Here is a 55,323-nt window from a genome sequence, read left to right as displayed (position 1 = left end):
CGCGACTCGATGTTCCACAAGATGACCCCGCAACAGTGGAAAGAGGTCATCGACACCAACCTGACCGGGTTGTTCAACATGACCCACCCCACCTGGGGCGGCATGCGCGACCGCAAGTTCGGCCGCATCATCAATATCAGCTCGATCAACGGCCAGAAGGGTCAGGCCGGACAGGCCAACTATTCGGCGGCCAAGGCGGGTGATCTGGGCTTTACCAAGGCCCTGGCCCAAGAAGGCGCCCGCGCCGGCATCACCGTGAACGCGATCTGCCCGGGCTATATCGGCACCGAGATGGTCCGCGCCATCGACGAAAAGGTCCTGAACGAGCGCATCATCCCCCAGATCCCGGTCGGCCGCCTTGGCGAGCCCGAAGAGATCGCCCGCGCCGTGGTATTCCTGGCCTCGGACGATGCCGGCTTCATCACCGGATCGACCATCAGCGCCAATGGCGGCCAGTATTTCGTCTGATCTGGACTTGATCTGATCGCACTGACCCCAAACGCAACGGCCCGCGAAATTCGCGGGCCGTTTCCTATTCCGTTCTGGCAGTTCCGGGGCGGTCAATTCCGCCCCTGCGGCCCGTCAATGCGACAGGCGGGTGATCTCTTCCTTGAGGCGAAGTTTTTCCTTTTTCATCTGCGCGATGGCGAGGTCATCCGTGCCCGGGCTGCGATGCGCGGCCTCAATGGCATTGGACAATGACTGGTGTTTGCGGCGGAGCTCCTGCACATGGGATTCAACCGACATTCCGTCCTCCTCTGGGATTGCTCGAACAAGGGGATTGCAGCACAGAATTGTCACATTGTCACCGAAAATCGGGGCCTACCGGCGCAAGTGCCGCACCCGCGCGCAAAACCGCCTGCGCGGCCTCGGTCAGGTCCTCGGCGTCAGTGGAATGTGACGGATTTGCGTGCAAGATGAAGGGGGAAAGCAGGCGCAGCGGCGTGCGCGCGCCCTTGCGCGCCGTGACGATGACGCGCCCGGCCTCGCGTCCTTCGCGCGCGGAAATGGGCAGGATTTTAATCGCTCCGGCCTTCTCCGCCAGCGCCGACAGAATCGCGCCCAAACGGTCGGCGCGCTGGATCAGTGTCAGCGTTCCGCCCTGGCGCAGGCGGCGCAGACCGGCGCCAATCCAGTCCTCAAGCGGCGTGTCCTCGTGCCGGGCGGTGCCGCGCCCGGTATCGCGCGCCGGGGTTCCGTCCAGGAAATAGGGCGGGTTGGCGATGACATGGTCGAAGCTTTCGGCGCGCAATGCCGCCGGCATCCGGGCCAGATCGCCCTCGAGGACGCGGGCGGGGATGCCGTTTTCCTGTGCATTGTGCCGCGCCAACGCGGCATAGGCGGGTTGCAGCTCGAGCCCGGTCAGCGCCAGATCCGGCACCCGCGCGCCCAGGCACAGCAGCGCCACCCCTGCCCCGCAACCCAGTTCCAGCACGCTTTGCCCCGGCCGCGCCGGGCAGGCGGCGGCCAGCATCACCGCATCCGCCCCGGCGCGATAGCCCCGCGCGGGCTGGGCGATGCGCAGCCTTCCGCCCAGAAAGCCGTCCTCGCGCAGCGGGTCAGCCGCCGGGTCAGTCATGGTCGATAAGGTGGTCGCGCAGAATCGCGCGGGCCATGAACAGGTCGCGATCCGCGACCATCAGCCGGCGCGGCAAAATCCCGATCGAGCCTTCGAGCACGCTCATATGCTGGTCCAGCGGGAATGAGACGATCCCCTCGGCAGCCAGGATATCCGCCGCGCGGGTGATCAATAGCGGGTCTGTGGTGCGTAAAAGCTGTTTCATTTCATAAGAAAGTTACGTGGCGGTTGCGCATGTGTCCATGGCATGGCAATGCCATGCGGCGAAAGGGGATGGCTGATGGGCATGAACGAAAACGTCTCGAAGCCGCTGGATCGGCTTGCCGCAGAGCTTGCCGGGGACATGGGCGACGTCAATGCGCTGATCCGTGAGCGCATGGCCAGCCGCCATGCGCCCCGCATTCCCGAGGTCACCGCACATCTGGTCGAGGCGGGCGGCAAGCGCCTGCGTCCGCTCTTGGTGCTGGCGGCAGCGCGGCTGTGCGGCTACGCGGGCGACAAGCATCTGCTGCTGGCCGCCGCGGTCGAGTTCATCCATACCGCGACGCTTTTGCATGACGATGTGGTCGATGAAAGCCAGCAGCGGCGCGGCCGTCCAACGGCGAACCTGCTGTGGGACAACAAGTCCAGCGTGCTGGTCGGCGACTATCTTTTCGCCCGCAGCTTTCAGCTGATGGCCGATACCGGCAGCATGCAGGTCATGCGCATTCTGGCCAATGCCAGCGCCACCATCGCCGAGGGCGAGGTGCTGCAATTGACCGCCGCACAGGACATCACCACCACCGAGGACATCTATATCCAGATCGTGCGCGGCAAGACGGCGGCGCTGTTTTCCGCCGCGACCGAGTCGGGCAGCGTCGTGGCCGGCGCCGATGACACCGTGCGGCAGGCGCTGTTCGAATATGGCGACGCGTTGGGGATCGCCTTTCAGATCGTCGACGATCTGCTGGATTACGGCGGCTCGACCGCGACCATCGGCAAGAATATCGGCGACGACTTCCGCGAGCGCAAGCTGACCCTGCCGGTGATCAAGGCGATTGCCGCCGCAGACGCCGACGAGCGCGCCTTCTGGGAACGTTGCATCGGTCAGGGCAAGCAGGACGCGGGCGATCTGGACCGGGCGCTGACGATCCTCAAGGCACGCGGCGCGCTGGATGCCGCCCGCACCGACGCCATCGCCTGGGCCGAGCGCGCCAAATCCGCGCTGGCCGCCGCCCCCGCGCATGAGCTGCGCAAGGAACTGTCGGATCTGGCGGATTACGTCGTCTCGCGCATTTCCTGAGCGGCGGGGCAGATGCGAAAAAGCCCGGCTTGCGCCGGGCTTTTTGCGTTTTCGGGGGCGGCCCCCTTAGCTGTTATAGGCGTTCTCGCCGTGGGTGGTGACGTCAAGGCCCTGACGCTCGTCATTGGCCGGGACGCGCAGCCCGATCACCGCCTTGACGATCATCAGCGCGACAAAGGACACCACGCCCGACCAGATCACCGCCACGATCACGCCCAGCGTCTGGGTCATCACCTGATCGGCGATGCTGTAATTCTCGGCCACGGCTCCGGCGGCATAGTCATAGATGCCCGAGCCACCCAAAGACGGCGACGCAAAGACCCCGGTCAGGATGGCGCCGATGATGCCGCCGACGCCATGGATGCCAAAGACATCAAGGCTTTCGTCGATGCCCAGTTTCGATTTCAGCTTGATGACGAACCACATGCACAGGAAGCCCGCGATCAGCCCGATGGCGATGGCGCCCATGGGGCCGACAAAACCGGCCGCCGGGGTGATGCCGACCAGCCCGGCAATGGCCCCCGAGACCCCGCCCAGCAGCGAGGGATGGCCGCGAAACACCCATTCGCCAAAGGCCCAGGCAAGTGCTGCGGCGGCGGTGGCGACGACCGTGTTCAGGATCGCCATGGCGGCGATGCCGGTGGCCTCCATGTTCGAGCCGGCGTTGAAGCCGAACCAGCCGATCCACAGCAGACAGCCGCCGATAAAGGTAAAGGTCAGGTTGTGGGGGGCGATCAGCTCGCGCCCATAGCCAAGGCGGGGGCCGACGACGATGGCGGCGACAAGGCCCGCGACGCCTGCGTTGATATGGATGACGGTGCCGCCGGCGAAATCCAGATCGCCATGGCCGAACAGATATCCCGCCGGCGCGTCAAAGGCGCTGGGGCCGCCCCACCACCAGACCATATGGGCCATGGGCAGGTAGGAAAAGACGAACCAGATCACCACAAAGGCCAGCACGGCGGGGAATTTCATCCGCTCGACCGTGGCGCCGACGATCAGCGCCGAGGCGATGCAGGCGAAGGCCATCTGGAAGACGACAAAGACATATTCCGGCACATAGACATTGGCGGTGAAGGTCTCGGACAGCGACGCGGTGCCGACGCCGGCCAGAAACGCCTTGGAGAGCCCGCCGATGAAGGGGGTCAGCGCGGTCGCATCCTCGGCCGAACCGGCGCCGGTAAAGGCCAGCGAATAGCCAAAGACGACCCATAGCAGCGCGATCACGCAAAACAGCGTCAGCACCTGCATCAGCACCGACAGCATGTTCTTGGCCCGGACCAGCCCGCCATAGAACAGTGCCAGCCCCGGGATCGACATGGCCATGACCAGAATGGCCGACAGCATCATCCATGTGGTGTCGCCCTTGTCCACGATGGGCGCCACGGTTTCAGCGGCAGCAGCGACGGCGGGTGCCGCCTCTTGCGCCAGCGACGGCGCCGCCCACCCGATCAGCGGGAGGGCCAGCGCCGGGATCACGGGATAGATCGCGGTTGGTCTTGTCATCTTTCCAGCACCTTCTTTCTGCGTTGCAGCAGTTCCTGTCCCGGCCAGAAGACCCGGCAGCCTTCGCCCGGCACAAGGTTTGTGCAGCCCTTCGCCGGTGCGGCGATGCGACTGCCTGCGTTTCGGGCTGCAACGGTGAAATTTGCCCGTATTTTCAGCAGATCACTGATAGGTCATCGCGGTTCTCAAACCCTCGTCTTTCCTGTATGTTCTGCGCAAACAGGCCGGGCGACCCGGTCGGGCAGGATATCAGGCATGAAGAAACCGACCGGCAGGGGCAGCGTTGTCGCCGACAAACGCAATTTCGACCAAGCTCCTCAGAAAAAGCAGAAACAGCAGGCCGCCCCTTCGGGCAAGCCGCCGCGCCAGCCGCGCCGGGGCAATGTCGTGACTCGGGGAATCACCGGGCTGATCTCGCTTGTCTGGCGCGTGGTCTGGAGCTCGTTCTGGCGGCTGGGGCTGACCGTCACCGCCATCGTTCTGGCCGCGACCTTCTATTTCTATACCACCCTGCCCGAGGCTTCGGCGCTGTTTGACGGCCGCGCGCGCGGCTCGGTCACCATGCAGGACACCGAAGGCCGGGTCTTTGCCTGGCGGGGTGAGACCTTCGGCATGGTCAGCGCCGACAAGATCGCGCCGGTGCTGAAAAACGCCGTGGTCGCGACCGAGGACAAGCGCTTTTACGGCCATATGGGCATCAGCCCGCGCGGCATCGCCAGCGCCGTCAAGATCAACATGGCCGAGGGCCGTGGCCCGCTGGAGGGCAATGGCGGCTCGACCATCACCCAGCAGGTGGCGAAACTGCTGTGTTTGGGCGAAACCTTCGACCCCACGCGCTGGAAATCCGAAGCAGATTTCGAGGCCGAATGCCGCAAGTCCTCGATCTGGCGCAAGGTCAAGGAAGTCCCCTATTCGCTGGCCATGGAGGCCAAATATTCGAAAGAGGACATCCTCAACATCTATATGAACCGCTCGTATCTGGGCGCGGGCGCGCGCGGCTTCGAGGCGGCCTCGCAGCGCTATTTCGACAAGTCGGCCGATCAGGTGAACGCGGCCGAGGCGGCGATGCTGGCGGGCCTGCTGAAGGCGCCCAGCTATTTCGCGCCCACCTCGAACCTGGAACGCGCGCAGGACCGCGCCAGCGTCATTCTGGGGCTGATGCACGATCAGGGCTATCTGGATGACGCGCAATTCGCGGATGCCAAGGCCAATCCGGCGGTGCTCTCCAAGGCGGCGGCGGCACGCGCGGGCGGCTATTTCGCCGATTGGGTGATGGAATCCGGCCCCGGCTTCCTGACCAGCGAAACGACCGAGGACGTCACCATCACCACCACCTTCGACCAGCGCGTGCAGCGCGCGGCCGAACGGGCGTTGAAGCGCATCTTTGACGAAAAGGTCGCGGATGGCTCCAAGGCGCAGGCGGCGGTGGTGATCATGTCACCCGATGGCGCCGTGCGGGCGATGATCGGCGGTCGCGACAATACCGCCGTCGGCACCTTCAACCGCGCGACGCAGGCCAAGCGGCAGACCGGCTCGAGCTTCAAGCCCTTCGTCTTTGCCGCCGCGCTGGATCAGGGCTACAGCCCCGACAGTCTGGTGCTGGACGCGCCGCTGACGATCAATGTGCGTGGTTCCGGCCCGTGGTCGCCGCAGAACTACACCCGCCGCTATCTGGGCGAGGTCACGCTGACCCGCGCCCTGGCGCAATCGCTGAACACCGCCACCGTCCGCCTGCAGGAAACCGCCGGGCGCGACGCCGTGCGCCGCGTCGCCACCGATTTCGGCTTTGCCAATGATCTGGCGCGCGGGCCGTCGCTGGGGCTTGGGGCCTCGGAATCGACGCTGCTGGCGATGACCGGCGCCTATGCCGGCATCCGCAATGGCGGCACCGCCGTCAGCCCCTATGGTCTGGTCGAGTTGCGCATCAAGGGCGACGATCAGGCGCTGATCGGTCAGGCCGGCGGCATGGGCAAGCGCGTCATCTCGCAAAAGGCGGCGGGCGAGTTGATCGGCATGATGGAGCAGGTGATCCAGAACGGCACCGGCGGCCGCGCCAAGCTGTCGGGCCGCCCGGCGGCGGGCAAGACCGGCACCACCTCAAGCTACAAGGACGCGTGGTTCATCGGCTTTACCGGCCAGTATGTCGCCGGCGTCTGGATGGGTTATGACGATAACACGCCCTTGAAAGGCGTGACCGGCGGTGGCCTGCCTGCCGAGATCTGGCAGGCGGTGATGGAGGAAATCCACGAGGGTCTGCCGGTCGAATCCTTGGGGAATTTCGCCTTTGATGCCTCGGGCGCGGTGCCGCAGGTGGTCAACACGGGCACCGATGGCGCCGCCGACCCGCTGGCGGATGCGTTGTCGCAGGCGCTTGGCCAGCCGTCTCCGCAGGCCCCCGCCCCAGTCGAGGGGCAGGAACAGGTCCTGACACCCGACGCGCCCCAACCCGCCCCCGCAGATGAGGTCGCGACGGAAGAGACCGTGGGCGGCCCGCCCACCTTCCCGGCAGAAACCACGACCAGCGACGGCATCACCCCCACGGATCCGGGGGCCGAGGATGCGCTGACCCAGGCCCTGCGCGGCATCAGCGGCGTCTATCAGGAATAACGGCAAAAGGCCGGCCCCTCGGGCCTGGCCTTTTCCTTTGTCGTCTGCGGCTTGCCGTCTCAGCCAGCCTTTTCCAGATCGGCGGTCAGCGCCGCGATATCACCGCCACGCTTGGCCAGCATGGCACCCACCTCGGCCCGCTCCGAGGCCAACATGTTCACGCCCTCGATGATGATGTTGAAATAACGGCTTTGCCCGGACTTGTCCGAGACATGCCATTCCACCTCCATCGGGCTGCGCCCCTTGAGATAGGCAACCGAAGTCACGGCATAGAAGGATTTGACCTTTTTTGCCCCCGTCACCTCGATTTTCGAGCCGATGAATTCGCGGAACCGCTTGCCGTATTTGCGCCCGATATAGCCCTGAAACGCCTGTTTATAGGCCGCGAACTCGGCCGCACCGGCCTGCCGCGCCGCCGGCCCCAAGGCCGAACGGGCGATGATGTCGACATCGGCATAGCGCGCAAAAATCGCCTCGAAAGTCTTGAACATCTGCGCCGGGGGCTGGCCGGAATTGATGACGGCATAGACCTCGTCCAGCGACTTCTGGATCAGAGCGCGCGCCTCGTCGGTGTTCAGCGCCCAGGCGGGGGCGGCGGTCACGGCGACCAGCCCGGCCCCGATCAGGCCCAGAAAGCCGCGCCGGGTCTCATTCGGCATAAGGGTCAATGTAATCTCCTTCTTCGCCCAGTTCATGGCGGCGATGCTGCATCCAGATCAGCCGCGTCTGGGCATAACTATCGGCACTTTCATGCAGGATGGAATCGACGGAATCGCTGAAACGCCCGCGCTCACCGGCTTTTGAGACGACGCGCGTGCCAAGGCTGATCAGATATTCGTCACGGTTGAGCCATTGCCGGGTCGGGTCGATGACCAGATCGACCAGCCGGCCGACAGCGTCCCGCTCGGTCGAGGGGCCGATCAGCGGCAGCTCAAGATAGGCCCCCTCGCCCACGCCCCAGACCGCCAGCGTCTGGCCGAAATCGGTATCCTCTTCGGGCAGGGCAAAATCCTTGCCGGCCGGGTCCAGAAAACCCGCCAAACCCAGCGACGAGTTGACAAGAAAACGGAAGGTGGTGCGCACCGCCGGCGCGGGTTTTCCCTGCAAAAGATGGTTTACCGCCTTGCCGGGCAGGGCAAGGTTTTCGCCGAAATTTCCGACAACCTCGACCGCGCGGCTGCCCACGCCCTCCCCTTTACCGTCACCGCCCGACATGCCCGAACTGAGTGGCTTGACCAGATTGGCGTCGACGCCGCGATTGAAATCATGCACGCGGCGGTTCATCGGCTCATAGCGGTCGTTGATCCCGTCGCCATCCTGATCGCTTGCACAGGCCGCCAGCAGGAAAGTGGCGCAAACTGCAGTCGGAAAAATCTTTGCTGGCAAGCTTGTGATAACCTTCTCTCGCTATGACTTGCCTTGTCCACGCTGATTCGGGACAAGGATCGGAACCGCATCCGGGCGACCGGGCTGTTGTGCGGCCGCGCTTTGGGATATGCGCTGTGGCGATTCCGGGCAAGGCCCGGCGGGTTGATGAGGAAGGAACCGGCATGGCCTTGCCGCCGATGCGACATGACGGCCGGCGCGAGCTGCGATCCGCGCGCAGCAGCGCCTGGCAGCTTTACACCGGCGTAGGGATATTTTCCTTTGCGGTGAACCTGCTGATGCTGACCGGCCCGCTCTTCATGATGCAGGTCTATGACCGCGTCCTTGCCAGCCGCTCGGTCGAGACGCTGACGGCGCTGTTTCTTCTGGTCGTGTTCCTGTTCGCGATGATGGGGCTTCTGGATCTGGCCCGCAACCGCGTCATGGCGCGAATCGCCGCCCGTTTCCAGGAACGGATGGAGGGGCGGGTCTTCACCGCCGCGCTTCAGGACGGGAACGCCGCCGGCTCGGACGTGATCCTGCGCGGCGGCATGCGCGACCTCGAGGCCGTGCAACGTTTGATCGGATCACCGGTCCTGATGGCGCTGTTCGACTTGCCCTGGGCGCCGTTCTTCCTGGCGGCGGTCTTCCTTTTCCACCCCATCCTTGGCGCGGTCGCCACGGCGGGTCTGGTGATCCTGGTGATCTCGACGCTGCTGAACCAATGGCTCAGCCGCGATTCGCTGCAGCAGGCGGCGATCGCCAGCGCGGCCGCAGAGCGCATGTCCGACCTTTACCGCGACGAGGGCGAGTTGATCGGTTCGCTGGGCATGCGCGGCGCCACCTTCCATCGCTGGCAGGAAGCCCGCGACCGCGCCACCGAGGCGACGATCCGCGGCGCCGACCGTGCCACCAGCTTCACGGTCTTTTCGCGCACCTTCCGGCTGTTTTTGCAAAGCGCATTGCTGGCCGCCGGTGCCTGGCTGGTGCTGCGCCATGAGGTCACGCCGGGCGCGATGATCGCCTCGTCGATCCTGATGGGCCGCGCTCTGGCGCCGGTCGAGCAGGTTGTGGGCGGCTGGTCCATGGTGCAGCGCGCCCAGGATGGCTGGAACCGACTGTCCGAATTGTTGTCGCGCCGCCCGCCCCTGCCGCCCCGCACCCCCCTGCCCCATCCCCCGGCGCAGCTCGAGGTGCGAAATCTTACCGTGGTGCCGCCGGGTCAGTCCGTCCCCACGCTGCGCGGGGTCAGTTTCGATCTGGCGCCGGGACAGGCGCTCGGCGTCATCGGTCCCTCCGGGGCCGGCAAGACCACGCTCGCACGCGCGCTGATCAGCGCCTGGCCGGTTTCCGGAGGCTCGATCCGTCTGGCCGGCGCCACGCTGGAACAATACGACCCCGATGTGCTGGGTGGGCTCATCGGCTATCTGCCGCAGCAGGTGACGCTGTTCGATGGCACCATCGCCGAGAATATCGCCCGCCTCTCGCCCAACCCTGATCCGCAGCGCGTGGTGGCCGCCGCAAGCGCCGCCGCCGCCCATCGGATGATCCTCGATCTGCCCCAGGGCTATGATACGCGACTGACGCAAGGCGGCGGACGCCTGTCGGGCGGGCAGATCCAGCGCATCGGCCTGGCCCGTGCGCTTTATGCGGACCCGGCCATCTTCGTTCTGGACGAACCGAACTCGAACCTCGACAACGAGGGCTCTGCCGCGCTCAATCTTGCCATCCGCAACATCAAGGCGCGTGGCGGTGCGGTCATCATCATGGCTCACCGTCCGGCTGCGATAACCGAATGCGAATTGCTGCTGGTCATGGATCAGGGCATGCGCCGTGCCTTCGGGCCGCGCGACGAGGTACTGAAAACCATGGTCAAGAACGCCGATCAGATCGCCCGCGCGCAAGGACAGGGACATGGCGGAGGCGTGACATGACCGATCCCGACCACCTTGGCCGCGCCCCGGTCGCGAAACTGGACGAGGCCGGCACGCCCGAGGCACCGCCGCGTTTTCGCGCCCAGCGGGCCGAGGCCCCGCCGCCGCCACCGCCGCCCCGCCACCGCCCGACCTGGTCGGCGCGCGGGCCGGTTCTGCTTGGGATCTTCGCGCTGGCGCTGCTCGTGGGCGGCTTCGGCATCTGGTCCTGGACGGCACGCATCGCCGGCGCCGTCGTCGCCGGCGGCCAGGTCGAGGTGGAGCAGCGCCGCCAGATCGTCCAGCATCCCGATGGCGGCGTCGTCGCCGAAATCCTCATCCATGACGGCGAGACGGTCACCGCCGGTCAGCCGCTGATCCGGCTGGACGGCGCGCTTCTGAATACCGAGCTTGCCATCGTCGAGGGCCAGTATTTCGAGATCCTCGCCCGCCGCGGCCGGCTCGAGGCCGAACGTGCCGACGGAACCGAAATCACCTTCCCCGAAGATCTGGTCAAGGCCGCCACGCACCGTCCTGAACTTGCCGCGCTGATGGCAGGGCAGAAAAGCCTGTTTGCCGCGCGCCTCGACACGCTCAAGCAATCGCTCGGCCAACTGGCCAAGCAATCCGAGCAGATCGATTCGCAGATCGGCGGTATCGATGCCCAGACACGGGCCTTACAGCAGCAGCGCGACTTCATTTCCCAGGAATTGCGCGATCAGCGCGCGCTGCTGGAAAAGGGGCTGGCGCAGGCTCCACGTGTGCTCGCGCTGGAACGCGAGGCGGCGCGTCTTGACGGCCAGCTTGGCGAAATGACCGCAACCCGCGCCCGTGCGGTAACCCAGCTTGCAGAGATCGATCTGTCCAGACTGGAAAAATCAGCCAGCTATCGTGAAGCGGCCGAAACCGAGCTGCGCGACCTCGGCTATCGCGAACTCGAACTGGCCGAGCGCCGCCGGTCGCTGATCGAACAGGTCTCACGGCTGGAAATCCGTGCGCCGGTCTCGGGTGTGGTCCAGGAATTGCAGGTGACGACGCCGCGTTCGGTCATCCGCCCTGCCGATCCGATCCTCTATATCATTCCGCAGGATCGGCCGCTGGTCGTCGTCGCCCGTGTCGCCACGATCAATGTCGACGAGGTCCATCCCGGCCAGCAGGTCGTGCTGCGTTTCTCCTCGTTCTCGTCGCGGACGACCCCGGAAATCGACGGCGTGCTCAGCCGCGTCTCGCCCGATACGCTGGTCGATCAGGCGACCCAGATCCCCTATTACCGCGCCGAGGTGACCATTCCGGCCACTGAACTCGAAAAGCTCAAAGGGCTGGACCTCATCCCCGGCATGCCGGTCGAGGTCTATATCCAGACCGGCGAGCGCAGCCCGATGGCCTATCTGGTGAAGCCGCTCAGCGACTATTTCATCCGCGCCTTCCGCGAGAACTGATCTCAACAAAAAGGGGCGCGGCCAGGACCACGCCCCTTCTTTCATGTCAAAATATCCCGGGGGAGTCGCGCGACGCGCGACGGGGGCAGCGCCCCCTAGACCCCCAGACACCAGCGCATGACCGCCTTCTGCGCATGCAGCCGGTTCTCAGCCTCGTCAAAGATCACCGAATTCGGCCCATCCATGACCGCGCTCGTCACCTCGTCGTCGCGATGCGCCGGCAGGCAATGCATGAACAGCGCGTCAGGCTTGGCCTGCGCCATCAGCGCCTCATTGACCTGATAGCCGCGCAGCTGGTTGTGGCGCCGCTCGCGCGCCGATTGCGGATCATGCATCGAGACCCAGGTATCGGTCACCACCAGATCGGCACCCTCGACCGCTTTCGCCGGGTCGCGCTCGATCAGCGCCTGAACGCCTTGCGCACGGGCGAATTCCATCGCCTCGTGCTCGGGGTCCAGGGGCGGAGGGCCGGTAAAGGTGAAGTCGAAACCGAACTGACCGGCAGCATGCACCATGCTCGCGCAGACATTGTTGCCGTCGCCCGACCAGACCACCTTGCGCCCGGCGATCGGGCCGCGATGTTCCTCAAATGTCATAACATCGGCCATGATCTGGCAGGGATGGGTGCGGTTCGTCAGGCCATTGATCACCGGCACACTGGCATATTCGGCCATTTCCAGCAGCGTCGCCTCTTCAAAGGTGCGGATCATGATCAGATCGACATAGCGCGACAGCACCCGCGCCGTGTCGGCGATGGTCTCGCCATGGCCCAGCTGCATTTCCTTGCCCGACAGCACCATGGTCTGCCCGCCCATCTGGCGCACACCCAGATCGAAACTGACCCGCGTCCGCGTCGAGGGCTTTTCAAAGATCAGCGCCACCATGCGGTTCGCCAGCGGCTGCTCGGTATCGGGCGCGCCCTTGGGCTGGCCATTGCGGGCATCCTTCATCCGGCGCGCGGCGTCGATCATGCCCCGCAGATCGGATTTCGCGGTGGTGTGGATATCAAGGAAGCTGTTCATTTGTGACGGTCTTTCGAATGGTTCCGGCAAGCAAGCCGCTTTGCCGGCACGAGGTCAAGGCCTCAGGCTGAATTCACTTGCGGGGATCGGCACCGCCGTCATCGGTGCCGGTTCAGCGCAAACCCGGGCGCGCCGACATCAGACATCAAGCCGCCCCGCCGCACGGTCAAGCCGCGCCACCGCCTCAGAGATTTCCGCGTCGCTGATGGTCAGCGGCGGCAGCAGGCGCAGGGTATTGTCGGCCGCCGCCACGGTCAGGACCTGTTCGGCATAGCCGGCCCTGACCAGATCGGCAGGCGCGACCTTGCATTTCAGCCCCAGCATCAGGCCCTGCCCGCGCACCAGCTCGAAGACCTCGGGATGGGCGGCGACCAGACCTTCCAGCTTTTGACGGAACAGGCCCGCCTTGCGGTTCACCTCGGAGAGAAACTCGGGCTGGGTGACAATCTCCATCACCCGCGCGCCGACCGCGCAGGCCAGCGGGTTGCCGCCATAGGTCGAGCCATGCGTGCCCGCGACCATCCCCGCCGCGGCCTGTTCCGTGGCCAGCACCGCGCCCAGCGGAAAGCCCCCGCCGATGCCCTTGGCGACCATCATGATATCGGGCGCGATGCCGGCATATTCATGCGCAAACAGCTTGCCGGTCCGGCCCATGCCCGATTGCACCTCGTCCAGCACCAGAAGCGCGCCGGTCTGGTCGCACAGCGCCCGGATCAGCCGCAGATCGGCGTCGGGCAGCGGGCGGATGCCGCCCTCGCCCTGCACCGGTTCCAGCATGACGGCGGCGGTGCGATTCGTGATCGCGGCTTTCAGCGCCTCCATGTCGCCCCAGGGCAGGTGCCTGAAGCCGGGCATCAGCGGGCCAAAGCCCTTGACCATCTTTTCCGCCCCCGAAGCGGCAATCGCCCCGGTCGAGCGGCCATGAAACGCCCCCTCAAAGGTCAGGATCTCGTGGCGGTCGGGATCGCCCTTATGGTCCCAGTATTTGCGCACCATCTTGATCGCCAGTTCCGCCGCCTCGGTGCCTGAATTGGTGATGAAGGCGGTATCGGCAAAGGTGTTTTCGACCAGCAGATCGGCGAGCTTTTCCTGTTGGGGGATGTGGTAAAGGTTCGAGACATGCCAGATCTTGCCGGCCTGCTCGGTCAGCGCGGCGACCAGATCGGGATTGGCATGCCCCAGCGCGTTGACAGCGATGCCCGCGCCCAGATCCAGATATCGTGTCCCGTCCGCAGTGATGGCCCAGGTGCCCTCGCCCCGCTCAAAGGCAAGGTCGGCGCGGTTATAGGTCGGCAGGACGTGCGGAATCATGGGATTGTCCTTTTGCAGACAGGGCCACCTTCAGGTGGCGACAGGTATGGGAAAGGCAGGCGGGATCGGACGCTGAAAAAATCAACGTCGGGGACGGGCGATATGGGCGGTCCGAACGATCATGCGGTCTGAAATAACGGCAAACAGATGGCCGCGCAACGAATTTTACGCCTTCATCCGATAGCCGGTGGAAAGCCAGCGCCAGGCCAGCCCCAGAACCAGCACCACCGCCAGCGCACAGACCGCCAGCCCCAGTAGCGGCGGCGCATCCGAGACGCCGGCGATGCCATAGCGCGCGCCGTCGATCAGGTAAAAGATCGGGTTCCAATGCGCCAGCGTGCGAAAGGGTTCGGGCAGGGCCTCGACCGAATAGAAGGTGCCCGACAGAAAGGACAGCGGCGTCACGATGAAATTGGTAATCGCCGCCATCTGGTCGAATTTCTGCGCGACGATGCCGCCGATCAGGCCGAGCCCGCCCATCAGCAGTGCGCCCAGAACCACGAAGGCGAGCGCCCAGATGGGATGCGCGATGCCTTGGCCAAGCACCAGCGCCATGCCAGCGGCGATCACCACTGCCACGATCAGCGACCGCGCCAGCGCGCCGGTCAGATAGCCGGTCAGGATCTCGCCCGCCGACAGGGGCGGCATCAGCGTATCGACGATATTGCCCTGCATCTTGGCCGAAATCAGGCTGGAGGAGGTATTGGCGAAGGCGTTCTGGATCACCGTCATCATCAGGATGCCCGGCCCCAGAAAGGCCAGATAGGGCAGACCCATGATCTCGCCCCGGCCCTTGCCAAGCGCCAGCGCAAAGACCACGACGAACAGCCCCGCCGTCATCAGCGGCGCCAGCACCGTCTGCTGCCAGACATTCAGAAAGCGCATCACCTCGCGCCGGGCCAATGTGTAAAGCCCCAGCCAGTTCACGCGCCCGAAACGCCGCACGCCCATCTGGGGGAATCTGCGGTCAGGCTGGAAAGGTTGCATCGGCGCTCCTTGAATTTGCGGCTTCGGACGGGTAAATCTGGCTATCCCCGGATTTAAGGCCGGGTTCCGCGGAATTGAAGCCACTAGAGTGAAGGGCACCGGGTTCGTCCCCGGTGCAGGAAAGGCAAACGATGTCCTGGACCGATGAGCGCGTCGAGACGCTGAAACGCATGTGGGCCGAAGGGCAATCGGCCAGCCAGATCGCCAAGGAACTGGGCGGTGTGACCCGCAATGCCGTGATCGGCAAGGTCCACCGGCTGGGCCTGTCGAACCGCAATGACGACACCCCCGAGGCAGCCCCCGCCGCCGCGCCCGAGGCCAAGCCCGCACCTGCGGCCGCAGCCCCAAAGCCCGCGCCCGAGCCGGCCCCCGAACCCAAGCCCGCCGCCGCAGCGGCCGCCGCTCCCGCGCCGCAGCCCGAGCCTGAACCCGAGGCAGCCGCCCCCGCCGCCAGCAACTTCAACCGCCGGCCCATCGTGCCCGCCGGTCAGCCGCTGCCGCCGCAGCCCTCGGCCAATGAGATCAGCCCCGAGGCGCTGGCCTCGGTCCGCGAGGTCGAAAAGCGCGCCCGCAAGCTTAGCCTGATGGAGCTGACCGAGCGCACCTGCAAATGGCCGATCGGCGACCCGGCAACCGACAAGTTCTGGTTCTGCGGCCTGCCCTCGGTCGCCGGCAAACCCTATTGCGAGGCGCATGTCGGCGTGGCCTTCCAACCGATGAGCTCGCGCCGCGACCGTCGCCGCTAAGGGTCGGGGGATGCATTTCCCCCGCCTTGCCGCGCTGGCGGTGGTGCTGGACGGCGACCGGGTTCTGCTGGTCCAGCGCCGCAACCCGCCCGATGCCGGGCTGTGGGGTTTTCCCGGCGGCCATGTCGAGCCGGGCGAGACGGCACTGGATGCCGCCGCCCGCGAACTGGCCGAGGAAACCGGCGTCATCGCCCGCCCCCGCGCCTATCTGGACAATATCGACGTGATCGAACGCGGGGCCGATGGCGCCCTGCGGTTCCATTTCCTGCTGGCGGTGGTGCTGTGCGAGCATGTCTCGGGCGACCCGGTGGCCGCCGATGACGCGCGGGACGCGGCATGGATCGCGGTCGCCGATGTGCTTGAGGGGCGCCTGCCCCTCAGTGCCAGTGTGGCAGGAACGCTGCGTAAGGCGCTGGCACAAGACGGATCGCGGTGATCCTGCGGCAGCGCAGGAAATAGACCAGCGCCTGCACCAGCATCATGAAGGCGGCCAGTTCCAGCAGCTCCTCGCCCCGCCCGGCCAGCGTGCCGTATTCGGGCGCGAGGATGACGCCGAAATCCGCCAGCTTGCGGTCCAGCCCGTCCAGCGATTTCGCCACCACCACCAGCAGCGCCGCCAGCCCGGCAAGCCAGCTTGCCGGCAGGCCCGCCCGCAGCCCGGCCCACCAGCGCGGCATCGTGATTGTCAGTAACCGCCAGCCGCAGACCAGGATCAGCGCGATCACCGCCAGCCCGAGCAACTTTTCCCAAAGCGACGACGGCCCCGAGTAAAGCCGCAATTGCAGCACCCCTTCCGAGGTGAAACGCTTGTCGAAATCCAGCTCGCGCAGCGTCATCAGCGTCAGAATGACCGGGATATGCCACTGCCGCCCCCGCATGTCATCGGCGCCCGTCACCCACCACAGCCCCGCCGCGAACGCCAAAAGCGCCGCCGACATCAGCTCGATCGTGTGCCCTTCCTTGAAGATGACCGCGACGGATTCGTGCAGCGCAAGATCGACGCCCAGAAACATCAGCGTGGCGGCAAGCATGGCGGCAAGGGTGAAGGCGGGGTGTAGGGGGTCGTTCCCTGTCATGGGGCGCTGGGTTCTCTCGCTGATGGATCCTGAGGGCGCGACAACCGCAAAGACACAACGCTAGGTTAACCTGCCGCTGGGTCACAGTTAGGAACCCCACCCCCGTGTGACAAGACATGACGGAACCGTGACGGCGCGTCGCGAGACACTGGCCTTCGCGCCGTGCCGCCGGTAAACAGCGCAGAAGCAGTTTTCAGGACCCGGACATGGCGCGGCATCTCATCACCTCGGCGATCCCCTATATCAACGGGATCAAGCACCTCGGCAATCTGGTCGGCTCGCAGCTTCCGGCGGATCTATACGCCCGCTATCTGCGCCAACGCGGCCATGAGGTGATGTTCATCTGCGCCACCGACGAGCATGGCACCCCGGCCGAGCTGGCCGCCAAGAAAGCCGGCAAGCCGGTCCCGGTCTATTGCGCCGAAATGCACGGCATTCAGGCCGAGATCGCCCGCAATTTCGGCCTGTCCTTCGACCATTTCGGCCGCTCGTCCAGCGAGCGCAACCACGTCCTGACCCAGCATTTCGCCGGCAAGCTGGACGAGAACGGCTGGATTTCCGAGGTCGAGGAAAGCCAGGTCTATTCCATCGACGACGGCCGCTTCCTGCCCGACCGCTATATCGAGGGCACCTGCCCGAATTGCGGCTATGACAAGGCGCGGGGCGACCAGTGCGAGAATTGCACCAAGCAGCTGGACCCGACCGACCTGATCGACCCGCGCAGCGCCATCAGCGGCTCGACCAACCTTGAGGTGCGGGCGACCAAGCATCTTTACCTGCGCCAGCGGGCGTTGAAGGACCAGATTTCGGCCTGGATCGACAGCAAGACCGACTGGCCGATCCTGACCACCTCGATCGCGCGCAAATGGCTCAATGACGGCGACGGCTTGCAGGACCGCGGCATCACCCGCGATCTGGACTGGGGCATTCCGGTCAAGAAAGGTGACGCGCCCTGGCCGGGGATGGAGGGCAAGGTCTTCTACGTCTGGTTCGACGCCCCCATCGAATATATCGCCGGCACCGCCGAGGGCGCCGATGCCAAGGGCCTGCCCGACAGCGCATGGCGCCGCTGGTGGCGTCTGGACGAGGGCGCGGCGGACGTGACCTACACCCAGTTCATGGGCAAGGATAACGTGCCCTTCCACACGCTGGGCTTTCCGGCCACCATCATCGGCTCGGGCGAGCCGTGGAAGATGGTCGATTACATCAAGTCCTTCAACTACCTGACCTATGACGGCGGGCAGTTCTCGACCAGCCAGGGGCGCGGCGTGTTCATGGATCAGGCGCTGTCGATCCTGCCGGCCGATTACTGGCGCTGGTGGCTTTTGTCCCACGCCCCCGAATCGGGGGACAGCGAATTCACCTGGGACAATTTCCAGCAATCCGTGAACAAGGATCTGGCGGACGTTCTGGGCAATTTCGTCAGCCGCATCACCAAGTTCTGCCGCTCGAAATTCGGCGAGGTGATCCCCGAGGGCGGCGCATACGGCCCCGAAGAGCTGGAGCTGATCGCCACGCTGGACCAGAAGATCCGCGCCTATGAAGGCTTCATGGACCATACCGAGGTGCGCAAATCCGCCGCCGAACTGCGCGCGATCTGGGTTCTGGGCAACGAATATCTGCAATCGGCCGCGCCCTGGTCCACCTTCAAGACCGACCCGGAAAAGGCTGCGATGCAGGTCCGGCTGGGGCTGAACCTGATCCGGCTTTATGCGGTATTGTCGGCGCCCTTCATTCCCTTTGCCGCGGATACGATGCTGGCCGCGATGCAGTCCGAGAACCGCGACTGGCCCGCGGATGCGCGCACCGCGCTTGAGGTTCTGCCCGCCGGCCACGCCTTTACCGTCCCCGAAGTCCTGTTTGCCAAGATCAGCGACGAGGCCCGCGACGAATGGCAAGAGCGGTTCAAGGGCATCCGCAGCTAGGCCCGCGCCCGCACGGCCAAGGCTTGCCATTCCCCCCTCCGCCCGCTAGCCAATCCATGGCGCGGGCGTGGCGGAATGGTAGACGCATGGGACTTAAACTCCCTGGGGCGCAAGCCTGTGCGGGTTCGAGTCCCGCCGCCCGCACCATAATTCAGACAATTTGATCAAATACTTGAATTAATCAAGTTGACGCCACGTCCAACTGGACAGCGGCGCCAGATCCGTATTCGGATCGCCGGGACCGTGGGCGACCACGGGAAAGTGAGCCGCCCACGATCGCAGAAAAAGGGCAAGAGAGGACGCACCGGTTCGTCTTCCCTTGCCGCCCGGACAGACCTAACCACCACGCTCGGCCTGTCCGGGTTTATCTTTTCTGTCGGCCCTTATTGATTACCCTGCCTGACGATTCGCCGCAAACCTCAACCGACCCTGTTTTTAAACAATTCGCCTTGTTTCCTGCGCCGGGACGGCTAACTTCGCCGCGAATTCCGAATGCAGGAGAGCAAGATGGCACAGCGCCTTCACCTCGTCTTCGGTGGCGAACTGATCGACCCCTCGCGCACCGAGTTCCGTGACACCGACAATATCCATGTCGTCGGCATTTTTCCCGATTACCAATCCGCCCATGCCGCCTGGAAAGCCGAGGCGCAGCGCACCGTGGACAGCGCCCATACCCGCTATTTCATCGCCCATCTGCACCGGCTGCGCGACGAGGAACGCGAGGTCAGCCCGACCGAAGAACTCGGCGGCTGAGTGCCCGCGCGCTGATGGCATTTGCCGACGCGACCTCATCGCTGGCCCTGTGGCTGCATCTGCGCCGCCGCGCGGCCTTTGGCGGCGACAGGGCCGAATCCCCTGCCCCGCCGCCGGGCGAGGGGCCGCTGATTCTGGTCCATCTGTCCGAACGCGCCGATGACCCGCCGCCCGTGGGGGCGCTGATCCGGGCGATGCTGGTGCGCCGGCCGGGGCTGCGCTTTGCCTTCAGCGGCGCGGTGCCTGCCGCCGACCAGCTGCCGGCGGATCTGCGCGCCATCCACATGCCGCTGCCCCGCGATTCCAACGCGGTGCGCGAGGTGATCGACAGATTGGCGCCGCGCGCGCTGCTGCTTATGGGCGATCAGCTGCCCTCGGCGCTGATCACCGGCATGGCCGAGCGGGGCCTGCCGATCATCCTGTCCGAGGCGCGGCTCAGCGCCTATACGCGAAGCAGCTCGTGGCGCGGCGCGGTCAATCGCGGGCTGATGGGGCGTATCACCCATGTGCTTGCCCCCGACCTGACCGCCGGCGCCGCCGCCCGCCAATTGGGCGCCGCCCCCGAACGGGTCGAATTGACCGGCCCGGTGACCGAGACCCTCCCCCCCCTGCACGCCAATGAGGCCGAGCGCCGCGCGCTGGCGCAGATCATGGCCGGGCGTCACATCTGGCTTGCCGCCGCACCGACCCTGCCCGAGGCCTGCGCCGCGCTGGCCGCACATGCGGCGGCGCTGCATCACAACCATCGCGCGCTGCTGATCCTCGCTGACCTGCCCGACGAGATCATCCCCGGCATCCTGGCCGAGGTCGAGACACTGGGCCTGGCTGCCGTCCTGCGCTCCGAGGATCATGACCCCGAGCCCGACGACCATGTCCTGATCGCCGAGGATGGCTATGAAATGGGCCTGTGGTACCGTCTGGCGCCGGTCTGCTTCATGGGCGGCACGCTTCTGGCCGGGGACGGCGCGAAACCGCGCCACCCGTTCGAGGCGGCGGCGCTGGGATCGGCGATCATCCACGGCCCGCTGACCGAGACCCATTCCCCCGAATGGACCCAGCTGGACGGCGCCAATGCCGCGCGCATGGTGGCCGACGCGGCCGGGCTGACCAAGGCGGTGGCCGATCTTTCGGCCGCCGATCAGGCGGCGATGCTGGCCGGCAATGCCTGGGCGGTCAGCACCGGCGGCGCCGCCGTCCTGCGCCGCATCGCCGACACGGTGATCGACGCGATGGAGAACCCCGCATGAGCCGCCACGCCCCCGCCTTCTGGTTCCGCCCGCCGGGCCTCAAGGCGCGGCTGCTGGCGCTCCTGGGCACGCTTTACGCCGGGGCCACCGCCCGCCGTCTGGCCAAGGGCGGGCGCGCCCGCGTCGGCGTGCCGGTGATCTGCGTCGGCAATATCAATGCCGGCGGCACCGGCAAGACCCCCACCGTCATCATGCTGGCGCAGATGCTGCAAGCGCGCGGCGTCGCCGTGCAGATCGTCTCGCGCGGCTATGGCGGCAGCGAAAAGGGGCCATTGCAGGTTCAGGAATCGCGCCACAGCGCCGATCAGGTCGGCGATGAGCCCCTGCTGATGGCGGCCTTTGCCCCGGTCTGGGTCGCGGATGACCGCTTGACCGGGGCAAGGGCCGCCGTGCAGGCCGGTGCGCAGGCGATCCTGCTGGATGACGGCTTTCAGGACCCGGCACTGGCCCATGATTTGTCGCTGGTCGTGGTCGATGCGGCGCGGGGATTTGGCAACGGGCTTTGCCTGCCCGCCGGCCCCCTGCGCGAGCCGGTCGCGACCGGGCTTGCCCGCGCCGACCTGCTGCTCTCGATCGGCGAGGCCCAAGCGCAGGCGCAGTTCGCGGCGCAGAACCCCGGCCTGCCGCTGCCGCATCTGAGCGGGCGGCTGGCGCCCTTGCAGACCGGCATGGACTGGCAGGGCCTGCGCGTCATGGCCTTTGCCGGGATCGGCCATCCCGAGAAATTCTTCACCACGCTGCGCGGTCTTGGCGCCGAACTCGTGCGCGCCGAAGCGCTTGAGGATCACCAGCCCTTTACCCCGCAGCTGCTGACCCGGCTGGAAACCGAGGCGCGACTGGCCGGCGCGCAGCTGGTGACGACGGAAAAGGACGCGGCCCGGATGCCGCGCAGCTTTCGGCCCAAGGTGCTGGCCCTGCCCGTCCGGCTGCAGCTGGACGATCCCGCACCGCTTGAGACGCGGCTGGCAGCGCTGGGGCTTTGAACGCAAAAACCCCGGCCATTCCGGGGTTTCGCTGGGTTGTCCCGATGGGATCAGCCGTTCTTTTCAGCCTCAGCCAGCTTGGCATCGATGATCTTTTTCAGATCGTCCCAAGGCTGGTTCTGTACCTTTTCGCCGGCAATGAGAAAGGTCGGAGTGCCTTCGATCGCATCCGCGGTGGCGTTTTTCTGGAAGGTCGCGACCAGATCAGCCACCTTCTGCTTGTCGGCCCAGCAGGCGTCCATCTGCTCGGGCATCATGCCGGCCTTGGCGCCGATCTTGCGCAGGTTGGCGGCGATCCCCTCGCCGTCGCTGGCCGCAAGCCAGGTCTTCTGCTCGTCAAAGATCATGTCCGAGACGGCGTAATATTTGTCGTCGCCCCCGCAGCGCGCCAGAATCCCGGCCCACAGCCCGACCGCGTCGAAATAGACATCGCGCTGGATGAACTTGACCTTGCCGGTATCGACATATTCCGCCTTGAGCTTGGGCCAGTTTTCGGTGTGGAAAGCCGCGCAATGGCTGCAGGTAAAGCTGGCATATTCGATGACGGTGACCGGCGCATCATCCTTGCCCAAAACGATATCGGGCAGCACCTTGCCTTCGGGCATCTGCTCGGCCGGAGCGGCCTCTTGCGCAAGAGCCGGCAGCGTCGAGAGAGTCAGCGCGGCCATGGCGGCAGCGATCAGGGAACGGCGGGGCAGGATCATGGAGTGGCCTTTCGGTCGTTGATGTCCCCTCGGGACAGAATGTTCAGCGCCAGCTGCCGCATGGCGGCCGATAGCGCGGGATTGTCAAAGCCCCGGGCGATGTCCTCGGCCTGGGAGATCCGGGCCGGATCGGGCGGGGGCGGCGCCCGGCGCGGGCCGCCGGTAAAAGGGGTCTGCCCCTCGGCAAAGCCCACAGGCGCGGTCTGGGTCAGCACCACCCGCGCCACGGCGTTGAAGCCGTAGCAGGCGTTCACCTTGTCGCGGATCTTTGGCAGCTGCATCTCGATCATGGGCGCACGGGAGCCGGGAACCAGCAGCGTCAGCGTGGCGCCAAAACCCTTGCCATGGCTGATCTTGACCGGGCGGGCATGGGCGGCGATCTCGGGGCCGACGACCTCGTCCCAATGGGTCAGCAGCCGCGCCACCGCAAAGCCCCGGCTTTCGCCGGCAACGCGCACCCGTTGCGCCAAAAGCTGCGCGGCGGTCTCAAAACCGCGCATCCGGCGCCGGGGTTGAGCATCGGCTTTGTTCTGGGCCATCCTGTCCGACCTGTTTACTGTGCCCGCAGTCTGGACCGCTCCGCGCCCGGACGCCAGAGCGAGAGGGCTGAAAATTGCGTGACCCGCAGGTGATCGAGGCAAAACTTCTGGGCTGGTATGACCGCCATGCCCGGGTTTTGCCCTGGCGCGCCCCGCCCGGCCATGGCCCGACCGATCCCTATCGCGTCTGGCTGTCCGAGGTGATGCTGCAGCAGACCACCGTCGCGGCGGTAAAAGCCTATTTCGAGCGCTTCACCAGCCTGTGGCCGACCGTCCACGACCTTGCCCGCGCCGAGGACGCGCAGGTCATGGCCGAATGGGCAGGGCTTGGCTATTACGCCCGCGCCCGCAACCTGATCGCCTGCGCTCGCGCGGTCGCGGCCATGGGCGCATTCCCCGACACGCGCGAGGGGCTTTCTGCCCTGCCCGGCATCGGCCCCTATACCTCGGCCGCGATCGCCGCCATCGCCTTTGACCGCGCGGAAACCGTGGTCGACGGCAATGTCGAGCGGGTCGTCGCCCGGCTTTTCGCCATCGAGACAGCCTTGCCCGCCGCCAAGCCGGAACTGGTGGCGCTGGCCTCGCGGCTGACACCCGCGCGCCGCCCCGGAGATTTCGCCCAGGCCATGATGGATCTGGGCGCGACGATCTGCACCCCGCGCAGCCCGGCCTGCGGCATCTGCCCGCTGATCGAGGACTGCGCCGCCCGCGCGCAGGGTATCGCACCCGAACTGCCGCGCAAGGCCCCGAAAAAACCCAAGCCGCTGCGGCAGGGGCAGGTCTGGATCGGTTTCACGGATAACGCCGTGCTGGTCGAGACCCGCGCCGAAAAGGGTCTTTTGGGGGCCACGCTGGCCTTTCCCTCGGCCGGTTGGGACGGATCGGACCTGCCGCCCCCAGCGCCGGCCGACTGGCAGGAGCTTGGCCTTGTGCGCCATGTCTTCACGCATTTCGCACTGGATCTGACGGTATATACTGCCCGGCTGCAACGCGCGCCTGAACGTGGCCGGCTGGTGCCGCTGGCCGGGTTTCAGCCTGACGCCCTGCCCGGGCTGATGCGCAAGGCCTGGGCGCTCGCGCGTGAGAAAACTGCCGCTGCGGCCATTCATCGCGACATCAAGTCGCTATAGCCAGCCCTGATCAAACACGCCATAGTTGTTCCCATTGAAACAGTCCGGCCCGTTCCCCGATGAAAACTGCCTTTCGCTCTCGTCTGATAAACGCTTTGCCATTCTGGCTGTCGCTGGGCATGATCCCCCTGGCCGCCATCGCGGTGATCAAGGGCGGCTACTGGTTCATGCTGCTGCCCAGCTATGCCTGGTACATGACCACCATCCTTGATGCCCTGATCGGGCTGAACAAGGAAAACCCCGATACCGAGACACCGGAAAGCCAGCTTTTCTGGTATCGCGCCATCACCGTGATCTGGTTCCCCGTGCAGGCGGCGACGATCTTCTGGGCGATCTGGTATGTCACCCGCAGCGATCATTCGGGCCTGGAATTGCTGGGCCTGTTCTGGGGCCTTGGCATCGTCTCGGGCACCATCGGCATCGTCTATGCCCATGAGCTGATGCACCAGAAACACCCGGTCGAGCGCTGGATGGGCGATCTTTTGATGACCTCGACATTCTATGGCCATTTCCGGTCCGAGCATCTGCTGGTCCATCACAGCTGGGTCGCCACGCCGCGCGATCTGGTCTCGGCGCGCTATGGCCAGGGTTTCTGGCATTATTTCCTGCGCGTGCTGATGCACGGGCCGCGCAGCGCCTGGCAGGCCGAGACGCGCAAGCTGGCGCGCGCCAACCGCAGCCCCTGGGACCGCAGCAACCCGTTCTGGCGCTATGCGGCGCTGCAACTGGCGATGCTGTTGCTGGCCTTCGCGCTTGGCGGCTGGCTGGGAATGCTCTTGTTTCTGTGGCAGGCGCTGGTCGCCGTCTGGCAGCTTGAGCTGACCAATTACGTCGAGCATTACGGCCTGACCCGCAAATATCTGGGCGATGGCCGCTATGAACATGTCCAGCCCCGCCACAGCTGGAACTCAAGCCACCGGATCACCAACTGGCTGATGATCAACCTGCAGCGCCATTCCGACCATCACTACAAGCCCGACCGGCGCTTTCCCTTGCTGCAGACCTATGACGAGGACGAGGCTCCGCAACTTCCCGCCGGCTATCCGCTGATGGCGACGGCGGCCTTGGTGCCCTCGGTCTGGCGGCGCTGGATGAATCCACGCGTGCGGGCATGGCGGCGGAAATTCTATCCCGAGATCAAGGATTGGGGCCCCTATAACAAAGGCGAGAACCCGATGCCGCGCGGGGCACTATAGCCCCGCCAGCGCCGACGCGATCAGATCCACCTGCAATGCGCCATAGGCCGGATTGGCATGGCCGAAATCGGTTTTCTCATGCGGCACATCGCGGCGCGGCTGCATGCGGAGCGAGCCGCGGATCCATTCCGGCGCGGTAAAGACCTCTTCGACGATGGTCTGCACGGGTTGCGGCAGATAGGTCGCGTCCGATCCCAGCGCCTCATGCAGAATGCGCAGGTAGCGCGCGTGAAAGGCCGCCGCATCGCCGCGTTCGGCCATGGCGATATAGGGATCGAACCTTTCGCCATCCTGCCAGCAATCCGCCGAAGGAAAGAGCGAATCCATGAACAGCACCGGCCCCTGCCCAAGCCCGGCAAGCAGCCGGATCGTGCAAAGCGCCGCCGAGATCGTCATGTGCTGGCGGATCATCGCATCCATGAGCCCGGTCGAGATCAGCTGACAGGCCTCGCCGCGCATGACCGAGGGAAAATCCGGGCTGCGATGGGTGTTTTGCAGGGGCAGGAGTGTATAAAAGCTCAGACCGCCGATCACCGCGAATGCGTCAAACCCCGCCAGAGCCAACTCGGTCATGTCGTTGTAATAGCCCATGCTGTAGCGGGCATCGTCGCCACGGGGGACCAGACGGCCTTCCTCAAGCGCCAGCGCCGCCAGCATGTTTCCGGGCATGGCCAGAACCGTGACCTGCAGACCCGGCCAGCGCCCCGGATCATTGCGCAGCGCGACGCGGGGCGCGGCGGAATAAGAATTGCCCAGCAAAAGCACCTTGCGCGGGGTCATTTGCGCATCGCCTGCAGCAGGATTTCTTCGCAGATCAGGTCCTCGGCCACTTCGGCGGCATTGCGGCCGGCGGCAGGATGTCGCGGCCGCACTTGCGCGGCCAGATCATCGGCGGCCAGTTCATGGGCGGACAGAAAGGTGCTCATGACCGCCTGCACCCCCGCTGCGGTGACATCGCGCAGGTTGCCGTGCATGAACCGCCCCCGCGCGGCCGGATTGGTCACGATCTCATAGGCAGGAAAGTAATCGACATCGGGATGGGTGGCGGCGAATTCATCTGCCGCCGAGCGCAGCACCGCCTTAGAGCGCATGGTCGCGGTCAGGACATGCCCGCCCGCCGCCGTCGCCGTCAGCGGCACCGGCGAAACCGTCAGGATCATCCGCATCCCGGGATTGAAGCCCTGCAGCAGCGCCCGCGCCCGTTCAAGATCGGCCAGCACTTCGGCATGGCGCAGATTCAGGAACGCGTGACGTGTCGGATCGAAACGCCCCGCAACGACGCCCGGACAGGTCGGATAGACCCGCCCGCCCTGCCGGTCGGCCCAGCATTCGGTCAGCCCAAGCGTAAAGATGAAGCATGAGGTCGCGGCAAACAGCCCCCTAAGCGCCGCCAGATGCTCAAGCCGCAGCGCCGACACCTCCTCGGCCGAGACAAAGCCGTCGGGCTCGATCGTCGGGCGCAAGGCGTCGTGAAAGCGCCCCGCGCGCGGCCAGATCGCGTCGGGGTCGACATGGCCGGCGCGCGCATCCTCGATCAGCTGCACCAGCTGCCGCACCGTGTAGATATTGCCGTAGCGCGCGGAATAGATGCCATAGCCATAGGCCCGCGCCACCGGATAGGGGCATTTCGGCGGGCTCGGCTCGGCATCAAGTACGGTCATGCCGGCATCGCGCAAGGCGCGCCCGACATGCTGGGCAAAGCAGCTTCCGGCGGTGGCGATCCCGGCCTCGCGGTCCAGCGGGAACTTCGGACGGTAAAGCCCCAAAGGCGCCGCAGGATCCGCCTCGGCCACGCCGCTGCGCCAAAAAGCTGTTTCTGGAAGATCCGAATAGGGATGGCTCATGGCGTAGTGATTTCACATCGCCCAAGCCATGAAAAGGCCCCGCCCGGCAGGAAAACCGCGGGGCGGGGCAAGGCAGTTCCGGCAGCGCCAGAGCTCGCTTCGCGCCGGAACCTGGCGAAACTCAGTTCGGTCGGCCCTCGTCGGCCTCCATCTCGGCGCGGATCTGCTGGCGCAGGATGTCGATGGGCACCATCCGCCCCTCGCGCCGGAAGTGCCAATAGGTCCAGCCATTGCAGCTGGGCGCGCCTTCCAGCGCCGCGCCGACCTGATGGATCGAACCCTTGACGTCATTGCCGATCAGGCTGCCATCGGCGCGCACCTTGGCCTTGTGGCGGCTGTTCATCGAGAACAGTTCTTCGCCCGGGCGCAGCATGCCGCGCTCGATCACCTGGCCAAAGGGCACGCGCGGCTCGGCCCGCTTGGCCTTGGTGGTCGAGATCGCCTCGCTGTCGAACTTGCGGATGCGCGCGATGCGCTTTTCGGCAACCTCGCGGTAAGCCGCCTCACGCTCGATGCCGATGAAGTCGCGGCCCAGCATCTTGGCCACCGCGCCGGTGGTGCCGGTGCCAAAGAACGGGTCCAGCACCACATCGCCGGGATTGGTCGAGCCGACAAGGACGCGATGCAGCAACGCCTCGGGTTTCTGGGTCGGATGGGCCTTGGCGCCGCCCTCATCCTTCAGCCGCTCGCCCCCGGTGCAGATCGGCAGCACCCAGTCCGAGCGCATCTGCACGCCCTCATTCAGCGATTTCAGCGCCTCATAGTTAAAGGTGTATTTCGCACCTTCGGACTTGCTGGCCCAGATCATCGTCTCATGGGCATTGGTCAGGCGCTTGCCGCGGAAATTCGGCATAGGGTTCGCCTTGCGCCAAACGACGTCATTCAGGATCCAGAAGCCCTGATTCTGCAGCTCGGCACCGACGCGGAAGATGTTGTGATAGCTGCCGATGACCCAGATCGCCCCGTCCGGCTTGAGGATACGGCGCGCCGCCGACATCCAGTCGCGGGTAAAGCGGTCATAGGCGGCGAAACCGGAAAACTGGTCCCAGTGATCGTCCACCGCATCGACCTTGGAATTGTCCGGCCGATGCAGCTCACCTTTCAGCTGCAGGTTATAGGGCGGGTCGGCAAAGATCAGGTCGACGCTGTTTTCGGGCAGCGCGTTCATGATCTCGATGCAGTCGCCCGCAAGGATCTGGTTAAGCGGTAGCGTTCGCGCAATCGCGCGGGATTTGGTGTCAAGCTTCGTCATCACTGCCTCGGGTTTCGGCTATTTTGTTGCCGATTTGATTTGCCCAATGATGATTCAGACCCGATTCGCCGTCAAATTCTTTTTTGAATCAATGCCTTGCTGTTCACTCTTTACACAAGATATTGTGGACGGGCTTGAAGCTGCGCCTATGATATGGGGTCACCCCCAAATCTAGCAGCGCCTGCTTATGCGCCTTGGTCGGGTATCCGGCATTCACCTCCCAGCCATAGCCGGGATGCTGTTGCGCCAAATCCACCATGATGCGGTCACGCAACAGCTTAGCCACCAGCGAGGCCGCCGCAATCGACAGCGACCGCGCATCGCCCTTGACCACGGCCTGCCCCGGCATGGGCAGATCGCGGGGCAGCAGGTTGCCGTCGACCAGCGCCAGATCGGGACGCTGGCGCAGACCGGCCAGCGCCCGGCACATCGCCAGATGCGAGGCGCGCAGGATATTCAGCGCGTCAATTTCCTCGACGCTGGCATGACCGACCGCCCAGTCGCAGCCGGTCATGATCTCCTCTGCCAGAACTTCCCGATGTTTCGGCGATAATTTCTTGGAATCGTTGATCCCTTCAGGAATCCGGTCGATCTCCAGAATGACCGCCGCCGCCGTCACCGGCCCGGCCAAAGGCCCGCGCCCGACCTCATCGACCCCGGCGATGACCCGCGCGCCCGCCCGCAGCGCCGCCTCTTCCAGCGCGTAATCCGGCGCGCTCATGCCTCAATGGTGACCGAAGGAATGACGACCTCTTCCAGGTTCACGCCGGTGCCTTCACGGTCCACGACCAGAAAATCAGCGGCCCGGTCCAGCGGCGTCAGCACCCCGTGCCAGACCCCAGCACGCAGGTTCACGCCCATGCCCGCCGGCACCAGAAACGCAATCAGCGCCCCCGGACGCCCGCCCTCATCCGGCGCCACGACCGACAGCCATGGATCCGGCCCCAGCGGCATGAAGGCTTGCGAACCCAGCGGATGCCGCTCCAGCAGCGCGCAGTCATAGGGCAGGCTCACCGGCTCGGACCGGAAAATCGAAATGATCGCCTCGCCCCCGCCACGCTCGACAGTGGCCAGCGCGTGATGGCGCTCGCAGCGCCCGGCATTGATCATCTTGCTTGCCTGCGCCCGCACCGCCAACAGCTCACCAAAGGGCGCGAATTCCTCGGCCGAGATCGGCCTGATCCTGATTTTCTTCATCTTCTTTCATGTCCAAATATCCCGGGGGTCCGGGGGCAGCGCCCCCGGTGCCCGGATCACAACCGTTCCATACGCGGCAAAAAGATCGTCAACAGCCCCATCAGCGGCAGATAGGCGCAGATCTGATAGACATACTCGATCCCGCGCGCATCGGCGATCACCCCCAGCACGGCGGCAGCAATCCCGCCCATGCCAAAGGCAAAGCCAAAGAAGATGCCGGCAATCAGCCCGGTCCGCCCCGGCACCAGCTCCTGCGCGAACACCACGATCGCCGGAAAGGCCGAGGCGAGGATCAACCCGATCACCACCGTCAGCGCCCCGGTCGCCGCCAGCCCGACATGCGGCAGCGCCAGCGTGAAGGGCAGAATTCCCAGAATCGAGAACCAGATCACCTTCAACGGCCCGATCTTGTCACCGACCAGCCCGCCCAGCATGACGCCCCCGGCCATGCCGCCCAGGAACAGGAACAGCATCAACTGCGCCTGCTGGGTGGTCAGGTCGAACTTCTCGATCAGGAAAAAGGTGTAATAGCTGGAAATGCTGGCCGTATAGATATTCTTGGTAAAGGTCAGCAGCGCCAGCACCACGATGGCCATGGCCACACGCCGCCGCGAAAAGGGCGAAGGGGCTGCGGGCTTGTGCGCCGCGGCGCGACGCCGCCCCTCGGCCCAGGTTCCGACCCGCCACAGGATGGCCGAACCCAGCATCGCCGCCACGGAAAAGATCGCGACCGAAGGCCGCCCCAGCGGCACCACGATAAAGGCCGCCAGCAACGGCCCCAGCGCGGTGCCGAAATTCCCGCCCAGCTGGAACAGCGACTGCGCCGTCCCGAACCGCCCGCCCGAGGCGATGCGCGCCACGCGCGAACTTTCGGGGTGAAACACCGCCGAGCCGATGCCGATCAGCATCGCGCCAGTCAGCAGCACCCAATATTCATGCGCGAGCGCCAGCAGCAGCACCCCGAAAAAGGTCGAGCCCATCCCCACCGCCAGCGATCGCGGCATCGGCTTCTTGTCGGTGATCAGCCCCACCACCGGCTGCAACAGCGAGGCGGTGACCTGAAAGGAGAAAGTCATCAACCCGATCTGCCAATAGGACAGCGTGAATTCCTGCCGCAGCAACGGATAGATCGCCGCCAGCATGGATTGCATAATGTCGTTGATCATGTGGCACAGGCTGATGGCGATCAGCACGGTCCAGGCCGTGGCAGACGCGCCCGGCCCGCGGAAAGTCGCAGTCTCCGTCACGGACTCACCTCATGTGTTAATGCCCGTTTTCTGGTTCCGCATCGCCGGAAAGTCAACCGACCCTGGCGGATCACGACCAAGGGCCGTTTCTCGCGACTGCGCTCGCCCACTGGACGGCTCCTAACTGAACCGTTAAGTTTACTTTTGTGCTCCGTTGGGGCATATTCGCCATTGCGCCCCGTACCAGGCATCCGGAAGCAGCCCGTCCGCTTAACCGACTGAGTTAATCGCCATAAAATCATGGAATTCAACACCCACGTCATGCAGGCCCTTTCTGCACAGGAACAGGTGCGCAAGCGCCGCAACATGACCTAGCAATCTGTCCAGGAGGATGTGCTTGGCCGTATTCACGACGGCACCTGGGCCCCGGGCGAGCTGATCCCGACCGAGACCGAACTGGCCGCCGAATTCGGCTGCGCGCGCGCCACCGTCAACCGGGCATTGCAGGTTTTGGCCGACAGCGGCGTGCTTGAGCGTCGCCGCAAGGTTGGTACCCGAGTCGTGGCTCATCCCAATGTGCAGACCGTGCGCTTCCTGCTGCGGCGCGAGATCGAGGCAGTGGGCAAGACCTATGGCTATCAGCTGGTCCATATCGAGAAAGCCTCGCCGCCGACCGAGGTCGCCCAGGCCATGCTGCTGCGCCCCGAGGACAAGCTGCTCTGGACCAAAAGCAGCTTTACCGCCAGCGATCAGCCCTATTGCTGCGAAGAGCGCTGGATCAACTTTCATGCAACGCCCGGCCTGACCAAAGAGGCATTGCAAAAGATCAGCCCCTGCGAATGGCTGCTGGGCCATATCCCCATCAACCGTGCCAATATGTCGATGGGGGCAACGATGGCCAACGAGGGTTTCGTGGCCGAGGCGCTCAGGGTCGCACCGGCCGATCCGGTTCTGCTGGTCGAGCGGCTGGACTGGCTGGACAACATGCCGATCTCATTGACACGGCGTCACTTTCCGCGCGGGCATCGCTTCTCGGCAACGATCTAGGACAAGATCAACACGAGTTGACCCCTGATCGCTTGCCTTGGGCGGCGAAAATCGCCAGAATCGCCAGCAAAACCGAAAAAACTACAGGCACCCGAGCATGCTTCCGACCGTCACCGCCGCTGGTGCGGCTTCTCGCCTTTCGCTGGCGACCGTCGCCCTTTTCCTGTCGCTGGCCCCGGCCTGGCCGCAGGCCGATTCCACGGCCACGACCAGCACCGCCGCCGCCTCGGTCGCAAGGGCGCCGGCCGTGATCACCCCGGCCCAGATCGAGGCCGCCACCTATGGCGGCGGCGACCTGCCCGCCGGCCAGTCGGCCCTGACCGCCAAGGTACAGGTGCTGCTGGACCGTTCAGGCATCTCGCCGGGCGTGGTCGACGGCTGGCGCGGCGGCATGAGCGAAAGCGCGGTCAAGGCCTTCCAGCGCCGCGCCGGGCTGCCAATGACCGGCCGGATGGATCACGCGGTCTGGGATCTGCTGCAAGCCTATGCGGCGGCGCCCGTCACCATGGCCTATACGATCACCGAGGATGACGCCTATGGGCTGGTGGACCAGATCCCCGCCGATTACGCCGAAAAGGCCAAGATGAGCTCGCAAGGCTATACCAGCATCCTGGAAAAGCTGTCCGAGCGCTTTCACATGGACGAAAAGTTCATGATCAAGCTGAATCCGGGCGTCGAATTCCTACCCGGCGCCATCATCCAGGCGACCGTCCCCGCCAAGCCGATCCGCGCCACCGTCACCCGTATCATCGTCGACAAGGAAACCCGCCGCGTCGCCGCCTATGACGGGCGCGGCAATCTGGTGGCGGATTATCCAGCGACCGTCGGCTCGACCGAGACTCCCTCGCCGCATGGCAACCATGTCGTCGATGCGGTCGCGCTGAACCCGACCTATACCTATAACCCCAAGCGCAACTTCAAGCAGGGCGAGAATGACCGCGTGCTGATCGTGCCCGCCGGCCCGAACGCCCCGGTCGGCAATGTCTGGATCGACCTCAGCGAGCCGACCTATGGCATCCATGGCACCGCCACCCCCTCAAAGCTGTTCGTCAGCCAGTCCCATGGCTGTGTGCGGCTGACGAACTGGGACGCATGGGAGCTCGCGCATATGGTCAAGGCCAAGCAGACCACGGTCGAGTTCCTGGATCCTGGCGTGAGCATCGCCGATGTGACCGGGGCCTCGCCCGCCGCCGCCGCGACGCGAACGACTGCCGTGACGGCGATCAGCGCGACCCGGCCCCTGGCGCGCGGGAACCGGGTGCCGCCGCAACTGGCCGGCGCCGCGCCGATCCCTGCGGCACAACCCGCAGCGCAGCCGACAGCACAATCCACGGTGCTGCCCGCCGCGGCGGCACCTGCCGCGACCCCGCCCGTCGACGCGCTGGCCGCCTCGCTCGCCAAGGCAGGGGCAGAGGTCGCGCCCGCCGCGGTCATCACGCCCGCGACGCCTGCGTCATCCGAACCGCTCGCGCCCGCCCATGCCGCGCCTGCCGCAATGACGGATGAGCCGGAATACCCTTCCGACGCCGGATTGCCCGGCAGTCTGCCGGATCAACAGGTCGGTGTGGTGACCCTGCCCCCGCAAGGCGGGCAGCCCTGAACATGCGATGGCTGCTGCCGGCAGTGCTGCTTGCATTGGCGATCGCGCAGCCATCCCCCGCGCAGGAAACACGTCCCGCGCCGCGTCCTCAGATACCGGACAGCTCGCCGGATATGGCCACGGCCGCGACAGACCCCGCCGCGACGCCCAGGCATGCGACGCAGCGCGAAAGCGATTTCGACCATGCCGCCTGCCGGCTTGAGCTGACCTTGCTGGGCGCGGATTTCAGCGAACAGGCCCCGCTGACCGATCCCGCACATCGCGATTGCGGCATTGCCCGCCCGATCCTGCTACGCCGCCCCCTGCCCGGCATCGAGATCCCCGGCGGCGCCGTGATGCGCTGCGATACCGCACGCCATCTGGCATATTGGCTGCGCGACTTCGTCCGCCCCGCCGCCGCGCTGCTGCCCGGCCAACCCCGATTGGTGGCGCTGGAGCCGGGGACAACCTATCAATGCCGCGCCACGGTTGGAACCGGCGGCGAAAACCTCTCGGAACACGCCTTCGGCAATGCTTTCGACATCGCCGCATTCCGTTTTTCGGACGCTACCCGCATCCAGATCACGCCGCGTCAGGACAGCGGCGACATGATCGAAGCCTTTCAGCGCGCGGTGCGCGGCACGGCCTGCCTGCATTTCACCACCGTGCTTGGCCCCGGCACGAACGCCGCGCATGACAACCATCTGCATCTGGATATCAAGCCGCGTCGCGGCGACTGGCGGCTGTGCCAGTAGCCGCCCTATAGGTATTCTCCTTTGCCCAAGCCACGACATGGCAGATATCATGGCAGCGAAGATTTTGCCGGGCAGCACTGACGAAAGCCGGCCAATCGCATGGCCTGAATCGCGCGCAGCCGGGCAATGCCCGATTCGGGCAACCGCGCGCGATCCGGGACGCGGATGAAATATCCAGTAACCGCTAAGGCACTCCCCGGCCCGACCACAGATGAAGGCCAACCCGTCGCCTCTGATGCAATGATCCGACGACCAGGATGGCCTTCGATGCGACTTAGCCCGGCCGCGCCGACACCGGCCCCAGAACCTCGGCCAGTTGGGCAAAGCTCTGCTTCGCGTTCGGGCTCTTGCGGGTAAAGAATGTGTCCAGCCCGGGAAAGATCCGCACCGCCTCGTCCAGCCTTGCGTCCGACCCCGGCGCATAAAGCCCGGCGCGGATCATCAGTTCGGATTCGGCATAGGTCCCCAAAAGCGACCGCGCCCGGGCGATCAGCGCATTCTCATGCGCGCTGGCCGCCTGTGGCAGCGACCGCGAGACCGAGCGCAGCACATCGACCGCCGGGAACCGCCCCCGCTCGGCAATGGCGCGGTCCAGCACCACATGCCCGTCCAGCACCCCGCGCAGGATATCGGCGACCGGCTCCTCCATGTCCGAGCCGGCAACCAACACGCTGAAGATCGCGGTGATATCGCCCGAACCGACCGGCCCCGGCCCGGACCTTTCGGCCAAGGACATAATCATCTGCGAGGTCGAGGGCGGAAAGCCGCGATAGCTGGGGCTTTCGCCCGCCGCTAGGGCGATCTCACGATGCGCCTCGGCGAAACGGGTGATCGAATCGGCCAGAAACAGCACGTGCTTGCCCTGATCGCGGAAATGCTCGGCCACGGTCATTGCCGCCCAAGCACAGCGGCGGCGCGTCAAAGGCGACTGGTCCGAGGTCGCCGCGATCACGACCGACCGCGCCATGCCTTCTTCGCCCAGCACCTCCTCGACGAATTCACGCAGTTCGCGCCCGCGCTCGCCAATCAACCCGATCACCACGACATCCGCCGACACCCCGCGCGCGAGCGATGACAGCAATGTCGACTTGCCGACCCCCGAGCCCGCGAACAGCCCCATTCGCTGACCGCGCACCAAAGGCAGCAGCGTATCAAAAACCGCCAGCCCCGTATCCAGCCGCCCGCCCAGCCGGTTGCGCCCGGCGGCCGGCGGCGGCGGCGGACGAAAGCCGCGCTCATCCCCGCCGGCCAGCAGCGGCCGGCCATCCAGCGGTTGCCCGAAAGGATCGATGATTCGCCCGATCCACGAGTTGGCCGGCGCCAGCGAGGGCGCAAAGATCAGCTCGACCCGCATGCCGATCGACAGCCCATCCATCGCGCCTTCGGGCAGAATCGCGACTCGCTCGGCTTGCAGCGACACGATTTCTCCGGCAAGGCATTCACCAGAACGCATTGAAAACAAAACACGATCTCCAAGAGATGCGTACCAGCTCAGCCCTTCGGCCCAGATCAGACCGGCCTGGATTGCACAGATCTGCCCGAAATGCCGCGTCATGCGCACACGCCCGATCCGGGCTGCGACCGACAACATTTTATCCATTCCAAGCTTCCTTTTTTCGCGGCGGACCTGTGCCTCGAAACAGTTTCTAAACCTATTGGGGTTAAAACCCGGTTTATCGGAACTGAGGAGAAGCCTCGATGTTTGACCGGATCGAAACCTTGCGCATGGCAAGTTCGCTGACCGCCCACGCGGCCGAACGCCAGAAGCTGATCGCGCAGAACGTGGCCAATGCCGACACGCCGGGCTTTCGCAGTCGGGACCTTGCGGGATTCGCCAGCACCTACCGATCACAGGTCTCGGCCGAGATGCGCAGTACCCGCCCCGGCCACATGACCGGTGTCAGCTGGGGCGGCGACACGGGGCGCGTGATGGATGATGGCGGCGAACCCGCCCCCAACGGCAATACCGTCTCGATCGAGGAAGAAATGATCCGCATCGCCGAAGCCCGGCGCGAATTCGACATCTCTCTGGCAGTCACGCGATCGGCCATGACGCTGATCCGGACCAGCCTTGGCCGTCGCGGGTAAGAGGTTGTAACATGACGGAAAAGCTTTCGGCAGTCCAGATCGCGGCCTCGGGTATGCGTTCACAATCAGAGCGGCTGCGCCATATCTCGGAAAACATCGCCAATGCCGACACACCCGGCTATCGGCGCAAGACCATCGCCTTTGAGGAGCAGATCGATTTCGGCCGCCATACCGGCGCCGTTGAGGCTGGTCCCACCCGTCTGGACCGCCGCGACCTGCCGGAAATCTTCGACCCCGCGCATCCGATGGCGGGCGACGACGGCTATTACATGGGGTCGAATGTCGATCTGGTCGTCGAAATCGCCGACGCGAAAGAGGCAGGCCGCAGCTATGAAGCGAACCTCCGTGTCTTTGAACAATCCCGGCAGATGGGCAGTTCGCTGCTTGATCTGATCCGCCGCTGAAGGGGCTTCCCATGATCACATCAAGCATCGCCGCCACCGCCTATGACCGCGCCCGCCAGGCCGTTTCGCCCGCCGAAGGCCTGCCGCAAGGCGTAACCACCGCCGCTTCTGATTTTGCCAAGGTGATGGAACAGGTCGACCATGCCGCGACCGGCGCCATGACCGGCCAGGGCGATACCCATGACCTGGTGCAAAGCATCGCCCAGGCCGAGATTGCGCTCGAGACAGTCGTCGCCATCCGCGACAAGGTTGTCGAGGCCTATCAGGAAATCCTGCGGATGCCGGTCTGAGGTGTCGCGATGGACGAAAACCTGATCTTTGACCTCACCCGTCAGGCATTGTGGATCGCCGTCAGGATGTCCGCGCCGCTGCTGATCGTGGCGCTGGTGACCGGCGTCGTGATCGGCCTTTTCCAGGCCCTGACCTCGGTGCAGGAAATGACGCTGACCTTCGTCCCCAAGATCGGGCTGATGCTGGTGGTCTTCTGGGTCAGCATGAGCTTCATGACCGCGACTCTGGCCGGATTTTTCAATGACCAGATCCTGCCGCAGATTGCGGGGTCCTGAGCCGTGGATAACGCGATCTATGCCGCTCTGACCCGCCAGTCCGGATTGATGCGCGAAATGCGCACCATCGCGAACAATATGGCCAATACCAACACCACCGGCTTTCGTCGCGAAGGGGTGATCTTTTCGGAATACATGGTACCGCTGGACCGCCATGGCGACACGCTCTCCATGGCCAATGGCCGCGGCCGGATGGTCGATCTTGGGCAGGCCGGGCTGACACAGACCAACGGCCGCTATGACGTCGCCATCGATGGCGAAGGCTTCCTGATGGTGCAAACGCCGCAAGGCGCGCGCCTGACCCGCGCCGGCGCCTTCATGCCAAATGCCGAGGGGGAACTGGTCAACCCCGACGGCTATCAGCTGCTTGATGAGGGCCAGGCCCCCATCGTCATTCCCGCGGGGGCACGCAGCGTCGGGATCGGCACCGACGGCACGATCTCGGCCGATGGCAATCCGATCAGTCGGATCGGGGTTTTTGAAAGCCCGGACCCGTCGCGCTTGCAGCATGAATCGGGCACGCTGTTCGACCCAGGCGGTGCGGTCGAAGCACTTGAGGAACCGATCGTGCGGCAAGGCTTTCTCGAGGAATCGAATGTCGACCCGGTGCTGGAAATGGCCCGCATGGTCGAGGTCCAGCGCGCCTACGAACTTGGCCAGAGTTTTCTTGATCAGGAAGACCAGCGCATCCGCATGACCATCACCTCGATGACCCGGTGAAAGGGCAGAACATGAGAGCACTTCAGATCGCAGCAACCGGCATGAGCGCGCAGCAGACGCGCGTCGATGTCATTTCGAACAACCTCGCAAACATGTCGACCACCGGTTACAATCCGCGGCGCGCCGAATTCGCCGATCTGCAGTACCAGCAGGCGGTTCGCCCCGGTACGCTGACCGCAACCAATGGTGCCATGGTACCGGCGGGGGTGCAGCTGGGCCTGGGCGTGCGGCCGGCGGCCGTTACGGTCATGTTGGGTCAAGGCACGCTCAATCAGACGAATGGCGATCTGGACGTGGCGATTGATGGCTATGGCTATCTTGAGGTCACGCTACCGTCCGGGGTTTCGGCCTATACCCGCGACGGCAGCCTTAAACGCTCGGCCGAGGGTCAGGTGGTTACGTCCGATGGCTATCCGCTGGTTCCCGACATCACCATTCCGCAAGATGCGCGCAGCATCGCGATCAACGCGAATGGCGAGGTCTTCGCCTATTTCAACGACCGCGTCGAACCCGAGAATCTTGGCCAGATCACATTGGCGAATTTCGTCAACGAAAAGGGCCTCGAGGCGATCGGGTCGAACCTGTTTCTGGAAAGCACAGCCTCGGGCGCGCCACAGGTCGCAACGCCCGGCGAAGAGGGTCTGGGTACGATCCGCGCCGGCTATCTCGAGGAAAGCTCGGTCGATCCGGTGCGCGAGATCGCCGAACTGATCAAGGCTCAGCGCGGATATGAGCTGAACTCCAAGGTCATCACCGCAGCCGACCAGATGCTGGGAACGACGGTGCAGGTGCGATGATGAAAGCGCTGCTTCTTGCTGTCTTGCTTATGCCAGCCTGCGCCTCGGCTGGGTCACTGATCGCGCAGCGCACCCTTCCGGCAGGAACGATCATCATGCCGACCGATGTCGCCGCAACCGCCGAGGGCGACGGATTGCCCGACAACATCTCGCAAGTGGTCGGCCAGCAGCTGCGCGTCATCGTCTATGAAGGACGGCGGATCGAGGCATCGTTCCTGACCGCACCCACCGCCATCAATCGTAACCAGATGGTCACACTGGCATATGAAAAATCGGCACTTCGGATCGAGGCAGAGGGCCGCGCCCTGTCTGCCGGCAGTGTCGGTCAGGTCATCCGCGTCATGAACACCGCCTCACGCGTTACCGTATCCGGGCGTATTGCACCGAACGGAACCGTCGTCGTCGAACAATTCTGAAGGAAGCCAACATGCCCCGGTTCATCCCTCTCAACACTCGCTCGGTGGCCCTGGCCATGTCGATCATGTTGGTCATGTCTGCCTGCGGGCGCGTGACACAGATCGGCAGAGTACCGGGAATGACCGAGCCCGAAAGCAGCGTCGAATTCCAGGCCATGAGTTCGGCGGGCTATGGCATTGAGGAACTGCCCGATCGCCCCGACAGTGCCGCGTCGCTCTGGCGGACAACGCAGAATTCACTGGTCGCCGATCGTCGCGCCTCGAATCGCGGCGATATCCTGACGGTCGTCATTGAAATCGACGACAAGGCAGAGATGCAGAACAGTTCGGGCCGGTCGCGCAGCTCTGCCGACAAGGTCGGCATCCCGCAGATGATGGGCCTGCCGCAGCGTCTGAGCGAAGTCCTGCCCGAGGGCGCCGGCGTTGACCCGCTGGCCGAGGCGAAGGCGTCCTCGACCTATAAGGGCAGCGGAAACATCTCGCGTCGGGACAAGCTGACATTGCGGGTCGCCGCAACGGTCGTCGACAGACTGCCCAACGGGGTCCTGCGCATCCAGGGCACCCAGGAAGTCCGCGTAAACTACGAGGTCCGCGAGCTGACGGTCAGCGGCTTCGTACGTCCCTCGGATATCGATCGCCGCAATGAAATCGCCTATGACCGGATCGCGGGTGCCCGCATCTCATATGGTGGACACGGTCAGATCAGCGACGTCCAGCAACCGCGCTACGGCCAGCAGGTCGCGGATATCATTCTTCCGTATTGAGAGGTGCGGCCATGATCAAGAAAGTCCTGATATTTGTCCTGCCGGTGCTTGGTTTCGTCGGTGGGGCGATCGGTGGAGATTTGCTGCACGCCCCCAAAACCGACGAGAAATCGGTTTCGGCAGAGGATCACGCGGCAACCAGCGATTCCGAGGCTTCGAGCCATGACGCAGCCAGTGGTCATGATGCGGAAGCGGGGTCCGAAGAACATGCCACCGCAGACGGGCATGGCGAGGCCGCGTCCGATGCCGGGGGTGGCGAAACCGACTGGTTCAAGTTCCCGAACCAGTTCTTTGTTCCCATCATCCGCAACGGATCGCCGACCGCGATCATGGTCCTGACGCTCAGCATCGAGATGCCGGCCTCGGCGCGCCCGAAGATCGAGGCACAGGAGGCCAGGCTGCGCGACGCACTGTTGAGTGCGCTGATGATCGAGGCCAATACCGGGGGCTTCGACGGCAACTATACGGCAGAAACCAGCCTGCAACGGCTGCGCAACTCGTTGCTTGCAGCCGGACAGCGCGCGGGCGGCACCGATGTCCAGCGCATCCTCATCGAGGATATCGGCCGGCAGGAACAATAGCTTTTGCTGGCCGAGCCGGGCACAAGCGTATATTGGCGCGGGGTCCGAACCCAATCAGACGGAGACCGGCTTGCACCCGCCCATCACCATCGCCATGGCAAGCTATAATGGTGCGCGCTTCATTCGCCCACAGCTTGACAGCATAGCACGACAAACTGCGACAGGCTGGCGATTGGTCGTATCGGATGACGGCTCGACGGACGGGACACGGCAGGTCGTCACGGATTTCGCCCGCGATTGCGCGCCAGGCCAGGTCGAGTTGATCGATGGCCCGCGACAGGGCGCAACGCGAAACTTCCTGCATTTGACGCGCCGCGCCGATCCCAACGGCTGGCTGGCCTATTCGGATCAGGACGACACTTGGCTGCCGGATCGGCTGGCGCGCGGAATCGCCTTTCTGTCGGGATTAAGCGGACCCGCCATCTATGCCGCCCGGACCACCATATGCGACGAAAACCTGACGCCACTGACCGCGGCGCCTGCCTTTCCCGGTCCCTTCACGTTCCGCAATGCCCTGATCCAGGCTTGCCTTCCGGGGAACACCATCCTTGCCAACTCGGCCGCGCTGGCGCTGCTGCAAGCAGCGGCGGCCGCCGCCGAAGCGGCGGATATCGTGTCACATGACTGGTGGGCTTATCAGGTTTTGTCCGGTGCCGGCGCCGTCATCAAACGCGACACGGCGCAGGTACTTCTGTACCGCCAGCATCCCGGCAACGTCATGGGGCGCAACGATACCGCGCGTGCGAAGGCCGCCCGGCTCTCGATGCTGTTTGATGGCAGCTTTGCGGGTTGGCTGGCACGAAACCAACGGGCACTTGAGCCTGTCGCCGATCTGATGCTGCCGGAAAACCAGGCCCTGCTGCATCGTTTTGGCGAGGTCCTTTCGGCACCCGGGCCAAGGGCGCTGCGGGCCGTGCTGGCGATGCGGCTATACCGGCAAACCGGGATGGGGACTGCCGCCGTGCTTGCGGCAACGCTGGCCGGGCGCCTGCGCAGCGAAACCTAGCAGGCCAGCGGGATCCGGCGGCGTGCAGCGGATCTCTGGCATCTATCCCAGCAGGCGCGCCAGGTAGCGACCATATTCGTTTTTGGCGAATTTCCGCGCCCGCTCGCGCAGCGCATCGGCATTGATCCAGCCCTGATTATAGGCGATCTCATCGGGGCAGCCGGTTTGAAGACCCTGCCGCTGCTCCAGCGTGCGGACGAAATTCCCGGCGTCCAGCAAGCTGGCATGGGTGCCGGTATCAAGCCAGGCGAATCCCCGGCCCATCCGCTCGACCGTCAATTGGCCATCATGCAGATAGGTCTCGAGCAGGGTGGTGATTTCCAGCTCACCGCGGGCAGAGGGCCGCACCTGGCGCGCGCGCTCGGGCGCGGTACCGTCCAGGAAATAGAGACCAGTGACCGCATAATCCGATGGCGGCTTCTCGGGCTTTTCGATGATCGCATTCACCGTCCCATCGCCGTCGAAGGCCACGACGCCATAGCGTTCCGGGTCCGCCACGCGATAGCCGAATACCGTGCCACCCTGCGGGCGTTGATCCGCCGCCGCAAGCAGTTGCGGCAAGCCGTGGCCAAAGAAGATATTGTCGCCCAGCACCATGGCCGAGGGCGCCCCGGCCAGAAAATCCTCGGCCAGGATATAGGCCTGCGCCAGCCCGTCCGGCGAGGGCTGGACGATATAGTCAAAGTTCAGCCCCCATTGCGCGCCGTCCCCCAGAAGACGGCGGAACTGGTCCTGATCCTCGGGGGTGGTGATGATGGCGATCTCGCGGATGCCCGACAGCATCAGGACCGAGATCGGGTAATAGATCATCGGCTTGTCATAGATCGGCAGCAGCTGCTTGGAGACGCCCATGGTGATCGGGTAAAGCCGCGTTCCCGAGCCGCCGGCCAGAATGATGCCCTTGCGCGCGGGGGCATCGGCAGTGGTCATCACGGGATTGGTCATGGCTTCAACTCCAACAACACTTGGGCAAGTCCGGCGCGCCAGTCGGGACGGGCAATGCCGAAATCGCGCGCGATGGCGGCGCAGTCCAGTCGCGAATTCCCCGGACGCCGCGCCGGGGTGGGATAGTCCGAGCTTGCAATATCAGTGACCCGGCAGGCAAGCCCGGCCTGCGTCATGATCTCGCGGGCAAAGCCGGCCCAGGTCGTGTCCGACGCGCCCGAAAAGTGATAGGTGCCGCCCCGCGCGGGATCGACGCGCATGGCCCGCGCCATGGTCAGGCAGGCGCCAGCGATATCGGCGGCCGGGGTCGGGCCACCGTGCTGGTCCGCCACGACGCGCAGTTCCTCGCGCTCGGCCCCCAGCCGCAGCATCGTTTTCACGAAATTCGCGCCATGGGCGGAGAACACCCAGGATGTGCGCAGGACCGCCCATTGCCCGCCAGCGGCAGCAATGCCCTGCTCGCCAGCGAGTTTCGTCGCGCCATAGACGCCAAGGGGGTCGGTCGGATCGGTTTCCACCCAAGGCCGCGTACCCGAGCCGTCAAAGACATAGTCGGTCGAGATATGGACGAAGGGCACTCCCAGATCGGCTGCCGCACGGGCCATGGCGGCGGGGGCTTCACCATTGATGAGGCGGGCCAGATCCGATTCGGATTCGGCGCGGTCGACGGCGGTATGGGCGGCGGCATTGATGACCGCAGTGCAGCCTGACGCGCGAATTGCCGCTGCGCAGGCCTTGGGATCGGTCAGGTCGGCGGCCTCGCGGTCCAGGAAATGCGCATCCGGCGCAAGGCGGGCCAGCTCGCGCGCGACCTGCCCGGCCTGGCCAAAGACCAGGATGCCGCTCATGCCTTGCCCAGCCTTTGGCCGACGCCCTCACGGGCCAGCAGCGGGCGCCACCAGTCCTGGTTCTCAAGGTACCATTCGACGGTGCGCCGCAGCCCCTCCTCGACCGTGACCGAGGGGCGCCAGCCCAGCTCGTTGCGGATGCGGTCGGGGTCGATCGCATAGCGGCGGTCATGGCCGGGACGGTCGGTGACAAAGGTGATCAGCTGGTCATGAGGCGCATTTTCGGGGCACAGCCGGTCCATTTCGGCGCAGATGGTACGGACAAGGTCGATATTCTTCGCCTCGTTCTCTCCGCCGATATTGTAGCTGCGGCCCAGCTCGCCCTTTTCCAGCACCAAGAGCAGCGCGTCGGCGTGATCCTCGACATAGAGCCAGTCGCGGACATTTCCGCCATCGCCATAGACCGGGATCGGGCGGCCATGCAGCGCGTTCAGAATCACCACCGGCACCAGCTTTTCAGGGAAATGGAACGGCCCGTAATTGTTCGAGCAATTGGTCAGCACCACCGGCAGGCCATAGGTTTCATGCCACGCCCGCACCAGATGGTCCGAGGCCGCCTTGCTGGCCGAATAGGGGCTGCGCGGGTCATAGGAGGTTTCCTCGGTGAACTGGCCGGTCTCGCCCAGCGAGCCAAAGACCTCGTCGGTCGAGATGTGATGGAAACGGAACCCCGCGGGCTTGCCGGACCGGGTCCAGTAGGCGCGCGCGGCCTCAAGCAGGTTATAGGTGCCGGTCACATTGGTTTCGATGAACGCCCCCGGCCCGTCGATCGAGCGGTCGACATGGCTTTCGGCGGCCAGATGCATGACCGCATCGGGCTTGTGCGTGTCCAGCACGCGGTCCAGCGCCTCGCGGTCGCGGATATCGGCCTGTTCAAAGCTGTAAAGCGGGCTGTTCGAAACCGAGGCCACGTTTTCAAGGTTCGCGGCATAGGTCAGGGCGTCCAGATTGACCACCTCATGCCCGCGGCGCACGGCCAGCCGCACCACGGCCGATCCGATGAAACCCGCGCCACCCGTTACCAGAATCTTCATAATCTCGCCTCGTAATCAAAGGGCCCCGCATAGGTGAAGGGGCTGTCGAAATCCGCAAGCGCGGGCGCACCCGCATCCTTGGCGGACAAGAGCGGCTTGATCCCATCGCCCCAGTCGATGCCGACGCTGTCCCAGGCGACCCCGCCATCGCATTCCGGGGCGTAATGATCGGTACATTTATAGGCAATTTCGGTATCGGCCTCGCGGGTCACGAAGCCGTGCAGAAAGCCCGCCGGAATCCATAGCTGCCGGGCATTCTCAAAGGACAGTTCGGCACCGTACCATTGCCCGTAAGTTGGGCTGCCCTTGCGGATATCGACGGCGACGTCGAAAAGCCGCCCGCGCCCGCAGCGCACCAGCTTGCCCTGCGCATGCGGCGGAGACTGGAAATGCAGCCCGCGCAGCGTGCCGATGGCCGCCGACATGGAATGGTTGTCCTGCACGAATTCCGGCAGTTCCACGCCTGCTGCCAGCAGGGTCTTGCGGTTCCAGCTTTCGGAAAAGAAACCCCGAGCGTCGCCGATACGCTTCGGGACCAGGACCAGCACGCCGGGCAGCGGGGTCTTTTCTATATACATCTGTCTCAACCGGATTGGCGTCACGCGTAACAGCGTATGAAGGAACTCGCGCGCGGGCACAAGGACCGCCACTGCGCCCCAGTCTATCCCTCGAACCGGTAAAATGCACCGGGAATAGAGGATGGCCAGCGCCGCAGGGTAAGGGAATTTTTAAGCAGCCACCCGTAACCCTGCCTGAGAACCGACAACCAACTGCGATCAGATCCCATGCTCCGCTACAGCCATGTCGCGACATATATCGGCACCACGACCAGCTTCGTGACCAATGTCACCGACCTGCAGATTCATGCGGGCCAGTCTGGATATACGCTTTACAGCGTGACCCATATCGGCGGCGGTTTCGCCGCATATCAGATCACCACGCCGCAGCAACCGATCCAGATGATCGACAGCCGCGGCTATGCGACCATGCTGGGATATGTTGGCGATCCCCGGGCGGTGGTGATCGAATTGTCGGGCCAGCCGGCCCTGTTCAGCGCCGGCCTGATCAACGGCATGGGCCTCGGCACCCTGATCGAGACCGGGGGAAATTTCGGCGCCGTCGTCCAGTTGCAGGGCCCGAACCGGCTGACGGGCGATGTCATCCTGCTTGGCGAATTCGAGACCCCGCAGGGGCATTTCCTGTACTCGGTGCGCAACGGCCAGACCTCTTTCGAGACCTGGCGGGTGAATGACAACGGTTCGATCAGCCTGGTCGCGCGATCCGGACTGCCCTGGGGCGACGGCATGCAGGGCACCGAAATCAGTGACATGCAGGTGGTGGCGCTGGGTGATCGCAACTTCATGGTGTCGGCCTCGGCGCTGGGGAACTACGTCGCCGTGCAGATGCTCAACAGCAACGGCACGGTGGACGGGGCGACGATGCTTTGGGCGGACCGTGGCCTGGGGCTGAACCAGCCGACGCATCTGACCACCGTCACCGTCGGCACCGTCACCTATGTGGTGGTTGGCTCGTCGCAAAGCTCGTCCCTGACGACCCTGCGGCTGACCTATTCGGGCGAGTTGCTGCCCGTCGATCACGTCATCGACGAGCTGACGACCCGCTTTCGCGGCGCGACAGCACTGGATTCGGTGACCATCGACGGGCGCGCCTTTGTCTTTGTCGGCGGCGGCGATGACGGCATCAGCGTCTTTACCATGACGCCGGAAGGCCGGCTTTTGCACCTCGTGACGCTGAGCGATACCGACGACCGCACGCTGGCCGATGTTTCATCGCTCTCGGCGGCGGTGATCAACGGACAGATCGTGCTGTTCGTCACCTCGCAGACCGAAAGCGGGATCACCCAATTCGTGTTCGACCCCGGGCAGGTCGGGATCACCCGGGTGGTCGGCGCGGATTGGCAACACGGCACTTCGGGCAATGACATGATGCAGGCCAGCGCAGCCACGCTTGGCCTGCTCGGCGATGCGGGCGACGACGTGCTGATCGCGGGCAGCGCACCGCTGCGGATGACCGGAGGTGACGGCGCCGACACCTTTGTCCCCCGCGAGGTCAACGGCCGCATCAACATCATGGATTTCGAGCCGGGCGTCGACCGGCTTGACCTGTCGCTGCTGGGCATGATCCGCTCGACCGCGCAGCTGGTGTTCAGCCCGCAAAGCAACGGCATCAAGATCTTCTTCGGCAATAGCGTGATCTGGATCAGGACCCGCGACGAGACGATGCTGCAAGCCAGCTATTTCGACAATTCGCTGTTTCCGATCGCCCATTACGACCCGCCGAACATGCGCACCAATATCATCGGCACATCGGGGGATGACCGGCTGACCGCCAGCCGCTACGGTTCGTTCATCTCGTCCCATGGCGGAAACGACCTGCTGCTGGGGCGCGAAGGCAATGACACCCTAATCGGAGGTGCGGGCAACGACACGATCAGCGGCGACGCGGGCAACGACACCCTGCGCGGCGATGACGCCAACGACGTGCTGCGCGGGAATGACGGCAACGATCACATATCTGGCGGCAACGGCAGTGACGGGCTGAACGGTGGCGCCGGGAACGACACGCTGCTGGGCGACGCCGGCAATGACCTGCTGATGGGTGAGGTCGGCGACGACTGGATGAAGGACCAAAGCGGCCACAACACGCTTTGGGGCGGCAACGGCAACGACCTGCTGCTGACCGGCGGCGGCAATGACCTGCTCAATGGCGGCAACGGCAATGACACGCTGATCGGCAATGGCGGCAATGATCAGATGGACGGCAGCGACGGCAACGACCGTGTCGATGGCGGCGCCGGGCGAGACACGATCAATGGCGGTCGCGGCAACGATACGCTGCTTGGTGGCGAGGCCGTGGACGTGATGCGCGGCGAAGACGGCAATGACTACATATCCGGCGGCTACGATCATGACGTGCTGAACGGGGGTGCCGGGGATGACACGCTGCTGGGCGACGCCGGCAACGACCTCCTGATCGGCGAAGAGGGCAACGACCGGCTGCAGGACCAAAGCGGCCACAATACGCTATGGGGCGGCAATGGCGATGACCTGCTGCTGACCGGCGGCGGAAACGACCTTCTCAATGGCGGTCATGGCGACAACCGGCTGATCGCAAATGGCGGCAATGACCGGCTGGTCGTCGGAAACGGCGGCGACCTGCTGGACGGCGGACCCGGCAATGATCTGCTCGACAGCGGGGCGGGGGACGATACGCTGTATGGCGGCATCGGCAATGACACCATGAACGGCGGCATTGGCAACGACATCCTTGCCGGGCAGCACGGCGATGACCGGATGCTGGGCATGAGCGGCAATGACGTGATGGACGGTCATGACGGGCGCGACTTGATCGCTGGCCACGCCGGCAACGACACCATGCGCGGCGGCAGCGGCGACGATACGCTTTATGGCTCGACGGGACAGGATTCGCTGCTCGGAGAAAGCGGCAATGACAGCCTGCATGGCAATGATGGCAACGACTCGATCCGCGGCGGTGCTGGCGCGGACTGGATCGATGCCGGTGCCGGTGCCGATTTCGTGATTGCGGATGCCGGAAATGACACCGTCAGCGGACGCGAGGGCAATGACACCATCTGGGCGCTCGGCGGGCACAACCTGCTGCTCGCGGGTGATGGCGACGACGTCATCCTGGCCTTTGCCGGCAATGACCGCTTGCACGGGCAGTCCGGCAAGGATTCCCTGACCGCCGGCGCCGGGAACGATCTGGTCTATGGCGGCATCGGCAACGACATGCTCAATGGCGGCGAAGGCACCGACATCCTGTTCGGCGACGAGGGTGACGACCGGCTGCTTGGCGGCCAGGGCAATGACCGGCTGGAGGGCGGCGAGGGGAACGACCTGCTGGATGCCGGTGCCGGATCGGACAGGCTGATGGGCGGGCGCGGCGCGGATGTTTTCGTCTTTACCATGCGCGGGGATTTTGACGGCAGCCACGACTCCATCCATGATTTTCGTCGCGGCGAGGACGTGATCGACATGAGTGGCCTGAACCTGACCTATATCGGCACCGCCCAGTTCAGCGGCGGCGGCGTTGGCGGACAGGTGCGCACCTACTGGACACAGCAGACCGCACGCGTGCTGGAAATCGATCTGGACGGCGACGGGCGCGCGGATCTGACGATCAGCGTCGGCTCGATCGGCCCGCCGACCGATGCCGATCTGCTGCTTTAGATCCTGCGAGTCGCTGGACGCCATTGCTCGAGATGGCGCGACCGACCAGTGATCATGGAGCAATCTTCAAGGACCGCAACAGGTCAAGATCGCCTGACGCGCTGCTGGCATTCGCCTCCCAAGGCACATTGCGGCAAATGGAAGCGCCTCAGTCGGCTGGGCGCGCATATCCGCTTTCATGCTGGCGGGAGCGGTGCCCCCTGCCGGTGCCTTCAACATGAAGCATCGGAGCCTTCCGGGCGCCTAAGCGTCTATTGCGCCCAGGCTCAAGCCGGTGAGGCGCAGGCCTCACACGCATCGCGACCTTCACATGACTGACCGCTGCCGTGGCTTCAGGCCCTGCGACGCTGATATGCCTGCTCCGGCTGGCACATCCGGGCCGAAAAGCTGCACCGAACGGGACTTTTGTCATTGCACCTAGACGAGCGATCCTTCGCGGCAGGCCCAAGCGACAGTCGGGCCGTCAGCTTCGGCAAGTGGCGCCATAGCCACTGGTCGCAAGAGCGCGTTCACATCCTGTCCGACCCAGCAACCGCGAGTGGTTTTCATCACGACATTCGACCTGATGGCCGCTTCACCCGCCATTCTACGTCATCAAACGCGCAATAGTCCTGGCCGCTCGCAAACGTAGCAGCAGAATACTGCTTCGCGCCTTGCTGCTCGGAACATCGGCAAAGACGGGGCACGAGCTTTGCCGATGCCGCCGATCCGACAATCAGGATATGGGCGTCGGAGGACGCGCCGGCATCGGCGGCTCAACGGCGAGGCCCAGCGCCAGAAGCGGAAGCTGGGCGAGCAGATGGGGCTTCGTGCCCGGAGTTGCCGCTGCAGCGCCAGATAGGGGATTAGGCACCATGTGATCGGATCGACCATTTCGCCAATAAAGTTGATGCGCTTGCCGCGTTGTCCGAGTTCAAGCGCCAGTTGGACGGGCTGCACGCAGCCCATGCGCCGAGGTCGGAAACAGAGTGATCAGGCCGAGGCCGTTTTCGCCCCGGATGCCCGCCATCTCGCCCGGGATACGATACTCCGCGACGACCGTTTGGCCCTGGCGGAACGGGTGGCGTACTCCCCGCGTCAGATACTCAACGCAGCGTTACCGGCATTTTCTGCTGCCGCATCTCACGGGAACCCGCGCATCAAGGCCTGATCAGAGGCCGCGTCGGGTATCGAAAGGTACCGGCAGCGACTGGTTGTACTCGATCAGGAAGGCGTCGATTCCGCCCGCATCCAGAAGCGGGGCCACCGCCCTGCCCTGCACCGCATTGAAGCCGATCTGGGCCAGAAACGCGTATTCCTCGGCCGTATCCACGCCATCGGCAAGGGTGGTCAGCCGCAGATGCTCGGCCAGGGCGACAACGGCCAGGATCATGTGCTGCTGATCCTCGCGCCGATCGCATTCGGCGATGAACTCGCGGCCGATGCGCACACGGCGGATGCCGAACTGGCGCAGATCGGCCAGCCCGGCACTGCCCGAGCCGAAATTTCCCAAAGCGATGCGACAGCCATGCGCGGCAAGACGTTGCAGGGTTTCGGAAACCGGCAGCCGGCCACCCATGCGCCCGATCGGGTCACTTACCTCAAGCTCCAGCCGGTCGGGCGCAAGATCCTGACGGTCCAGTTCCCAGATGATCGCATCGGCAATGTCGGATTCGGCCAGCTCGCGATCCGGGATCTGCATCGAGACGAAGGGCACGCGCATCCCCAGCCGGTCCCACCCGCGCAGCGCGGTCAGCGCCTGGCGCAGGGCAGCGCGGGTGATTTCCGTCAGGGTCCTGGGATCGAGCCGGGATTGCAGCTCGGCCAGCGCAAGGCGGCCGCGCTCCGGGTGATCGATAAAGGTGGCGACGCGCAGGGCCGTCACCTCACCGGTGTCGCAGCAGAGCTGCGGCTGAAAATTCAGCCGCAAATTGTCGACCAGGGTTGGCGTATCGTGCTGCGACTCATGCATGGGAATGCCGGGCATCTCGACGAACATCACCCGCCCCGAGGCACCCAGCGGATCGCGGCTGCGCAGCGCCGCCGCCCCCCGGGCGTAAAGCGCGCAAAGCTCATGGCGCGTGCCGCCTTCGCTGATGATGACGGCATTCACCGCCGGGGCAATCCGGATTTCCGGCAGGTCGATTCCGGTCTGGCAGATCTGCTGCAAATGCAGGATCAGATCGGGCGATTCCATGCCCCGCGGATCGGCCAGCACACCGCGGATTTCCGCAGCCCCCGGCGCCCGCGACTGCGGGATCAGCCGCAATTCCGTCGCCAGCCGCAGCGTCAGCTTGTCGATCATCCGGTCGAACAGCGCCGGTCCAAGGCTCGCGCAAAGGGTTTCAGGGTTTTCCAGCTGCACGACCAGCGCCAGCCGCGTCCTGCCCTGCCCCTCTGCCCCGCCCTTGACCAGCCTTGCCAGACGAGACGCCGCCGCACCGATTCCGTAAGCCATACCAAGTCCCGAATCATGTTCTCTGCTTGGGAGGCTAAGTCGGGCAGGCTTGTCGTCCCGTTAATGGCCGCGCAGGTCCGGCACCTGTTTTTCCGTAAAATTCGATGTATCCGGCATGAGCGCGGTGAAGTCGAACAGGTTCGGATCCGGCAGATGCGAGGGGCGCACATTGGTGAGCGCCCGGAACATGACCTGACGGCGACCGGGGCTGCGGCTTTCCCATTCATCCAGCAGTTTCTTGACCTGCATGCGCTGCAAGCCCTCCTGGCTGCCGCAAAGATCGCAGGGAATCACCGGATAGTTCATAGCGCGGGCAAAACGTTCGCAATCGGCCTCGGCCACAAAGGCCAGCGGGCGCAGCACGTTCAAATCGCCATCCTCGTTCAGCAGCTTGGGCGGCATCGAGGCCAGCCTGCCGCCATGGAACAGATTCATGAAGAAAGTCTCAAGGATATCATCGCGGTGATGGCCCAGAACCACCGCCGTGCAACCCTCTTCGCGGGCGATGCGGTACAGGTTGCCGCGACGCAGGCGCGAACACAGGCTGCAATAGGTGCGCCCCTCGGGGACCTTTTCCTTCACGATGGAATAGGTGTCCTGATATTCGATGCGATGGGCAACCTGACGGTCGGTCAGGAATTCGGGCAGGACGGTTGCCGGAAAGCCGGGCTGGCCTTGATCAAGATTACAGGCCAACAGATCGACCGGCAGCAGGCCGCGCCATTTCAGCTCGTGCAGCACGGCCAGCAGCGTATAGCTGTCCTTGCCGCCCGACAGGCAGACCAGCCAGCGGTCGCCGGGACGGATCATGTCATAGGTCTCGATGGCGGCGCGGGTCTCGCGCACCAGACGCTTGCGCAGCTTGCGAAACTCGGTCGAGGACGGCGCGCCGCGAAACAGCGGATGGATCTCGCCCACCGCGTCGTCGGAAACATCCAGGGCCTCGGCCTCGCTGGCGATATCGTCGCGCATCCTTCGATCCTCAAAGCGCCGCGGCGCGTGGTGGCAGGAGATCAGTCCTGCGGCTGTTCGGTTATGTCGGCGCCCGGCACCGGGTCATAGCCATGACCGCCCCAAGGGTGGCAGCGGCAGATGCGCCGCGCACTCAGCCAGCCGCCACGCAAGCCGCCGTGACGCTCCAACGCCTCAAGCGCATAGGCCGAGCAGGTCGGCTGAAAGCGGCAGCCATGGCCCACCCATGGGCTGGCGATCAGGCGATAGCCGCGCACCGGCAGGGCCAGAATATGCGCAAGCGGGCTCATTTGCCATGCACCCGGGTCAGGGCGGCGGCCAGATCGGCGCACAGATCGGCAAAGACACGCTCGACCGTGGCACCGGGGCGGCCGACCAGAACATAGTCCCAGCCCGGCCGGGCAAGCCCGGGCATGACCTCGCGCGCCAAGGCACGCAGCCGGCGCTTGGCACGGTTGCGCATCACCGCATTGCCGAGCTTTTTCGAACAGGTATAGCCGATGCGGATCGCCTGATCCGCCGCGGCTTCGTCCGAGTGGCGGTGGCGGGCCTGCAGCAGGAACCCCGGCATGCCCTGACGGCGCGCCGAAGCCGCGCGCAGAAAGTCCGCGCGTTTGCGCAGGGTCACCAAGGGCACGCCCGGCGCGCCCCCGGAAACGCCAGAAGCCGCCCTGTCCGGGGCAGCCTTGGCGGCATTCCGGTCAGCGGCGGCATCTTCGGTGGTCCTGTCCATCGCAGGCAGCCGGCGCCTTGCGGCGCGACGGCTTACGCGCTCAGCGACTTGCGGCCCTTGGCGCGGCGGGCGTTCAGCACACGGCGGCCGCCCTTGGTCGCCATGCGCGCGCGAAAGCCGTGGCGGCGGGCGCGAACCAGATTCGACGGCTGGAAGGTGCGTTTCGACATCTTGTAACTCCGGGTCAGGGCACGTCAGGGTATGGGCATTCGGCCCACGCAAGGCGCGCCGGTCTATTCGAGGCCCGCTGCATAGTCGCCCCCTCGCCCCGAGTCAACCGCATTGGCCGGATTTCCGCCTCCGGAACGGCCGGAAAACGCCAATGCCCCCCATAAAGGGAACCGATCCGCAGTCACGCAGGTTTGAACTGCGCGGATGGCACCATTATGTGAAGCACAAGCGACGAGACGAAGGGGAATTTCAAGCACATCATGTCCCTGAATACCCTTTCAGGTCGATTCGCGCTGCTGACCGGCATCTTCGTGTTGCTGGCCGAATTGCTGATCCTGTTGCCCTCAATCTCGAACTACCGGCTGGATTTTCTGGAATCGCGGCTGGAGCGCGCCCAGATCGCCAGCCTTGCGCTTTTGGCGACGGATGAATCGCTGGCGTCAGACCTGGAATCCGAGCTGCTGGAGAATGCCGGCGTCTTCAACGTCGTATTGCGGCGCAACGATGTGCGGCAACTGGTGCTGTCCTCGCCGATTCCGGGGCCGATCTCGGCCACATATGACCTGCGCGAGCAGCCCTTCTGGACCTCGATCGGGGATGCCATCGCGCAGTTGATGAACCCGGCGAACCGGGTAATCCGGGTAATCGGCGCCCCGGTCAATCAGGCCGGGCAACTGATCGAGATCACCACCGACACCCAGGGGCTGCGCGCCCAGATGATCGATTACGGGCTGCGGCTTTTGCTGATCTCGGCCGCATTCTCGGTGCTGACGGCGCTGCTGCTGAACATCGCGGCGCAGCGCCTGCTGCTGGTGCCGATCCGGCGCGTCATCAACCACATGACCGCCTATGCCAGCGCCCCCGAGGACGCCCGCGCCATCATCACCCCCGATGCCCGTCTGGCCGAGCTTCACGAGGCCGAGACCGCGCTGGCCGCCATGCAGCACACCGTCACCTCGGCACTCAAGCAAAAGGCGCGGCTGGCGCAACTGGGTCAGGCGGTGGCGCGGATCAGTCACGATCTGCGCAATATCCTGACCACCTCGCAGATCTTTGCCGACCGGCTGGAAACCAGCGCCGACCCGGCCGTGCGCCGCGCCGCGCCCAAGCTGGTCAACTCGATCAGCCGCGCGGTGAACCTGTGTGAAACCACGATGGCCTTTGGCAAGGCCGAGGAGCCGGCGCCGTCGCTGTCGCGCTTCAACCTCGCCCAACTGGTCAGCGAGGTGACCGAGGGCGAATCCATGGCCTCGGATCGCATCGAGGGTGGCGAGCCGGTCGAGTTCCTGACCGATATCCCCAGCGGGCTGATGGTGCGCGCCGACCGCGACCAGCTGTTCCGGGTGCTGTCCAATCTGGCGCGCAATGCCCGTCAGGCCATCGAGGCCACGCGCAAGCCCGGCACCATCGAGATCGGCGCCGGCGAGACCGACCTAGAATGGTGGATCCGCATCGGCGACACTGGCCCCGGCCTGCCGAAAAAGGCCCGCGACCACCTGTTTCAGCCGTTCTCGGGCGGCTCGCGCAAGGGCGGCACCGGGCTGGGTCTGGCCATTGCCGCCGATCTCTTGCGCAACCATGGCGGCCGGCTGGAGCTGATGCGCAGCGACGAGGAGGGCTCGGAGTTCATGCTGCATCTGCCGCGCGAACTGGCCGGCATTGCCCCGGAACCGATTGCCGTCACGGCACCCTGACAGACGCCGCGCCCTCATCCGAGAGATTTGCGGAAATTCGCATTTTCACCCTTGCACCCCCCCGCCGGCACCGCTAAATCACCGCCCACAGTGGACCCGTAGCTCAGCTGGATAGAGCACCAGACTACGAATCTGGGGGTCGGGCGTTCGAATCGCTCCGGGTCCGCCATTTATCTCTTTTATTGTCTGTCAGAGATATCTGGCTTTCCGTCAGATATCTGACCCAATCTACCCTTCGGCATTGTCGTCGGAGTGTAGCGGCGCGCTAGCTTCCGGACGGACGCGCACTAGCTTCCGGACGAAAAAATTTCGCGTTGCCCTGTCAGGAAGCCTCTCTTTTCGGCCGTCTCTGACACCCTAGGTCCGGCCCGTTCATTTCCACCATCCGCGCGCGCGACCGTGTAGCGGCGCGCTAGCTTCCGGACGGACGCGCACTAGCTTCCGGACGAAAAAATTTCGCGTTGCCCTGTCAGGAAGCCTCTCTTTTCGGCCGTCTCTGACACCCTAGGTCCGGCCCGTTCATTTCCACCATCCGCGCGCGCGACCGATGAGATAGGCCCATTGGCCTGCGTTGTCGCCCGGTCGAAAGCGAAACCCGGCTGATCGGGATGAAGATCGACGGCATCCCCGTCTGCAGCGGGCGTGACCGGGCAGACCAGCAGCACGCGGTGGCCGGTATTCTGGATGATATCGCCGGCGGCCACGGTGATCGCAGCGCTCCAGCTGTCAGTTGCGGTATAGGCAGGCATGATCGGTCCCTTTCTG

Annotated in this window: 57 protein-coding genes, 2 tRNA genes and 1 pseudogene (1 of these 60 only partly in view); 31 read left to right on the top strand and 29 right to left on the bottom strand. The window is 65.0% G+C overall.

The annotated features are described in order from the left end of the window. Window positions 1-468 carry the 3' portion of an acetoacetyl-CoA reductase gene (phbB, locus tag DFP89_RS12710; protein WP_114349766.1) on the top strand. It extends 258 nt beyond the left edge of the window, so the window shows 468 of its 726 coding nt (coding positions 259-726); the start codon falls outside the window, past its left edge; its stop codon occupies window positions 466-468. A gap of 114 nt (window positions 469-582) precedes the next feature. Here phbB and DFP89_RS12705 read toward each other — a convergent pair whose 3' ends face one another. The 3 genes from DFP89_RS12705 to DFP89_RS12695 are packed head-to-tail and all read right to left on the bottom strand — an operon-like array spanning window position 583 to window position 1,784. Next, window positions 583-747, bottom strand: a complete 165-nt coding sequence (locus DFP89_RS12705; RefSeq protein WP_114349765.1) for a YdcH family protein — start codon at window positions 745-747, stop codon at window positions 583-585. 58 nt (window positions 748-805) lie between these two features. After that, window positions 806-1,579 carry a tRNA1(Val) (adenine(37)-N6)-methyltransferase gene (locus DFP89_RS12700; protein ID WP_114349764.1) on the bottom strand — a complete coding sequence of 258 codons (774 nt, stop codon included), beginning with the start codon at window positions 1,577-1,579 and terminating at the stop codon, window positions 806-808. Next, a complete protein-coding gene (locus DFP89_RS12695; protein WP_114349763.1) occupies window positions 1,572-1,784 on the bottom strand; it encodes a putative signal transducing protein in 213 nt (70 codons plus the stop codon). The genes DFP89_RS12700 and DFP89_RS12695 overlap by 8 nt, the downstream gene beginning before the upstream one ends. Before the next feature lie 75 nt (window positions 1,785-1,859). Here DFP89_RS12695 and DFP89_RS12690 point away from each other — a divergent pair, with 75 nt between their 5' ends. Then, window positions 1,860-2,861 (top strand): polyprenyl synthetase family protein, encoded by a 1,002-nt coding sequence (locus tag DFP89_RS12690; protein ID WP_114349762.1) that lies wholly within the window; start codon window positions 1,860-1,862, stop codon window positions 2,859-2,861. Window positions 2,862-2,927: 66 nt separating this feature from the next. Here DFP89_RS12690 and DFP89_RS12685 read toward each other — a convergent pair whose 3' ends face one another. Next, window positions 2,928-4,367, bottom strand: coding sequence for an ammonium transporter (locus tag DFP89_RS12685; protein WP_114349761.1), 1,440 nt, complete (start codon window positions 4,365-4,367; stop codon window positions 2,928-2,930). Between the two features lie 255 nt (window positions 4,368-4,622). Between DFP89_RS12685 and DFP89_RS12680 the strand changes: the two genes are divergently transcribed. Next, window positions 4,623-6,974 (top strand): transglycosylase domain-containing protein, encoded by a 2,352-nt coding sequence (locus DFP89_RS12680; RefSeq protein WP_114349760.1) that lies wholly within the window; start codon window positions 4,623-4,625, stop codon window positions 6,972-6,974. Window positions 6,975-7,033: 59 nt separating this feature from the next. Here the strand turns inward: DFP89_RS12680 and DFP89_RS12675 are convergent, their stop codons facing one another. Both DFP89_RS12675 and DFP89_RS12670 read right to left on the bottom strand, forming a co-directional pair. Continuing rightward, entirely contained in the window at window positions 7,034-7,633 is a 600-nt protein-coding gene (locus DFP89_RS12675) for an MlaC/ttg2D family ABC transporter substrate-binding protein (protein WP_114349759.1), read from the bottom strand. Beyond that, on the bottom strand, window positions 7,623-8,360 hold the full coding sequence (locus tag DFP89_RS12670; RefSeq protein ID WP_114349758.1) for an MlaA family lipoprotein: 738 nt from the start codon (window positions 8,358-8,360) through the stop codon (window positions 7,623-7,625). Before DFP89_RS12670 ends, DFP89_RS12675 begins: the two co-directional genes overlap by 11 nt. A 164-nt stretch (window positions 8,361-8,524) precedes the next feature. On the opposite strand from DFP89_RS12670, the gene DFP89_RS12665 reads away from it, so the two are divergent. Both DFP89_RS12665 and DFP89_RS12660 read left to right on the top strand, forming a co-directional pair. Then, entirely contained in the window at window positions 8,525-10,273 is a 1,749-nt protein-coding gene (locus tag DFP89_RS12665; protein WP_114349757.1) for a type I secretion system permease/ATPase, read from the top strand. After that, window positions 10,270-11,691, top strand: coding sequence for an HlyD family type I secretion periplasmic adaptor subunit (locus tag DFP89_RS12660; RefSeq protein WP_114349756.1), 1,422 nt, complete (start codon window positions 10,270-10,272; stop codon window positions 11,689-11,691). Before DFP89_RS12665 ends, DFP89_RS12660 begins: the two co-directional genes overlap by 4 nt. Window positions 11,692-11,786: 95 nt before the next feature. Here DFP89_RS12660 and argF read toward each other — a convergent pair whose 3' ends face one another. From argF to DFP89_RS12645, 3 genes are all read right to left on the bottom strand, one after another. Then, a complete protein-coding gene (gene argF, locus DFP89_RS12655; protein ID WP_114349755.1) occupies window positions 11,787-12,713 on the bottom strand; it encodes an ornithine carbamoyltransferase in 927 nt (308 codons plus the stop codon). Between the two features lie 138 nt (window positions 12,714-12,851). Continuing rightward, window positions 12,852-14,024, bottom strand: coding sequence for an aspartate aminotransferase family protein (locus DFP89_RS12650; protein ID WP_114349754.1), 1,173 nt, complete (start codon window positions 14,022-14,024; stop codon window positions 12,852-12,854). A gap of 165 nt (window positions 14,025-14,189) precedes the next feature. Further along, window positions 14,190-15,011, bottom strand: coding sequence for an ABC transporter permease (locus DFP89_RS12645; RefSeq protein WP_245948712.1), 822 nt, complete (start codon window positions 15,009-15,011; stop codon window positions 14,190-14,192). Window positions 15,012-15,142: 131 nt separating this feature from the next. On the opposite strand from DFP89_RS12645, the gene DFP89_RS12640 reads away from it, so the two are divergent. Then, window positions 15,143-15,757, top strand: a complete 615-nt coding sequence (locus DFP89_RS12640; protein WP_114349753.1) for a GcrA family cell cycle regulator — start codon at window positions 15,143-15,145, stop codon at window positions 15,755-15,757. Window positions 15,758-15,767: 10 nt separating this feature from the next. After that, on the top strand, window positions 15,768-16,193 hold the full coding sequence (locus tag DFP89_RS12635; protein ID WP_114349752.1) for an NUDIX hydrolase: 426 nt from the start codon (window positions 15,768-15,770) through the stop codon (window positions 16,191-16,193). On the opposite strand, the gene DFP89_RS12630 is transcribed toward DFP89_RS12635, so the two are convergent. Then, the gene (locus DFP89_RS12630; RefSeq protein ID WP_114349751.1) at window positions 16,135-16,833 is read right to left on the bottom strand and encodes a hypothetical protein; all 699 of its coding nucleotides are present in this window, start codon (window positions 16,831-16,833) and stop codon (window positions 16,135-16,137) included. The two genes, DFP89_RS12635 and DFP89_RS12630, sit on opposite strands and share 59 nt — an antisense overlap. Before the next feature lie 206 nt (window positions 16,834-17,039). On the opposite strand from DFP89_RS12630, the gene metG reads away from it, so the two are divergent. The 5 genes from metG to lpxK all read left to right on the top strand — a co-directional run bounded on the left by metG (window position 17,040) and on the right by lpxK (window position 21,741). Beyond that, window positions 17,040-18,758, top strand: a complete 1,719-nt coding sequence (gene metG, locus DFP89_RS12625; RefSeq protein ID WP_114349750.1) for a methionine--tRNA ligase — start codon at window positions 17,040-17,042, stop codon at window positions 18,756-18,758. Between the two features lie 61 nt (window positions 18,759-18,819). Beyond that, a tRNA-Leu gene (locus DFP89_RS12620) sits at window positions 18,820-18,905 on the top strand. A 360-nt stretch (window positions 18,906-19,265) separates the two neighbouring features. Continuing rightward, window positions 19,266-19,511, top strand: coding sequence for a DUF4170 domain-containing protein (locus DFP89_RS12615; RefSeq protein WP_114349749.1), 246 nt, complete (start codon window positions 19,266-19,268; stop codon window positions 19,509-19,511). Between the two features lie 14 nt (window positions 19,512-19,525). After that, a complete protein-coding gene (locus DFP89_RS12610; RefSeq protein WP_114349748.1) occupies window positions 19,526-20,758 on the top strand; it encodes a 3-deoxy-D-manno-octulosonic acid transferase in 1,233 nt (410 codons plus the stop codon). After that, window positions 20,755-21,741 (top strand): tetraacyldisaccharide 4'-kinase, encoded by a 987-nt coding sequence (gene lpxK / locus DFP89_RS12605; protein WP_114349747.1) that lies wholly within the window; start codon window positions 20,755-20,757, stop codon window positions 21,739-21,741. Before DFP89_RS12610 ends, lpxK begins: the two co-directional genes overlap by 4 nt. A 50-nt stretch (window positions 21,742-21,791) precedes the next feature. On the opposite strand, the gene DFP89_RS12600 is transcribed toward lpxK, so the two are convergent. Further along, window positions 21,792-22,445 (bottom strand): DsbA family protein, encoded by a 654-nt coding sequence (locus DFP89_RS12600; protein ID WP_114349746.1) that lies wholly within the window; start codon window positions 22,443-22,445, stop codon window positions 21,792-21,794. Continuing rightward, window positions 22,442-22,984 carry a DUF721 domain-containing protein gene (locus tag DFP89_RS12595; RefSeq protein WP_245948709.1) on the bottom strand — a complete coding sequence of 181 codons (543 nt, stop codon included), beginning with the start codon at window positions 22,982-22,984 and terminating at the stop codon, window positions 22,442-22,444. The genes DFP89_RS12600 and DFP89_RS12595 overlap by 4 nt, the downstream gene beginning before the upstream one ends. Before the next feature lie 74 nt (window positions 22,985-23,058). Here DFP89_RS12595 and DFP89_RS12590 point away from each other — a divergent pair, with 74 nt between their 5' ends. Next, window positions 23,059-24,114 carry an A/G-specific adenine glycosylase gene (locus tag DFP89_RS12590; RefSeq protein WP_114349744.1) on the top strand — a complete coding sequence of 352 codons (1,056 nt, stop codon included), beginning with the start codon at window positions 23,059-23,061 and terminating at the stop codon, window positions 24,112-24,114. Window positions 24,115-24,173: 59 nt separating this feature from the next. Next, window positions 24,174-25,310: an alkane 1-monooxygenase gene (locus DFP89_RS12585; RefSeq protein WP_114349743.1), complete on the top strand. Its 1,137-nt coding sequence runs from the start codon at window positions 24,174-24,176 to the stop codon at window positions 25,308-25,310. On the opposite strand, the gene DFP89_RS12580 is transcribed toward DFP89_RS12585, so the two are convergent. The 6 genes from DFP89_RS12580 to DFP89_RS12555 form a co-directional block, all read right to left on the bottom strand. After that, window positions 25,305-26,090 (bottom strand): hypothetical protein, encoded by a 786-nt coding sequence (locus DFP89_RS12580; protein WP_114349742.1) that lies wholly within the window; start codon window positions 26,088-26,090, stop codon window positions 25,305-25,307. The two genes, DFP89_RS12585 and DFP89_RS12580, sit on opposite strands and share 6 nt — an antisense overlap. Then, window positions 26,087-27,154 (bottom strand): GSCFA domain-containing protein, encoded by a 1,068-nt coding sequence (locus DFP89_RS12575; protein WP_114349741.1) that lies wholly within the window; start codon window positions 27,152-27,154, stop codon window positions 26,087-26,089. Before DFP89_RS12575 ends, DFP89_RS12580 begins: the two co-directional genes overlap by 4 nt. Before the next feature lie 121 nt (window positions 27,155-27,275). Further along, a complete protein-coding gene (locus tag DFP89_RS12570) occupies window positions 27,276-28,406 on the bottom strand; it encodes a site-specific DNA-methyltransferase (RefSeq protein WP_114349740.1) in 1,131 nt (376 codons plus the stop codon). A gap of 103 nt (window positions 28,407-28,509) precedes the next feature. Beyond that, the gene (locus DFP89_RS12565) at window positions 28,510-29,127 is read right to left on the bottom strand and encodes a ribonuclease HII (RefSeq protein ID WP_114349739.1); all 618 of its coding nucleotides are present in this window, start codon (window positions 29,125-29,127) and stop codon (window positions 28,510-28,512) included. After that, window positions 29,124-29,603, bottom strand: a complete 480-nt coding sequence (locus tag DFP89_RS12560; RefSeq protein ID WP_114349738.1) for an ureidoglycolate lyase — start codon at window positions 29,601-29,603, stop codon at window positions 29,124-29,126. The genes DFP89_RS12565 and DFP89_RS12560 overlap by 4 nt, the downstream gene beginning before the upstream one ends. A 56-nt stretch (window positions 29,604-29,659) precedes the next feature. After that, on the bottom strand, window positions 29,660-30,850 hold the full coding sequence (locus DFP89_RS12555; protein WP_114349737.1) for an MFS transporter: 1,191 nt from the start codon (window positions 30,848-30,850) through the stop codon (window positions 29,660-29,662). Between the two features lie 330 nt (window positions 30,851-31,180). On the opposite strand from DFP89_RS12555, the pseudogene DFP89_RS21095 reads away from it, so the two are divergent. The 4 genes and pseudogenes from DFP89_RS21095 to DFP89_RS12540 form a co-directional block, all read left to right on the top strand. Next, a pseudogene (locus DFP89_RS21095) lies at window positions 31,181-31,339 on the top strand (GntR family transcriptional regulator); the annotation flags it as partial. Further along, entirely contained in the window at window positions 31,316-31,837 is a 522-nt protein-coding gene (locus DFP89_RS12550) for a GntR family transcriptional regulator (RefSeq protein WP_342770944.1), read from the top strand. The pseudogene DFP89_RS21095 and the gene DFP89_RS12550, both read left to right, overlap by 24 nt. A gap of 97 nt (window positions 31,838-31,934) precedes the next feature. Then, window positions 31,935-33,437 (top strand): L,D-transpeptidase family protein, encoded by a 1,503-nt coding sequence (locus tag DFP89_RS12545; protein WP_114349736.1) that lies wholly within the window; start codon window positions 31,935-31,937, stop codon window positions 33,435-33,437. A gap of 113 nt (window positions 33,438-33,550) precedes the next feature. Next, window positions 33,551-34,171: an extensin-like domain-containing protein gene (locus DFP89_RS12540; RefSeq protein WP_245948705.1), complete on the top strand. Its 621-nt coding sequence runs from the start codon at window positions 33,551-33,553 to the stop codon at window positions 34,169-34,171. 274 nt (window positions 34,172-34,445) lie between these two features. Here DFP89_RS12540 and DFP89_RS12535 read toward each other — a convergent pair whose 3' ends face one another. Then, window positions 34,446-35,762 (bottom strand): FliI/YscN family ATPase, encoded by a 1,317-nt coding sequence (locus tag DFP89_RS12535; protein ID WP_114349807.1) that lies wholly within the window; start codon window positions 35,760-35,762, stop codon window positions 34,446-34,448. 107 nt (window positions 35,763-35,869) lie between these two features. Between DFP89_RS12535 and DFP89_RS12530 the strand changes: the two genes are divergently transcribed. From DFP89_RS12530 to DFP89_RS12485, 10 genes are read left to right on the top strand one after another with little or no spacing between them, the layout of a single operon-like run. Continuing rightward, the gene (locus DFP89_RS12530) at window positions 35,870-36,259 is read left to right on the top strand and encodes a FlgB family protein (RefSeq protein WP_114349734.1); all 390 of its coding nucleotides are present in this window, start codon (window positions 35,870-35,872) and stop codon (window positions 36,257-36,259) included. Between the two features lie 11 nt (window positions 36,260-36,270). After that, window positions 36,271-36,663, top strand: coding sequence for a flagellar basal body rod protein FlgC (flgC, locus tag DFP89_RS12525; RefSeq protein ID WP_114349733.1), 393 nt, complete (start codon window positions 36,271-36,273; stop codon window positions 36,661-36,663). Between the two features lie 11 nt (window positions 36,664-36,674). Then, window positions 36,675-36,953: a flagellar hook-basal body complex protein FliE gene (gene fliE, locus DFP89_RS12520; protein WP_114349732.1), complete on the top strand. Its 279-nt coding sequence runs from the start codon at window positions 36,675-36,677 to the stop codon at window positions 36,951-36,953. A gap of 9 nt (window positions 36,954-36,962) precedes the next feature. Continuing rightward, window positions 36,963-37,229: a flagellar biosynthetic protein FliQ gene (locus tag DFP89_RS12515; protein WP_114349731.1), complete on the top strand. Its 267-nt coding sequence runs from the start codon at window positions 36,963-36,965 to the stop codon at window positions 37,227-37,229. Between the two features lie 3 nt (window positions 37,230-37,232). Next, window positions 37,233-37,949 (top strand): flagellar hook-basal body complex protein, encoded by a 717-nt coding sequence (locus tag DFP89_RS12510; RefSeq protein ID WP_114349730.1) that lies wholly within the window; start codon window positions 37,233-37,235, stop codon window positions 37,947-37,949. Window positions 37,950-37,960: 11 nt separating this feature from the next. After that, entirely contained in the window at window positions 37,961-38,746 is a 786-nt protein-coding gene (gene flgG / locus DFP89_RS12505; RefSeq protein WP_114349729.1) for a flagellar basal-body rod protein FlgG, read from the top strand. Further along, window positions 38,746-39,162: a flagellar basal body P-ring formation chaperone FlgA gene (gene flgA / locus DFP89_RS12500; protein WP_114349806.1), complete on the top strand. Its 417-nt coding sequence runs from the start codon at window positions 38,746-38,748 to the stop codon at window positions 39,160-39,162. The genes flgG and flgA overlap by 1 nt, the downstream gene beginning before the upstream one ends. Window positions 39,163-39,173: 11 nt before the next feature. Beyond that, the gene (gene flgH / locus DFP89_RS12495) at window positions 39,174-39,926 is read left to right on the top strand and encodes a flagellar basal body L-ring protein FlgH (protein WP_245948703.1); all 753 of its coding nucleotides are present in this window, start codon (window positions 39,174-39,176) and stop codon (window positions 39,924-39,926) included. A gap of 11 nt (window positions 39,927-39,937) precedes the next feature. Further along, window positions 39,938-40,507 (top strand): flagellar basal body-associated FliL family protein, encoded by a 570-nt coding sequence (locus DFP89_RS12490; protein WP_114349728.1) that lies wholly within the window; start codon window positions 39,938-39,940, stop codon window positions 40,505-40,507. After that, on the top strand, window positions 40,461-41,513 hold the full coding sequence (locus DFP89_RS12485) for a glycosyltransferase (protein WP_114349727.1): 1,053 nt from the start codon (window positions 40,461-40,463) through the stop codon (window positions 41,511-41,513). The genes DFP89_RS12490 and DFP89_RS12485 overlap by 47 nt, the downstream gene beginning before the upstream one ends. A gap of 42 nt (window positions 41,514-41,555) precedes the next feature. On the opposite strand, the gene rfbA is transcribed toward DFP89_RS12485, so the two are convergent. The 4 genes from rfbA to rfbC are packed head-to-tail and all read right to left on the bottom strand — an operon-like array spanning window position 41,556 to window position 44,918. Beyond that, window positions 41,556-42,458 (bottom strand): glucose-1-phosphate thymidylyltransferase RfbA, encoded by a 903-nt coding sequence (rfbA, locus tag DFP89_RS12480; RefSeq protein WP_425452663.1) that lies wholly within the window; start codon window positions 42,456-42,458, stop codon window positions 41,556-41,558. Next, complete coding sequence (gene rfbD / locus DFP89_RS12475; protein WP_114349726.1) at window positions 42,455-43,306, bottom strand: dTDP-4-dehydrorhamnose reductase; 852 nt, start codon at window positions 43,304-43,306, stop codon at window positions 42,455-42,457. The genes rfbA and rfbD overlap by 4 nt, the downstream gene beginning before the upstream one ends. Beyond that, window positions 43,303-44,340 carry a dTDP-glucose 4,6-dehydratase gene (gene rfbB, locus DFP89_RS12470; RefSeq protein ID WP_114349725.1) on the bottom strand — a complete coding sequence of 346 codons (1,038 nt, stop codon included), beginning with the start codon at window positions 44,338-44,340 and terminating at the stop codon, window positions 43,303-43,305. Before rfbB ends, rfbD begins: the two co-directional genes overlap by 4 nt. Further along, window positions 44,337-44,918: a dTDP-4-dehydrorhamnose 3,5-epimerase gene (gene rfbC / locus DFP89_RS12465; RefSeq protein ID WP_114349724.1), complete on the bottom strand. Its 582-nt coding sequence runs from the start codon at window positions 44,916-44,918 to the stop codon at window positions 44,337-44,339. Before rfbC ends, rfbB begins: the two co-directional genes overlap by 4 nt. 207 nt (window positions 44,919-45,125) lie before the next feature. On the opposite strand from rfbC, the gene DFP89_RS12460 reads away from it, so the two are divergent. Next, entirely contained in the window at window positions 45,126-48,551 is a 3,426-nt protein-coding gene (locus tag DFP89_RS12460) for a calcium-binding protein (RefSeq protein ID WP_114349723.1), read from the top strand. Window positions 48,552-49,701: 1,150 nt separating this feature from the next. Here the strand turns inward: DFP89_RS12460 and DFP89_RS12455 are convergent. From DFP89_RS12455 to rpmH, 5 genes are read right to left on the bottom strand one after another with little or no spacing between them, the layout of a single operon-like run. After that, window positions 49,702-50,988: an EAL domain-containing protein gene (locus tag DFP89_RS12455; protein WP_114349722.1), complete on the bottom strand. Its 1,287-nt coding sequence runs from the start codon at window positions 50,986-50,988 to the stop codon at window positions 49,702-49,704. A gap of 60 nt (window positions 50,989-51,048) precedes the next feature. After that, complete coding sequence (gene ttcA / locus DFP89_RS12450) at window positions 51,049-51,960, bottom strand: tRNA 2-thiocytidine(32) synthetase TtcA (RefSeq protein WP_114349721.1); 912 nt, start codon at window positions 51,958-51,960, stop codon at window positions 51,049-51,051. A 41-nt stretch (window positions 51,961-52,001) separates the two neighbouring features. Next, window positions 52,002-52,250: a membrane protein insertion efficiency factor YidD gene (gene yidD, locus DFP89_RS12445; protein ID WP_114349720.1), complete on the bottom strand. Its 249-nt coding sequence runs from the start codon at window positions 52,248-52,250 to the stop codon at window positions 52,002-52,004. Continuing rightward, window positions 52,247-52,693: a ribonuclease P protein component gene (gene rnpA, locus DFP89_RS12440; protein ID WP_114349719.1), complete on the bottom strand. Its 447-nt coding sequence runs from the start codon at window positions 52,691-52,693 to the stop codon at window positions 52,247-52,249. The genes yidD and rnpA overlap by 4 nt, the downstream gene beginning before the upstream one ends. Before the next feature lie 32 nt (window positions 52,694-52,725). Beyond that, entirely contained in the window at window positions 52,726-52,863 is a 138-nt protein-coding gene (rpmH, locus tag DFP89_RS12435) for a 50S ribosomal protein L34 (protein WP_036742148.1), read from the bottom strand. 261 nt (window positions 52,864-53,124) lie between these two features. On the opposite strand from rpmH, the gene DFP89_RS12430 reads away from it, so the two are divergent. Beyond that, window positions 53,125-54,558, top strand: coding sequence for a sensor histidine kinase (locus DFP89_RS12430; protein ID WP_114349718.1), 1,434 nt, complete (start codon window positions 53,125-53,127; stop codon window positions 54,556-54,558). A 92-nt stretch (window positions 54,559-54,650) separates the two neighbouring features. Beyond that, a tRNA-Arg gene (locus tag DFP89_RS12425) sits at window positions 54,651-54,727 on the top strand. A gap of 265 nt (window positions 54,728-54,992) precedes the next feature. On the opposite strand, the gene DFP89_RS12420 is transcribed toward DFP89_RS12425, so the two are convergent. Next, window positions 54,993-55,323 (bottom strand): hypothetical protein (locus tag DFP89_RS12420; protein ID WP_220269837.1); only part of this gene is annotated, 331 nt, incomplete at its 5' end.

Source organism: Paracoccus lutimaris, from assembly GCF_003337565.1.
Classification (GTDB): domain Bacteria; phylum Pseudomonadota; class Alphaproteobacteria; order Rhodobacterales; family Rhodobacteraceae; genus Paracoccus; species Paracoccus lutimaris.
The sequence above is the reverse complement of the archived record's forward strand: the minus strand, read 5'-3'. Positions and strand labels throughout refer to the sequence as shown.

Coding starts and splice junctions, on each gene's coding strand:
- DFP89_RS12705 (WP_114349765.1), bottom strand. CDS start 747: ATGTCGGTTGAATCCCATGTGCAGGAGCTCCGCCGCAAACACCAGTCA.
- DFP89_RS12700 (WP_114349764.1), bottom strand. CDS start 1,579: ATGACTGACCCGGCGGCTGACCCGCTGCGCGAGGACGGCTTTCTGGGC.
- DFP89_RS12695 (WP_114349763.1), bottom strand. CDS start 1,784: ATGAAACAGCTTTTACGCACCACAGACCCGCTATTGATCACCCGCGCG.
- DFP89_RS12690 (WP_114349762.1), top strand. CDS start 1,860: ATGGGCATGAACGAAAACGTCTCGAAGCCGCTGGATCGGCTTGCCGCA.
- DFP89_RS12685 (WP_114349761.1), bottom strand. CDS start 4,367: ATGACAAGACCAACCGCGATCTATCCCGTGATCCCGGCGCTGGCCCTC.
- DFP89_RS12680 (WP_114349760.1), top strand. CDS start 4,623: ATGAAGAAACCGACCGGCAGGGGCAGCGTTGTCGCCGACAAACGCAAT.
- DFP89_RS12675 (WP_114349759.1), bottom strand. CDS start 7,633: ATGCCGAATGAGACCCGGCGCGGCTTTCTGGGCCTGATCGGGGCCGGG.
- DFP89_RS12665 (WP_114349757.1), top strand. CDS start 8,525: ATGGCCTTGCCGCCGATGCGACATGACGGCCGGCGCGAGCTGCGATCC.
- DFP89_RS12660 (WP_114349756.1), top strand. CDS start 10,270: ATGACCGATCCCGACCACCTTGGCCGCGCCCCGGTCGCGAAACTGGAC.
- argF (WP_114349755.1), bottom strand. CDS start 12,713: ATGAACAGCTTCCTTGATATCCACACCACCGCGAAATCCGATCTGCGG.
- DFP89_RS12650 (WP_114349754.1), bottom strand. CDS start 14,024: ATGATTCCGCACGTCCTGCCGACCTATAACCGCGCCGACCTTGCCTTT.
- DFP89_RS12645 (WP_245948712.1), bottom strand. CDS start 15,011: ATGCAACCTTTCCAGCCTGACCGCAGATTCCCCCAGATGGGCGTGCGG.
- DFP89_RS12640 (WP_114349753.1), top strand. CDS start 15,143: ATGTCCTGGACCGATGAGCGCGTCGAGACGCTGAAACGCATGTGGGCC.
- DFP89_RS12635 (WP_114349752.1), top strand. CDS start 15,768: ATGCATTTCCCCCGCCTTGCCGCGCTGGCGGTGGTGCTGGACGGCGAC.
- DFP89_RS12630 (WP_114349751.1), bottom strand. CDS start 16,833: ATGACAGGGAACGACCCCCTACACCCCGCCTTCACCCTTGCCGCCATG.
- metG (WP_114349750.1), top strand. CDS start 17,040: ATGGCGCGGCATCTCATCACCTCGGCGATCCCCTATATCAACGGGATC.
- DFP89_RS12615 (WP_114349749.1), top strand. CDS start 19,266: ATGGCACAGCGCCTTCACCTCGTCTTCGGTGGCGAACTGATCGACCCC.
- DFP89_RS12610 (WP_114349748.1), top strand. CDS start 19,526: ATGGCATTTGCCGACGCGACCTCATCGCTGGCCCTGTGGCTGCATCTG.
- lpxK (WP_114349747.1), top strand. CDS start 20,755: ATGAGCCGCCACGCCCCCGCCTTCTGGTTCCGCCCGCCGGGCCTCAAG.
- DFP89_RS12600 (WP_114349746.1), bottom strand. CDS start 22,445: ATGATCCTGCCCCGCCGTTCCCTGATCGCTGCCGCCATGGCCGCGCTG.
- DFP89_RS12595 (WP_245948709.1), bottom strand. CDS start 22,984: ATGGCCCAGAACAAAGCCGATGCTCAACCCCGGCGCCGGATGCGCGGT.
- DFP89_RS12585 (WP_114349743.1), top strand. CDS start 24,174: ATGAAAACTGCCTTTCGCTCTCGTCTGATAAACGCTTTGCCATTCTGG.
- DFP89_RS12580 (WP_114349742.1), bottom strand. CDS start 26,090: ATGACCCCGCGCAAGGTGCTTTTGCTGGGCAATTCTTATTCCGCCGCG.
- DFP89_RS12575 (WP_114349741.1), bottom strand. CDS start 27,154: ATGAGCCATCCCTATTCGGATCTTCCAGAAACAGCTTTTTGGCGCAGC.
- DFP89_RS12570 (WP_114349740.1), bottom strand. CDS start 28,406: ATGACGAAGCTTGACACCAAATCCCGCGCGATTGCGCGAACGCTACCG.
- DFP89_RS12565 (WP_114349739.1), bottom strand. CDS start 29,127: ATGAGCGCGCCGGATTACGCGCTGGAAGAGGCGGCGCTGCGGGCGGGC.
- DFP89_RS12560 (WP_114349738.1), bottom strand. CDS start 29,603: ATGAAGAAAATCAGGATCAGGCCGATCTCGGCCGAGGAATTCGCGCCC.
- DFP89_RS12545 (WP_114349736.1), top strand. CDS start 31,935: ATGCTTCCGACCGTCACCGCCGCTGGTGCGGCTTCTCGCCTTTCGCTG.
- DFP89_RS12540 (WP_245948705.1), top strand. CDS start 33,551: ATGGCCACGGCCGCGACAGACCCCGCCGCGACGCCCAGGCATGCGACG.
- DFP89_RS12535 (WP_114349807.1), bottom strand. CDS start 35,762: ATGTTGTCGGTCGCAGCCCGGATCGGGCGTGTGCGCATGACGCGGCAT.
- DFP89_RS12530 (WP_114349734.1), top strand. CDS start 35,870: ATGTTTGACCGGATCGAAACCTTGCGCATGGCAAGTTCGCTGACCGCC.
- flgC (WP_114349733.1), top strand. CDS start 36,271: ATGACGGAAAAGCTTTCGGCAGTCCAGATCGCGGCCTCGGGTATGCGT.
- fliE (WP_114349732.1), top strand. CDS start 36,675: ATGATCACATCAAGCATCGCCGCCACCGCCTATGACCGCGCCCGCCAG.
- DFP89_RS12515 (WP_114349731.1), top strand. CDS start 36,963: ATGGACGAAAACCTGATCTTTGACCTCACCCGTCAGGCATTGTGGATC.
- flgG (WP_114349729.1), top strand. CDS start 37,961: ATGAGAGCACTTCAGATCGCAGCAACCGGCATGAGCGCGCAGCAGACG.
- flgA (WP_114349806.1), top strand. CDS start 38,746: ATGAAAGCGCTGCTTCTTGCTGTCTTGCTTATGCCAGCCTGCGCCTCG.
- flgH (WP_245948703.1), top strand. CDS start 39,174: ATGCCCCGGTTCATCCCTCTCAACACTCGCTCGGTGGCCCTGGCCATG.
- DFP89_RS12490 (WP_114349728.1), top strand. CDS start 39,938: ATGATCAAGAAAGTCCTGATATTTGTCCTGCCGGTGCTTGGTTTCGTC.
- DFP89_RS12485 (WP_114349727.1), top strand. CDS start 40,461: ATGTCCAGCGCATCCTCATCGAGGATATCGGCCGGCAGGAACAATAGC.
- rfbA (WP_425452663.1), bottom strand. CDS start 42,458: ATGACCAATCCCGTGATGACCACTGCCGATGCCCCCGCGCGCAAGGGC.
- rfbD (WP_114349726.1), bottom strand. CDS start 43,306: ATGAGCGGCATCCTGGTCTTTGGCCAGGCCGGGCAGGTCGCGCGCGAG.
- rfbB (WP_114349725.1), bottom strand. CDS start 44,340: ATGAAGATTCTGGTAACGGGTGGCGCGGGTTTCATCGGATCGGCCGTG.
- rfbC (WP_114349724.1), bottom strand. CDS start 44,918: ATGTATATAGAAAAGACCCCGCTGCCCGGCGTGCTGGTCCTGGTCCCG.
- DFP89_RS12460 (WP_114349723.1), top strand. CDS start 45,126: ATGCTCCGCTACAGCCATGTCGCGACATATATCGGCACCACGACCAGC.
- DFP89_RS12455 (WP_114349722.1), bottom strand. CDS start 50,988: ATGGCTTACGGAATCGGTGCGGCGGCGTCTCGTCTGGCAAGGCTGGTC.
- ttcA (WP_114349721.1), bottom strand. CDS start 51,960: ATGCGCGACGATATCGCCAGCGAGGCCGAGGCCCTGGATGTTTCCGAC.
- yidD (WP_114349720.1), bottom strand. CDS start 52,250: ATGAGCCCGCTTGCGCATATTCTGGCCCTGCCGGTGCGCGGCTATCGC.
- rnpA (WP_114349719.1), bottom strand. CDS start 52,693: ATGGACAGGACCACCGAAGATGCCGCCGCTGACCGGAATGCCGCCAAG.
- rpmH (WP_036742148.1), bottom strand. CDS start 52,863: ATGTCGAAACGCACCTTCCAGCCGTCGAATCTGGTTCGCGCCCGCCGC.
- DFP89_RS12430 (WP_114349718.1), top strand. CDS start 53,125: ATGTCCCTGAATACCCTTTCAGGTCGATTCGCGCTGCTGACCGGCATC.